The following is a 57,671-nucleotide window of genomic DNA, read 5'->3' on the forward strand; positions in this document are numbered from 1 at the left end:
AGCAGAACACAATGAAAAAGTACGAAGAAAAAACTGAGGCTTTAGAAAAAATTGCCAACGGAATTACCTGGTGGATAGGTTCTATACCGTCTCTGATTGCACATACATTGTTTTTTATTATATCATTTGTTTTACCGCTTTTGGGCTTGGTGGAATTTGATAAAATGTTGCTGATTCTTACCACGGTAGTTTCTCTGGAAGCAATTTATCTAGCTATTTTTATTCAGATGTCCGTCAATAAAAGCCATGAGAAAATTGAAGACATCCAGGAAGATATTGAGGATATCCAGGAAGATATTGAAGAGATCAGCGAAGATATAGAGGAAATCAGTGAGGATATTGAAGAAATTAACGAAGATATTGAAGATATCCAGGAAGATATTGAGGAAATTAATGAAGAAGATGAAGAAGATGATCACAGTGAGCGTGCAAGAAATGTGATGTTGAAAAGCAATGTAAGTTCAAATAAAAATGAGATCAAAGCACTTAAAGATAAAATTCAGGAGCTTCAGGAAAAAATTAATGAACTTAAGAATGAATGATTTAAATTTCGATTTATATAAATAACTCTACAAAAGGCTAATAAAAAAATTGGTCTTTTTTTTATTATTACAGATATATTATCTGATATGTATGGATTTGATGAAATAGATTAGGTTTTTACTGCAATTATTTCATTTCTTATCAAATTTTAATCAAAAAATTATTATTTTTGAACAAACAACAACAAAATGTTAAATTATAGACTGAAAAACTACTTCTTCTTTTTAGTGTTGCTTTTGATTTCAGGATCAGCTGCTGCTCAGCATGCGTCAAGAAAAAATGGTAAAGTTAAACTGACTTCCGAGAGTATGAAAGTGGGAGCTTTTATTGATGTGAATACCGCATCTTATCCGGAATCATCTTACAACATTCAGCAACTTGTTCAGCAGGTCCTTATCAACGGAACATCAAGCTGTGCAACGCCGAATGTAAGCAATGTAACGGTTACGCCCAATCATCCGGTGACTAATCCAGACAGGTTTTGGGGGTATTTTCATAAAGGAACAACCAATTTCCCTTTCGAAGACGGAATCGTTTTGACAACAGGCTACGCGAGAGAAGCCGGTAATACCGCAATTGCTACCAACCTTGCAGGTCTCATTTCCGAAGGTGGTGATGCAGATCTTGCTGCAGCAACCAATACCAATATCTCCAATCAGCGTGATGCTGTTGCTCTGGAATTTGATTTCGTACCGAATTCAAATCAGGTAAAATTTAATTATATATTTGCTTCCGAGGAATATACCGGAGGCTTTCCGTGTAATTATTCGGATGCATTTGCATTACTTATCAAGCCTGTAGCGGGAGGTGCCTACACGAATGTTGCTATTCTTCCCGGAGGAGCTGGTCCTGTAAGTGTTACGAATATACGTCCTGCAACTCAGTTTGGAGGTGGTACACTTACCTGCGGGGCATTGAACCCTACTTATTTTGCAGGATATAACACTACAAGTATTGAAACCAATTACAACGGAAGGGTAGTACCCTTAACTGCAATTGCAGATGTAACTCCAGGCGTTGCCTACCATTTTAAGATGGTTCTTGCAGATTATAATGATCAGACTTTAGATTCTGCCGTATTCCTTGAAGGAGGTTCTTTTGATATAGGAATTAAAATCGTAGATGCCAACGGTGTTGTTTTGCCTGATACCGTAAATATGTGTGACAATACGCCACAGGTGTTAACAGCTTTGCTTACCGTATCACCAGGGATGACTTTCCAGTGGTATAAGGATGGAGTGGCAATCAATGGTGCAACCAATGTTTCTTATACAGCAACATCTCCCGGCGCTTACGAAGTGAAAGTTTCTGTACCGGGAAATCAATGTCCTGCTTCTGCAGTAATAACCATTGTTGGAGGAACTACTCCGCCTGCACAAAATGCAACCCTAAAGCTGTGTACAACTCCTTCGGTTTCTACATTTAATTTAAATGATGCAACTCCGTTAATCACCACGTCAACGACTGCTGTTGTACGGTACTATGTTAACCAGGCTGATGCGGTTGCACAAAATAATAATTTCCTGAATGCTTCTGCGGTAAGCAGTTATAATGGTGCCGACGGACAGGTATTGTACGTTGTTGTTTCTAACGGTGCTTTTTGTAGTAAAATGGTTACATTAACTCTAAGAAAAGAGGCAACGCCAATTGCACAGCTTACGGCCACTAAAGTAAGATTATGCGTAGGTGAATCTACTACTCTTACAGCAGCCAACGGAGCTACTTACGAATGGGTAGGAATGACAGGCACCGGAGCAACCCAAACGGTTTCTCCAACTCAGACAACAACCTATTCTGTTTATGCTATCGGTGCACAAGGATGTAAATCACTTCAGCCGGCATCTATTACGATAGAAGTAGTCCCTGCTATTACTTCAAACCTTTCCGGTGGAATGATCTGCCAAGGGGATGTAATTACTCTTGATGCAGGACCTGGACCAAATTACAGCTATCTATGGAACACAGGAGATACGTCGCAAACAATTTCCGTAGGAACTCCGGGGACATATTCTGTGACAATCAATAATGGTGTTTGTTCAAAAGTATTTACAACACAGGTGATTCAGGCTATTATTCCTGAAATTATCAACGTAAATTATAATGAGAACGGAACAATGATTCTTACGGCAAGTAACCCAAGCAATGGAGCATTGGAATATTCTATTGATAATGGTCTTACCTGGCAAAACTCCAATACATTCAGTAATGTACCGAGAAATACCGTGGTTTCAATTCGGGTAAGAGTTAAAAAAACGAGCTGTGTAGGATTCCTTCAGTATTTTACTTTTGTGATGCAGAATGTAATCACACCAAATGGAGATAATATTAATGATATCATCGATTTCAGAGGGGTGAATCAGAATAAAGATTTCAAGGCATCTATTTTCGATCGATACGGAAAAGAAGTTTACAAAGCAAGTAGTCTTCAGCCTTATTGGGACGGCTATTTCCAGGGGAAACGTCTGCCTACATCATCATACTGGTATCAGGTGAGTTTTGAGGATCCGGCAAGTAAAAAACCTGCATTGAAAACAGGATGGATCCTGCTTAAGAATATAGAATAATAATGAAATAATAATTTTTAAATATTCAAAGAAAGACCAACAATTTGTTGGTCTTTTTTTCGTTCTTATAGTAATTGAACAAATATTGTAAAATCAGATGAGTTATATTATTAATAATGTAATTTATTATGAATTGATATTTAATCAAAAAAAATAGTATTTTTGTTTAAAATAATATAAAAATGTTAAATAGGAGGACAAGAAATTTACTTTTGGCTTTATTTTTAGTTTTTATGGGATCTCTTGTATTTGCCCAGGACAGGCAAAGCAAAGTGCCCGCTAAAAAACCTACGGCTGCAAGTATGAAGGCAGGGGTCTTTATTGATGTGAATGCTGCCGGTTATCCGGAATCTGCTTACAGTATTACACAATTGGTAAAAGATGTACTTATCAGCGGCGGGTCTACGTGTTCGGCTGCCAATGTAAGCAATGTAGTTGTCTCTCCGAATCTTGCAGTAACTGATCAGAACAGAAGCTGGGGGTATTTTAATAAGGCAACTACCAATTTTCCATTTGCCAAAGGTATTGTTCTTACTACGGGATATGCCAGAAAGGCAGGAAATACTTTTCAGGGAAACCTAAGTGACGGGCTTGGTTCCGGAGGAGATATAGATCTTGCAACAGCTTTAAATGTAAACAATTTAAGTTTAAGAGACGCTACATATATAGAATTTGATTTTGTACCTGCTTCAACTAAAGTTACCTTCAGGTATTTATTTGCATCTAAAGAATATCAGAGTAATTTTACATGCAACATTTCAGACGGATTTGCGCTGTTACTGAAAAAAGTTGGAGATCCTACATACACCAATTTAGCATTGCTTCCTAACGGTGATCCCGTAAGCGTTACCAATATTATCCCTGCAAACTTGCCTTGCGGGCCTAAGAATGTTCAATATTTTGCAGGAATCAATAACCCCCAGATTGAGACTAATTTTGACGCACGTACGATTCCTCTTACAGCAACGGCAACCGTAATTCCCGGAGAAACGTATCATTTTAAAATGGTTCTGGCAGATTATCAGGATTCAAACTTTGATTCTGCTGTTTTTCTGGAAGCAGGATCTTTTGATATTGGTGTTCAGCTTCTCAACCCTGCCGGTGTTCAGTTGCCTTCATCTATAAATGTATGTGATAATGCACCACAGGTTCTTACAGCTTCGGTTCAGGGAGGTGGCGCCACCTATCAATGGCTATTGGGAGCTAATCCTATTCCGGGAGCAACAAGTGCTTCATATACGGCAACGCAGCCCGGATTATATACGGTTCAGGTATTTTTACCGGGGAATACATGTCCGGGAACAGCTTCTGTAAATATTGTCGGAGGAACTTCGCCAACCGTACAGAATGCTACGTTAACGGCTTGTTATACACAGGGTAATGCAACATTCAATCTTACCTCTGCACAGACGTCAATAAGTACGACACCCGGAGCAACTTTCAGTTATTATATTAACCAGTCAGATGCTTTAGCCGGGAATGGAAACGTAATCGCCAATCCTACTGCTTTTCAGAGTGCTGGACAAACAATATATGTGCTGGTGAAAAATGGATTCTGTTCGAAAATTGCGGAATTACAATTGATTAAAGCTCCTCAGATAACTGCTACGATAGCAACACCTGCTACATTAACGTGTACCAACTCGCAAACCACACTCAATGCCTCCGGTTCTGTTTATCCTGCAGGATCTACTTTCGCATGGACAACTACGAACGGAAACATCGTATCCGGAGCGAATACTCTAAATCCGGTAGTGAACACGGCAGGAATCTATACTTTAACAATTTCAAACACTTATCAGCCAGGAAACTTAACGTGTACGGCAACGGCAAACGTAACAGTAACCGGCGACAGCGCACCGCCAACAACAGGTTTAACGGCCTCTAAAATATTAATATGTTCCGGAGAATCTATAACATTAACTGCATCCGGCGGAGTAACGTATAACTGGGTAGGCCTTCCGGGTAACGGAAACACACAAACTGTTTCGCCAACTACAAACACAACTTATACGGTCACGGCAGTCGGGGCAAATGGATGTGTATCTCAGACGCCGGCAACGATTACAATACAGGTATCTCAGCCGATTACAGTTCAGAATGCCACTTTATTAAAGTGTTATCAGGCTGGTGGAATCAATTATGATTTAACGGAGGCACAAACGCAGATAACTACTGCTCCGGGTGTTACATTCTCATATTATCTGAATATTTCCGATGCAAATGCAGGAAATACGAATACTATACCCAATCCTACATTATTTAACAGTGCGGGAAATCAGACAATTTATGTGCTGGTTATAAGTGGAGGATGCAGATACGTTGTAAATTTACAGTTGCTGGCAACTCCTCAAACAACATTAACTATTGCTCAGCCTCAGCAGATTACCTGTAATACCCCACAAGTTACACTTAATGCTTCTGCTTCTGTAATTCCGGCAGGCTCTGCAATTGCCTGGACTGCAGCAGGCGGAGGAAATATTGTTTCCGGGGCCAATACATTAACTCCTGTTGTTAATGCAGGAGGAACCTATACATTAACGGTTACCAATATAAATCAGCCAGGAAATTTAAACTGTACTTACACTTCCAATGTTACGGTAACGCAGAATACTACGCTTCCGGTAGCAACGGTAACAGCACCAGTACAACAAATCTGTCCGGGTGAATCTGTCACCTTGACTGCATCCGGAGGGGCTACGTATAACTGGGTTAATCTTACAGGCAACGGAAACACACAAACGGTTTCTCCTGCAAACACTACGGTATATCAGGTTTATGCGGTAGGTGCCAATGGATGTGTGTCTGCCAATCCTGCCACTATTACGATTGTAGTAGGACCACCTGTAGCGATACTGGCCGCGTCAAAATCTAAGATTTGCGTGGGAGAATCAGTTACATTAACGGCTACGGGCGGAGTTACCTATGAATGGGTAGGTTTACCGGGGAATGGAAGTACTCAGGTTGTGTCTCCTACAGCTACCACAACGTATTCTGTTTTTGCTTTAGGTGGAAACGGATGCAGAGTGGCAACTCCTACCTCAATTACCATTGAAGTTGTACCTGCTATTGAGTCGACGTTAAAAGATGTGTACGCATGTGCCGGTGATTCAGGAACTCTGGATGCGGGTTCAGGTCCAAATTATACTTACCTATGGAATACAGGGGCCACTACTCAAACTATTTCTGTAAATACTCCTGGAACGTATTCCGTAACGATCAGCAATGGTACGTGCTCCAAAGTATTCAGTGCTCAATTAATTAACCCGACGCTTCCGCAGTTTACAAACGTTACCTACGAAAACCATGTGTTAACAATATCAGCAACGAATCCTACAGGAGGAGAGCTTGAGTATTCTTCAAACGCAGGAGTGACATGGCAGGCTTCCAACATTTTTTACAATATGCTGGATAATAATAATTACAGCCTCATAGTGCGTGTAAAAGATGCAAAATGCGGCACTACATTATCCTTCTTTACTTTTGTAGTTATTAATGCTATTACTCCTAATTCCGATGGTAAAAATGATACCGTAGATTTTTCCGGAATCAGCAAGTATAATAATTTTGCAGCTTCTATATTCGACAGGTATGGACAGGAAGTATTTAAGGCAGGTAAAAATGTTACAAGCTGGAACGGATTGCTGAGAGGAAGTCTGGTACTTCCAACTGCTACATACTGGTATCGGGTACAATGGGAAAACCCTGCGAGCAAGAAACTTGAGCAGCGCAGTGGATGGATTTTGTTAAAAAACAGAAATTAATAGTTATAAATATAATAAACCTTCCAATTTGGGAGGTTTATTTGTTTTTTTGATATAAAAAAGGTTAAATAAGTATATTTATTTATAAAAAAAAATTAAATTTGTTGAAACAATTTATTTATGAAGAGATACCTACTATTGTTTTCCTTATTCGCGGTCTCGTCGTCGAGTCTCTTTTATTCACAGAACATTACTCCCAGAAAACCTCAGAAAGAAAAGGCATCCAGTCTGACAATGAAAGCTGGTGCTTTTATTGATGTGAATGCTGCAGGATATGCACCTACCGATTACACTCCTTTACAATTGGTAAAAGATATACTGATTTCTTCCGGAACAAATTCTTGTGTGACACCAACCGTATCCAACGTTCAGGTAAGCCCGAATTTACCGGCAAGTAATGTTCAGAGATCCTGGGGTTACTTTCATAAAGGAACAACCAATTTTCCTTTTAAAGATGGTATCGTGCTCACTACCGGCTACGCAAATAAAGCAGGAAATAGCTATATAAGCACTACTTTAGGAGATGATTTACCCACCGGGAGTGATCCGGATCTTGTAGCTGCTACAAACCCATCAGGAACACTTAACGATGCCGTTATTTTAGAATTTGATTTCGTTCCCACCTCTTCTCAGGTGAAGTTCAATTATTTATTTGCTTCCGAAGAATATACAGGATCGTTTCCTTGTAGTTTCTCTGATGCATTCGCATTATTATTAAGACCAACAGCAGGAGGGCCTTATGTAAATATGGCAGTATTACCTGCTCCGGGTACCGGGCCTGTAAGTGTTACCAATATTCACCCTCAAAACAGTTTTACTGGGTTTGATATGGGATGCGGTGCGCCGAATGTTGCTTTCTTCGGAGGATATAATACCTCAAATATTGAAACCAACTTTAATGGAAGAACAGTGCCATTACAGGCAACGGCAACAGTAGTGCCTGGACAGTCTTACCACTTTAAAATGGTTTTGGCGGATGCTATTGACAGCAGTTATGATTCTGCGGTATTCCTGGAAGGAGGTTCATTTAATATTGGCGTTGAATTATTAGACCCTAATGGAGGAACTTTACCGGAAGAAATTAATGTGTGTGATAATGTTCCTCAGGTAATTACAGCTTCTGTAAGTGACCCGAATATGAATTACCAATGGTTCTTCAACGGTGTTGCCATTCAGGGAGCAACTACTCCTACGATTACTGCTACACAGCCGGGAAATTATGAGATTCAGGTAACATTCCCAGGAAATCCATGCCCTGGTAAAGCAAATATCAAAATTAACGGGGGAACAACTCCTTCAGCTGTTGACGCATCACTACTGCTCTGTTCAACCCCGGATGTAACATGGTTTGACCTGACGGATGCTATGCCGTCTATTAGTACGACGCCGGGAGCAGTATTCCATTTTTATGAAGATCAGGCAGACGCTGTAGCTCAGAATAATGATTATATTCAGGATGTTTTACATTATACCGGCAATGACGGGCAGATTCTTTATGTGGTTGTTTCCAATGGAGGTTTCTGTAGTACAATGGTTGAATTAACATTATTGAAAGAAACAAGACCAACCGTAAGTTTAGTAGCATCAAAACTTAAAGTTTGTCCTGGATCAACAGTAGAACTTACTGCAACAGGTGGATCTACTTATGAATGGGCTAATTTCCAGGGAACCGGTAATGTACAAACGGCAACTGTTTATAATACAACAACTTTTTCAGTATATGCTTTAGGAGCAAAAGGATGTCAGTCTTCATTGCCGGCTAAAGTAACGGTAGAAGTTGTGCCGGAACTTACCTCTCCACTACGGGATGTTGAAATGTGCCAGGGAGACAGAATTACTCTTGATGCAGGAGCCGGGCCTAACTACAGCTACCTATGGAGCACCGGTGCAATTACTCAGACTATTAACGTAGATAGCTGGGGTGTTTATACGGTGAAAATCGATAACGGATATTGTGAAAAAACTTTCACGGTTAATGTAATGGGTGCAGCATCTCCATTTGTTTCGAATGTTGATTACAGTAACAATACCTTAACCATTACGGCAGAGGTTCCAACGATCAATAATATCCCTCAAACTGCAGAATATTCTATTGACGGAGGTATTTCTTGGCAGGATTCTAATGTATTTACGGGTATTCAGGATAATACGACGTATAACATTCAGGTTAGATCTGTAGGAACACATTGCGTGGGAGCATTAGAATTCTTTACTTTCCAGGTGAAAAATATTATCACTCCGAATGATGATGGTATTAATGATACCCTTGATCTTACAGCTCTTGGAGGTTTCAACAACTTTACAGGATCTATTTATGATCGTTATGGTTCTGAAATGTTCAGGTTCTCAAAAGAAAATCCAATCTGGAACGGTACCGTTGGGGGTAAAAAATTACCGACTGCAACATACTGGTATAAATTTAATTTCCAGTATCCGAAAACAAAATCCACGATGAGTCAATCTGGCTGGATTATGCTTAAAAACAGAGAATAATATCGGCTGATATTAATTCAATACAATAAATCCCCGGAAAGTTTAACTTTTCGGGGATTTTAATTTCATAATCAGGGAGTAATATTATAGTTTTATATAAAGAGCTTCCCGGATTGCTGTCAGTATTTTGTTGTCATTATTTTAATTTATAATGCAAAGTAAATAGTGATCTGCGCAATGTTTTACGCTGTGTGCCTGATAAAACGATCTAACATAAACTTACAAAGCAAAAATGTAAAGCTACAATGCAAGAATGTGAATTTGCAATGAAAGAATATAAAGTTACAATGCAAAAAAGTAAAACTACATCGAAAGAATGTAATGTTGTATCGTGCCATTGTAGAATGATATCGGATAAAAGTAAATTTACAAGGCAAAAAAATAAAGTTACATTATAAAAATGCAACCTTACTTTGAAAAAATATTGAATTACTGAGCTACAATATTATTCAGATATAAACAAAAATTATTTTCTATTCGTAAATTCTATTGCGGAAACGGTGGTGTATTCCGGGGAAGTGGCTCTGTATAGACTTTTTACGTATTTTTTAATCTTTAGGGAGACGGCATACACTCCGGTTTCTTCCGCATAAAGAATTCTATCGCGTTCTATGATTTTGGTGTTCAGTTCAGACTCGGTCTGGTCTACAAGGAGGGTCGCCGCTTTTAATGATTCGTTGTAGCTGCTGAGGTTTTGTAATTTTATGCTGTCTTCATTAGGCGTGTAAGCGGGTAGGGTAGACAGCATCTGTAACAGAAGACCGAAATTTTCAGCTTTTGAGGTGAAAGACTGGCGGGAAGTGGATGAGCTTTTAGGCACTTCTTTGCCATCTTTAACCGGTGTATTGCTCTTTCCTGAACTGCCCTGAATAGTCTGGATTAAAGATCTTGCCTGATTTAAGGTTCCCTTCGGTAAGCCTACAATTTCCAGCAGATTGATGATGCTGGTACAGGTTGCACTCAAATTTTTGAAAGCGGTCTGACGGGCAACGATGGCATTTTTATTTGCGCTGCGTTTTTCTCCAACTTCTGTCAGTTTTGCATTGGCATTCGTGTATAAAGTCTGAAGACTTGCCACTGTAATGTCGGCAATCGGTGGATTGTAAAGGCTGTACGTAGAAACTTGTTGGATTATTTTCTGAAGGTTCGCTACATTTTTAGCGTGCCCTACTTCTGAGGTGCTTGACATATCAATTGTGTTTTGTTGTTAATGATTCAAATATAGAAATTATTTTGAATGTGTGGTAGGTTTGTTTAAATATTTTGATTTTTAGGATGTTATGTTAAATTGGAAGAATGGAAAGCACGGATTGCAAATCTGCGCTATCTTGTAATTAAAAAAGACCGGAATTGCTTCTGGTCTTTTGTTGGCGTAAGTGTCTTGATTGTGATTGTTATATTTATTTGCATTGGGTACGAGCGTGACGCTCGCACCAGCGGGGGATTATCAGCCAACTCAACTTTTTAATAATCCTTTGTTATTTACATAATTGCTTGTTGAAGAGTAGATGTAATGTTGTGCTTTTTCCACAATACCTGCCCTTATTGGATTTAGATGTATATAGTTCAGCTTATCCCACATAGAATGTAGAGTGTATATTTCTTCTGCATGATTTCCATATTGCCAAAACTGATAGTTTTTATTCCTGCTATGGTTTTCTTTAGCTTTTTTAAATAAATCTAGCATCCACTGCCTTCTGCTTTCAGGCTCTGTTTGTATAGCTTCTAAAATATTTTTGCTCGTGAATTTTTTAAAATCTCTTATGAGATCTGATAATTTGCCTTCTTTCGATTGTACAATTAAATGAATGTGATTGCTCATGATAACATAACCATACAATATCATTCCTTTTTCTTTTAAACAATAATCTAAAGAGGAAACTACGATATCTTTGTAAACTTTTCTTGTAAAAATATCTATCCAATCTACTACTGTAAAAGTAATAAAGTGTGGTTTTTCCTGATCTTTTATCGTATAGCCTTCTTTCATTATTATTGTTTTTAAATTTTGTGCAAAGTCGGGAGACTTTCAGAAACGTGATAAATTTAAGAAAACTTATTTAGGCATGAAATTGCTCAAAGTCAGGAGACTTTGCGCAGCGGGTGTACGAGCGTGATGCTAGCACCAGCAGGAGATGGGTAGCTTTTCTGAAAACAAAGCTCCGAAGTCGGGAGACTTCGGAAAGCTGTGGGTCAGCTACTCGTAGTGATACTTAAAGAGGTCATCGTAATATTGTATAGTCGACAAATAATTTAACATAAAAAAATAATTCAAACGTATTTAGATTTATTTTATATTTTAGTAAAGAATTATAAAATAATATTCATGATGAAAAAATTATTATTACTTTCAGCATTTATAGTTGCTGGACTTATTAGTGCTAAAGAAAACACTTCTAACAAGTTAGAGTCTAAACAAGAAAAACAGCAAACTTTTGCACTTACTCGTTATTTGGTAACTCTCAAAACCGTTTGCGGAACTACTTATCAAACCGTGTATGATTCTGAATTTGATTCAAGTGATTGCCTTTACAATGAGTGGGAAATGTATAACAATCAGGATTGTGGACATTCCAGCTATGAAAATCCAATGACGTAATAGAAAATAATAGGTTGTTAATACAGCCTATTTAATTATGATATTTTGAGTACTTATGAAACTACTTTTTAGAATTTTTGCATTATTGCTTTGCATTTGCTATGCAAAAGGTCAAGAAAAAAAAGATTATTCAGAAATCGAAGTAAAGTATAAATATACTTTTGTACAAGACACTTTGGATAAATCATCCACAATTAATGAGCCTATGGTATTACTGACTAATGGAAAAAAATCTATTTACTATAGTGAAAATTATAAAGCTGCCGTGGATGGTTTTGGAAAAAAACTGGAAGAAGCAATGAAGACTGGAAATATTGTTGATCCCGGCTCTCTTCCGAAATCTAAAGTCAAGCATAATGTATATAAGGATGAAAGTAAAACTTATATATCAAACTATTTAGGTAGAAATTATTATACTTATGAAAGCCCCGATAAATTAGATTGGAAAGTTGATAATAAAAGTACTTCTACTATCGGTGGCTATAAATGCAATAAAGCAGTTGTAAATGTAGGAGGAAAAAAGTTTATAGCTTGGTTTACTTATGATATTCCAATAAGTGACGGGCCATACAAATTTAGAGGACTTCCTGGATTAATATTAAAGATCAATGAGGTCAATAATTATATAGGTTTTGAACTTATATCAATAAATAAAACGAGTTTACCCATTGAGCAAAAAAAAGGCTTAATTGTATCTAAAGATCAGTTTATAACAAAGAGAAAAGAATATATGAATGATCCGTATCAAGGTAAAATTAATAACCCTGAGTATAGAAAAATGATTGAAGACAATAAAAGGAAATATAATAATTCTTTAGAATAAAAGTAAAAACACTCCGCTGCGCAAAGTCTCCCGACTTTGTGCGAACTATTATTCATCTAATTAGTCAATACTTATTCTGACAGTTACAATCAAATTGAATAACTTTAAAACAGATAAGTATTGACTAATTCACTTAAGCCTTCCTAAACTTCTTCTTTTTCTTCCACGGCGCATTCTTCTGAACATCACCTGCCATGATACAACCGTAAGGCATCACTTCATCCAAAACTTCACACAATCCGTACTCTTCGATCTGTGCCCGTACATTTTTTGCACTTTTATAAGCAGTCGGAAGTTCTGAAATATCAATATCATTCGTAAAGAAACGGACATCCAGCCCCTGGGTTTCTTCTGCAAAAACTTCTTCAATCGTTTTATGGGCCAGCGATTTTTTATGCTGGGTTCTGCTGAAGTTTCTTCCTGCTCCGTGCGGTGCAAAACCGAGATTTCTTTCGTTCGTTGTTCCCTGTACAATAAGAACGGGCTCCGCCATATTCAGAGGGATAAGTCTCGGTCCGGTAATATCCGGCAGGAATTTATCATCCAGCGGTGTTGCTCCTTTGGCATGGTAGAATAAATCTCCGTCTTTGAAAACAAAATTATGTTCATTCCAGTAACGGTTTTGTTTTTCAGTTTTCATTTTGTTTAACACTGCATCATGGATAGAAATATGGTTTTCTTTGGTCCACTGCCTGATCAGCTGTAAAGCTTCCCAATATTGTTTTCCTTCTTCAGTTTCATAAGGAATCCAGGCATTTTCTCTTAATGTTTCCGGAGAGATTTCCATCCTGAATTTGTTGGCTACTTTCATTCCTTTGTCATATAACGCTGCACCCGGAGCTCTCGATCCGTGGTGGGTCACCAACATTGTATTTCCGGTATTTTTTGAAACCCCTACGAAAAGAAAATGGTTTCCGTCTCCCTGCGTTCCCATGTGCGAACGGGCAATGCTGATGAGTTTTTCATCATTCAAAAAATGATTTTCCCTGAAAGCCTCCATTAGCTCCTGAGACATTGGCATTTGCTCACCTCTCGGTCTTCCTCCGTATCCGAAATGAGTAACCGAATGCGCAACATCCAGCACTTCTTTAGGATCTGCCTTCCCAAAATCCGTCAGCATCACAGAACAGCAGATATCGGCACTATGAAATCCAGGATGAATTGCGTTTTTTGCCACTACCACACCTCCGACAGGAATATGTCCTTCAGGTCCTGTAGGACAGGCATCCGGCATGACTGCTCCGTGAAGGAGAGTCGGCGTTTTCATTAAAACCTTCATGGTACTGATTACTTTTTCCATATTATCGTTTTCGCTTTCGTGTTCCGCTCTGATATTAATCACAAAATCTTTTGCCGTTGCGTGAAGCGGAATAGGTTCAGGCTGTTTAAACTGTTCCAGATATATTTTGATTTGATTTTCGTCTAAACTATTTTCATTAATGAATTCGATTGCTTCTTTAAACCATTTTGCAGGTCGGTATCCTAATTCAATTAAATGGGTTCCGTTAAATTCCATGTTTTTATCTTTTTGTTGATGCAAAGTAAGAACTGAAGTGTGCAATGTTTTTGCGCAGATGAAATTATTTTGATTATTTTTGAGAAAATTAAATGAAATGTTATTTGAACAATTAGAAACATCGCCGGAGAAAATCCAGTTTAAAGAAGTTATTGCCTTTATTGATGAGCATTATGATTTCACGCCTACGAAATTTATCAACGGAAATACAGTGAATGAAGCCGGACAAAGTAACGGATCTTGCAAGATCTTCAGCTTTGCTCAATTGAATGATCTTTCAAAAGAAGAAACGCTGAGTCTTTTCGGAGAATTCTACAGAGAAGATGTCCTGAAAAATCCTAACGGAGCTGATCATCAGAATATCAGAAATTTTATGGAATCCGGCTGGGAAGGAATTTCTTTTGAGGAAAAGGCTTTGGTGAGAAAATAATTTTTAGTTCACTGCAAGGAACACCATGACCAAGCAATCCCGGGAATTTCCTTGAGCCTGAAAATTGTCATTCTGATGAAAAGAAATTGAAGAGTCTCTTTTTACTGTTAAAAGTAAGTGTAAGTATTTCTTCTTCCGCGTGAGGGATACGAAGGGCCCGACTGGAAGGAGGGGTTTCGGCTCGGGGCTTCGCCCCGAGCCGAAACCGAAACGAAGTGAAGCCCGAAGCAGCCCGGCCCGAATGGATAGGAATTCTGCCAAGGCAGAGGGACACGCCCAAATAAAATATAAACAATGTCATCCAACAAAAACGCCCTGATCCGCTACAAAACGCTGGATAAATGCCTGAAAAACAAGTACCGGAAATACACACTGGAAGATCTTATTGAAGAATGTTCTGATGCACTATTTGAGTACGAAGGCAAAGAATCTTTCGTAAGCAAACGCACGGTGCAGCTCGACCTGCAGAATATGCGCAGTGAAAAATTCGGGTATGAAGCTCCGATTGAAGTGTATGATAGAAAATATTACCGTTATAGCAATCCTGATTACAGTATTCACAATATTTCCGTCAATGAAAGTGACCTGAAGGCAATGAATAATGCAGTACAGATTCTGAAGCAGTTCAAAGATTTTTCCATGTTCAAAGAAATGAACGGGGTCATCCAGAAACTGGAAGATTCCATCCATGCAACCATCCATAAATCGATTATTCATCTCGATAAAAATGAACAGCTGAAGGGCCTGGAACATATTGATGTGCTTTATGAAAGCATTGTAAGTAAAAAAGTACTTCGTATTCGGTATAAAAGTTTTACGGCGCGTGAGGCGAATATTTTTACGGTTCATCCGCAACTGTTAAAAGAATATAATAACCGCTGGTTCCTGATCTGTGTTTACAAAGGCAAAATGTATAACCTTGCTCTGGACCGCATGGAACATATTGAACAGGAAGAAAAAGCAGAATATATAGACAAAAATCTTGATGGTGATGAATATTTCAAGGATATTATAGGTGTAACCATTTCCGGGACAATGAAACCACGACAAGTGATTTTCTTTGTAGATGCATCCAACGCACCTTATGTAAAAACCAAACCATTTCATAAAAGTCAGGAAATTATAAGCGAAACAGAAGAAGGAACAGTGTTTAAAATTTGTGTACAGATCAATTATGAACTGGAACGATTGTTATTAGGTTTCGGAGACTGCCTGATCGTTCATCAGCCGAAAAAACTGAGAATAAGGATGCAGGAAAAATTCAGGTCGGGATTTAGTAATTATAAGAACCTGAATGCAGAAGATGAAGACTGAAATAAAACATCTATGGCGTGGAAATTGTATTACCCAAAATACTAAAATAATAATATGAAATCAAGAATATTAAAAGCTGTGGTAGCAGTGGTAGCACCTTTGGTGATAGAATTTATTATTAAAAAAATAGCCGAAAAGTTCGATGAAAAGCCGGCAGAAGATAAAAAACAGGTTCCCGTACAAAACTGGGAGTAGTTAGTTTAATATTGTGAAAAAAGAGGCGTTAATAAAAACAGCCTCTTTTTTTTATATAAAATCATAAACTCCGTTTTTCCAGCCTAAGACTTTAGAAGAATCTGCTTTGAGCCAGTTTTTGAGTACCGTAGCATAGACTTTCCTGAAATCTTCGGAATAAATGAGATCACCTTCATTGAGCTTCGTAAGATCGGGCAGCGGATTTAGTACACCTTTTTTCTTTAGTCCGCCACTTATAAAAAACATCTGGTTAGCGGTTCCATGATCAGTTCCTTTACTGGCATTTTGGGAAACCCGTCTGCCGAATTCCGAAAATGTCATCAGTAAAATATTATCAAAAAGGCCGTTGCTTTTCATATCTGCTACGAAAGATTTAACGGCTTCATTAATATCATTAAAAAGTTTCTGCTGTCTTTCATTTTGATTCACATGCGTATCAAAACTTCCGATGGAAAGGTAATAAACCCGTGTGTTGATATCGGATTTAATTAAAGAAGCAACGGTTTTAAAATCTTTTCCCAACTGAGAATTGGGATACGTTTCATTGGTTTTCTTAGCCTTACTTTTTTCAAAAATATATCCGGCATTGTTGATGGTTGAACCCAGGGTCTGATAAAGGTAGGAAACCGTTTCATCGTCGTGATGATGGTCATAAAGCGATTTGAAATATTTTTCCTGGCTGGTTTGGTACAGTCTTTTGGGATCTTTAAATGCAAAAGCTTTATTTTTTTCACCTTTTAAAGCAAGGCTCAGCATATCGTCAACCTCCAGAGCCTGGGTAGGATGTTCGCAACGGTAGCATTCTTCGTCGAGAAATCTTCCGAGCCAGCCGGTTTCCAGGTATTCATCACTTTTACTGGCCGAATGCCAGATATCCATACTCCTGAAATGGGATTTATCAGGATTGGGGTATCCAACATTGTTCATCACGGAAAGTTCACCGTTGTCATGCAGTTCTTTGAAATACGAAAGGGCAGGGTTAATCCCTGTTTCATCATTCAGAGTCAAAGAATTATTAATGGCAATATTGCTTCTTTCTTTAAAATAAATATCATTTCGCACCGGAATAATCGTATTGAGCCCATCATTACCTCCAGTAAACTGCAGAACGATCAGGATTTTCTGGTTGGGTTCCAGTGCTTCATCGAACGTCATGGCTTTCAGGAAATTCGGCATTAATAATGAAGCGGTTGCCAGGGAACTTATTTTCAGGAATTCTCTTCTTTTGATTAACATAACATTAGGTTTTAAATTGAAAAAATGTGGGCTGCAGATGTCATTACATCAATTGATATTCAGGAGTGCACATCAGATTAATAACATTCATCTTAATGCTGTTGTCAGAAAAGTTTTTCACGGAATTCATGTCTAAAGATTTTGTGTTTTGAATCAGGTATTCTGTAGGGTTTTTGCCGCTGAAAACTTTTTCTACACGATCCCAGTCGATGGTAATATTAGGATTTTTAAAAGATTTGTTTAAAATATTTTCCGGAGATTTCATTCCCATGTCAATATCATCATCCGGCCGCGGAGTATATTCTAAGGGCCGTAATCCGGACCAGATCTGCGGAATCTGAAGTCTCAGCATTAGGGTAGAGCTGTCGATCCAGGATTTTCCGTTTGGCCAGCCGGCAACATTCGGAGGGTAAAGCAACATTTGTCCCAATAGTTTCTGGTATACAATCAGGTTTTCAGGATTCTGAATATTCATCGGCAGTGTACGCATAATTCCGGCTATAAGCTCTATCGGTGATTTTATTCTGTTACCGATATTTTTTTGTTCATAAAACCAGGAACTTGAGAATATTTCAATCATCAGTTTCCGGATATCATAACCGGATTTGTAAAAATGATCTGCAAGCTGGTCAACAATTACTTTATCTTCAGTTTCATTGACGAAGAAACGGTAAATCTTTGCGGTGATAAATCTGGAAGTTGCTTTTTGTTCAAGAATGATATTTAACACATCATTTCCTGTAAAGTTTCCGGTTTGGCCTAAAAATGTTTTGGAGCCTTCATCATGAAGTTTTTTTCGTTCCTGAAAGTTTCCTTCTTTATCATAACCCCAGCCTGTAAAAGCTCTTGCACCTTCCCGGATGTCTTTTTCAGAATAATTTCCTCTTCCCATCGTGAAAAGTTCCATCACTTCCCGCGCAAAGTTTTCGTTGGGATGATCTTTTTTATTTTGTTGATTATTAAGAAAACTCAGCATCGCCGGTGATTTGCTTACTTCAAACAGCAGTTCCCTGAAACTTCCGAGAGCATTTTTCCGGATAACATTAAGAATTTGACGGTTGAATTTCGGGTTTTGTACTCTTGAAGCGAAATGTCCGTGCCAGAAGAATGCCATTTTTTCCCTGAGCTGTTCGTTACCGGTTACCATTTTATACAGAAAGTTAAGATTAAGCTCTTCATTCTGCCGGCGGTTGATCTTTTGTATTTCTTTTCTCTTTTCCGCAGGAGATTTGTCATTCATATAATCCAGCGTGTCCGTATCCGGAGTATCATAATTGATATAAGTAAAAGCTTCTTCCTTCAGCAGCTCATCAAGAAAAGTTTTAGAGCTTTTACTGTTAAGATCTTCAAACTGGTTAATCCCGGCGCCAAAGCCTGCTCGCCAAAGAAGGTGTTTATTTCGGATAACTGACTCGAGTGCCATAGCTGTATTTTATATTTTGGATGGTATTAAGATGGTAATGTTAAATAAAATAACGGTTAACAATTGTTAATATTACAGCTATAGAAATTCTTGCCCATAACAATTAAACAGGCATTTAATTTTAATTAAATTTAATACATTGAATATCATTATTTTGTGATCTCCGTTCTTTGTGAATTGTTGAAAACACCGTGGTTGGCACGATTTTTATAGTTTTCACAGTAGTAAAATTAAAAATCAGAGTTATGAAAATGTTAAAACACGCAATTTTATTTGCCGGAATTTTTACTGCTGGAGCATTAAGTGCACAAAGTGCGCAGATGAATAATATGATTAAAGTAGGAGCAAATGTAGGTTTAGCAGTTCCGTCTGATAACACTTCAATGGCTGTAGGTGTTGATGTAGCCTATCAGAATCTGGTAACGCCAGGATTCGGATTGGGTATTGCTACTGGATATACTCATTATTTTGGAAAAGATAATAACGGATACAGTAATAATGATGTAGGTGTTGTTCCTGTGGCTGCCTTATTGAGAATTTATCCAAAACAAACAGGTTTTTATTTTGGAACAGATTTAGGATATGGCTTCCTTGTTGGAAATGATAAGGTAGCATCCAATACAACCCTGGACAGGCCAAGTGGTGGTTTTTACCTAAAACCTGAGATTGGTTATCACAATCAGGACTGGAACTTCTTTGTGCAGTACCAAAAGGTATTTGTGGGAAGCAAAGGAGATTTGCCGGGTCAGGACTACAATGTGGGTAACATTGGGGTAGGATTTTCCTACAATATTCCTTTAGGAAAATAGTTAGATTTAAATATAAGCAATTATTAGCCAAACCTTTTCGAGTTTTTGAGAAGGTTTTTTATTTCTAACGAAAATTTACGAAAAGTATTATTATATTTGATAAAATTTGAGGTTATGATTTTGAATCCGAAATTTCCGCTTTACTTACCAGGAGTAAAAAATGCTGGCAATGATAACATTTCTATCATTGGCGCAAACCTTCGTGAAGATATTACAACTTTAGGCTATTTTATTTCCGCAAACGAAGGCCTTGAACTTAAAATCCAGAATATATATCCTACCAAAGAATATGCTTCATTTGGAGATATTTTAAGGAAATTCATTCAGGATAATCAACTTGAGAACGTTAAAAGACTCAGTCTGGCAGTTCCCGGACCTGTGCTTAACGGCAAAAGTAATCCGATACGATTGGGATGGAATCTAGATATTGAAGAGCTTAAAAGAGATTTTAATTTCGAGAGAGCAGATATGCTTAATGACCAGGAAGCTTCTGCCTACGGGATGGGACTTCTGGAAGATTCTGATCTTGATCCCATCTATACCAGCGGAAATCTCGAAAAAGGGAATGTTGCCATTCTTGCTCCCGGAAACGGACTTGGGGAAGCGGGGTATTTCTTTGACGGAAAGTATATAAGACCGTTTGCAACGGAAGGAGGTCACTCAGAATTCTCTCCAAGAACAAATGTTGAGGTAGAATTCTACCAGTTTCTGAACAATATTTATGGAATTGTAAGCTGGGAAAATGTCTTGTCTAAAACAGGATTATTCAATATTTACCGTTTTTTAAGAGATGTAAAAAGACATCCTGAGCCGGAATGGCTGGCTGAAAGACTGTCAGAAGGAAATTTCGTACAGGAACTTTATAAAGCTGCCGTGGAAGATGATGTACTGATCTGTAAAATCGCTTTAGATACCTTTATAGAGTTTCTCGCAAGAGAGGCAAATAACCTTACCTTAAAACTGAAAGCAACGGGAGGATTACTGATTTCAGGGGATATTCCTCAGGAAATCAGGTCTTATATTGATAAAGATAAGTTCTACGAAAAATTCAAGATCAGTGATAAAATGGAAGAAATGCTGAGAAATATTCCAATTTATCTTAATAAAAACGAAAATACAGCTTTGAATGGCGCAGCGCTATACACCGCTTATTATCAAGACTAACTTTAAGCTCCGGATTTCCGGAGTTTTTTTATTTATAAAAATTATTGCATTAATTGATATACATCAATGAAATCTATCATTTACGTTGATTACATTTGCACCAGTAAATAATAAACAAGCAAAAAATTTTTATCAAAATGAAAAAAATATTTTTATTAGCAGTATTAGCAAGTGGCCTAGCTTTCGGACAGGCAAAAAAAGTAGTAAGCTCTGATGTTCAGTGGTGGGGGTATAAGATCGCAAAATCTGAAGCAAGCTCTCACAACGGAACGGTAAAGGTGAAATCAGGCGATATGATTATGAAAGGAAATCAATTGGTTGGTGGTACTTTCGTTTTAGATATGACTTCTATCAACGCGACAGATCTTTCCGGTGAATATCAGCAAAAACTAAACGGACACCTTAAAAACGGTGATTTCTTTGAAGTTGAAAAATATCCTACTGCGACTTTCAAAATCACGGGTGTGAAGAAAAACAATGATAAAGTATACAATTCCTTAGTAACAGGTAATTTAACGGTAAAAGGAAAAACCAACGCAATTTCTTTCCCTGCAAAGATTACTTATGCTAACGGAGTAGTAAGCTTAATGTCAAACAAATTCTCAATTGACAGACAAAAATTTGATGTTGCTTACAAATCTACCATGCAGGATGTGCTTGTGAAAGATGATATGGATTTGCAGGTAAAAGTAACAGCAAAATAATTTAATCAAAAAAAGATTGTTAAAAGTGTAGAAGTTCTACACTTTTTTTTATTTTTGTTGAATTGTAAATAAAAAAGAATGAAAAGATTACTATTGTTTGCTATGATGTGTGTATGCATGTCATTTGTTTTCGGTCAGAAGAAAGGAGATAAAGTGGTAAAAGTAACATCGTCTGAGATCAGATGGTGGGGATATAAAGTGGTGAAAACGGTTCCTACAACACATTCGGGGACTGTTAAGCTGAAAAGCGGAAAGTTTACTTTTGACAAAACCGTTCTTATCGATGGAGAATTCGTGGTTGATATGAAATCGATTATGGCAGGTGATGTTTCAAGCCAGGATGAAGATATGGTAAAACTTACGAATGATCTTAAAAGTTCAAATTTCTTTGATGTTAAAAAATTTCCGTTAGCGAAATTCCACTTAACGAAGATTATTCCATTGGCAAACAGCGAATTCAACTCTACGGTTTACGGAGATGTTACGATAAAAGGCGTTAGAAAAACCATCACTTTCCCTGCAAATGTTTACATTACACAGTTCACTGTGGTGATAGAGTCTGCAAAATTTTCCTTAAACAGAAGAGATTTTAAAGTATTCTACCAATCTTCCCTTAAAGATTATTTCATTAAAAACGAAATGGATATTCAGTTTAAGATTTCTACTGAGAAATTGGATAATGAAAACAGAACTCCTGTAAAAAAGAAATAATAATTAGATTAAATTATATTAAATAGAGTGGCTTCATTTGAAGTCACTTTTTTAGTATTTAGTGTTATTTGCTGAATACCACTCTTGTTTTTTTAAAAAGTGATTTATATTATTTTTAATAACTTAAGATTTTGTTGATTTTGTTCTGAATGTATTTTAATTTAATCCAAGTATATCTGATTTTTTTGGATTATTTTTTTTGATTTCCCAATGTATTGTTACATATTTGCTATTGATAACATCAAAATAATTATATTAAAATTACACGATCATGAAAATTAAAATTATTCTTTTATTCTTATTTACAATTAAATTTACTATTAATAATGCACAGGTTGGTATTAATACAACAAATCCAAAAGGAGTTTTAGATATTACTTCTGCAAATTCTGCAGTGGTCCTTCCGAGACTTGCAGATCCTGTATCGGTTATTACTCCGGTTGCAGGGATGATATTATATGATTCTACCAACAAAGCAATAAGATATTTTGACGGTAGTACATGGAACACGGTAATATACAGTACGCAGCTCACGAAACCTAATGAAGGAGTGGTGAAAATTAATGCTGGTGGATCTAGTGGTGGCGTAAAACCAAGTTGGAGCAATACTCCGGCTAATACCACACGACAGGTTACGTATTCGTTGCCTTTAGTATATGCTTCTTCTCCTACAACAAGCTGGCCGGAAAACTCTACCGTTAGCGACATTAAGATCTATAACGGAGGTAGATTTATAGAAAATGAAGTTTTAGGGCAGGTGCATCAATGGAGAGTTATTGTCAATTACACCAAAAGCTCAAATATATTAAGTCAGGATATAAAATTCATTTTACGAAATCCTTCTTCAAGTTTCAGGCTTGAAGTAAGTGGTGTTATTCCATCAGGTAAAACGAGTGGTATTCTTGTATACAATTTTACGTCAATTGCAGACCAGGCAAGCCTTCCAAGTCCTTTCGGTACAGGTAACGGGTATATATTAGAATGGGTAGCCTCTGATGATATTACAACCTTAAATATTGATAGTGTAACAAGAATTTCTAATCATAAAGATTAATTTTTATATAATATAAAAATCATGTCTTGATGCTTTTTTATATTTTAGTACTATGAAAATATATGTAGTAAGCGGTCTTGGCGCAGATTTTAAAGTACTTGAAAAAATACAGTTCCCAAAAAACCATGAAGTTGTTTTTATCGACTGGCTGATTCCGGACCAGAATGAAGAATTCTTACATTATGTACAGAGAATGGCAGAGAAAATTGATGACTCGGAGCCATTTTACCTCTTGGGATATTCCTTTGGCGGAATTCTGGTTCAGGAAATAAATAAGCTGAAGCCTGCGAAAAAAGTAGTTATTTTGGGGAGTATCAGGTCAGATAAGGAAAAATCAGTTTTAATTAAAACCGGGCAGGTTACCAGAATCCCGAAGCTTTTACCTGTAAGGTTTTTCAACGAAAAGACAACGAATATCTATTCTATGTTCAGAAAGTTTTTTGATCCTAAAAATCCAAGAATTTTACAATATTTTCAGGTGAGAGATCCTTATTATCTGAAATGGTCTATTGAAAAAATATCCGACTGGAAATTTGAAGAAAACCCGGATGTCATACAAATTCTCGGAGATAAAGACATCGTCTTCCCGATTAAAAACTGCAGACCGGATTATATTATTAAAGGAGGAACTCATTTGTTTCCCGCAACAAAATCAAAAGAAGTTTCCGGAATATTAAAGGGGGTGTTTGATTAAATTTTGCATTTAAAATTATTTTTATGTTATTTTTTTTAGGGGTTGTGAGGTTTTTTTAATTGTTTTTAAAAATTTATGTTTATTTTTGAAGGGGTAAAACATAAATTGTTATGACAGTTGGTTTAAAATGGATCGTTTCATTCTGTATCATTACTCTTGTTGCTGTAGGCGGACTGTTCTGGAGTCCTATTTCAGACTTTCCGAATACCGGAGAATTTCTTGGTGAAGAAAATATTGTAGGGGCCGATGTCGCATGGATTCTTGCAGCTGCAGGACTTGTCTTGCTGATGACTCCCGGACTTTCGTTCTTTTATGGAGGAATGGTCGGTAAAAAAAATGTAATTTCTACGATGCTTCAGAGCTTTATCGCATTGGGAGTGATTTCTATTCTGTGGGTGGTTATTGGTTTTTCCTTATCTTTCGGAGATTCCATTGGCTTTACTTTAAATGGGGAACACTACGGAATTATCGGTAATCCGCTGAGCTATCCTTTCTTCAGTAGAGTAGGGGTTCTTCCTCATAAATATATGGCATCTACCATCCCGTTTATCTTGTTTGCCTTATTTCAGATGAAATTTGCCGTAATTACACCTGCTTTGATTACAGGATCTTTTGCGGAAAGGGTTCGTTTTATCTCTTATCTTTTATTCATGGTGCTTTTTAGCATCTTTATCTATACTCCGCTTTGTCATATGGTTTGGCATCCGGACGGGCTTCTCAATAAATATTTTGGTGTAAAAGACTTTGCAGGAGGAACAGTTGTTCATATGAGTGCGGGATTTGCAGCATTGGCCGGTGCTTTGGTAGTGGGAAACAGAAAAAGGCCGCATCATGAGCCTTCCAATATTTCCTATGTGATCCTGGGAACGGGAATGCTTTGGTTTGGATGGTTCGGATTTAATGCTGGTTCGGCACTTAGTGCCAATGCCACTGCGGCAACAGCATTCGGGACTACAACAATTGCCTCTGCTTCTGCGATGATGACCTGGATTTTCTTCGACCGCATTAACAAAAGAAAAGTTTCTGCTTTAGGGGCATGTATCGGTGCAGTGGTCGGTCTGGTGGCAATTACTCCCGGATGTGGTTTTGTTTCGGTTTCGGAAAGTTTATTTATAGGATTTATTTCGGCAATTGTTTCTAATCTGATGATGAACTGGAAAGCGCTGAAAAAAATAGACGACACACTGGATGTATTTGCCTGTCATGGTGTCGGTGGAATTATGGGAATGATTCTTACCGCAATTTTTGCTCATGGTGAAAATGCCAGTCTTCTTCATGGCGGTCTGGAAGTTTTTGCACATCACATGGCGGCACTGCTTCTGGTTTCAGTATTTACGTTTTTCGGATCATTACTTTTATATAAAATTACAAACAGCATTATTACACTGAGGGTTTCGGAGGAATCTGAAGATCTCGGATTAGATATTTCCCAGCACGAAGAAAGCCTGTGTTAGGAGTTTTAAACAGTGAATTGTCATCTTAAATAGTGAATGATTCCGGTAAATTTAAAATTAACGGCAAAGCAAATTGACCATTCACTATTGACATAAAAAGAATCTACTAGTGTTCATATAGTTTTAATTAGAAAGCCGGAGCTGATTTTTCATCTCCGGCTTTTGCATTTGGATTTATCATGTATCTTTGTGATAAAGAAAAAGGAGAATTTCTATATGGAATCAATATCGGTTTTTGAAATTATAAAAGTGGGAATTGGGCCGTCCAGTTCACATACAATGGGACCCTGGAATGCGGCCTCTGCATTCATCAGAATTATAAAAAGAGAAAGATCAATTGCGGAAGTGAAAGAAGTTTTTCTTGAATTTTTCGGTTCCCTTGCCAAAACGGGGATCGGACACGGAACTGATATTGCAGGGATGCTGGGATTAAATGGTGAAGATTTTAAAACCATTGATACCACAAAAATTGATGAAAAAATAGAACAAATTAAAAGTTCGCAAAAACTCAACCTCGGTGGTGAAAAAGAAATTCCTTTTATTTACGGGCATCATCTGGTATTAAATATGAAACAGTCGCTCGATTATCATCCGAATGGAATGATTTTTAAAGCCATTTTCGAGGACGGAACTGAATTAGCGCAGGATTTTTATTCTGTAGGAGGAGGTTTTATTATGAGCCAGGAGAAAAAATCTATTGAAAAACATTGTATCCGTACCTTATATCCTTGCCATAAATCTTCGGATATTGTAAAATATTGTGAGAAACTTGGCCTTACCAGAATTTCAGATCTTATTTTAATGAATGAAGAAAGCTGGAGGTCCCAGGAAGAAACGAAAAAAGAAGCATTGTATATCTGGCAGCAGATCAAAGAATGTATTTATAAAGGTGTGAATAAGGAAGGTATTCTTCCAGGCGGACTTAATGTTTCGCGTCGGGCTGCCGGAATTAACCGCAAGCTGCTGGGAGATAAAATCTATAAAAATAAAGACGAATGGTTTCAGCAGGTGGTAGATGCGGAAGAAAATTTCACCAACATCAATAAATGGATTTCATGTTTTGCATTGGCGGTAAATGAAGAAAATGCAAGCTTCGGAAGAATCATTACGGCACCAACGAACGGGGCCAGTGGTGTAATTCCCGCGGTTTTAATGTATGCTCAGGCTTTTACACCTTTCACGAGTGAAGATGATATCATCCGGTTTTTGCTGGTGGCAGGAGAAATCGGTACTTTATTTAAGAAAAATGCGACTATTTCTGCTGCAATGGGAGGCTGTCAGGCAGAAGTTGGGGTTTCCTCGGCAATGGCAGCGGCAGGACTTACCGAAATTCTCGGTGGCAGTGTAGGGCAGGTTCTGATGGCTGCGGAAATCGCTATGGAACATCACTTGGGAATGACCTGCGACCCGATTAAAGGATTGGTGCAGATTCCATGTATTGAAAGAAATACGATGGGCGCGATAAAGGCAATTACCGCAGCCAATATCGCCCTGGAAAGTGATCCGGCGAAAGCAAAGGTAAGTTTAGACCAAGTTATTCAAACCATGTGGGAAACTGCCCTTTCTATGAACGACCGTTTTAAGGAAACTTCCGAAGGTGGTTTGGCAATAGCTGTAAATGTAGCGGAATGTTAGGATTAGTTTAATTTATAAAGAATAAAATCCTCGGAATGAAATATTTCTGAGGATTTTCAATTAATATTGTAATGTCAGAGTTACAATACAAATAGGAACCTATAGGTTACCAATCAATTTCACAGGTATATCTTTATACTGCAATATCGCTTTAAATCTAATTTGTAGAAAAAGATCAGTCAAAGTTGTTTTAATTAAAATTATTTATCTAAAATTCCCCTGATTTTGTTGGCATTTGAAATCAGTTCTCCCAGGTAATCATAATTTTCTTTTTCTAAAGCCGATTTAAATTTTCGCAGCTGCGAGATATGCTCATTAAGGACATCAAGAACATTTTCTTTATTTTGCCGAAAGATCGGGACCCACATTTCAGGGTGTGATTTTGCGAGTCGGACCGTACTGGAAAATCCCGAACTTGCCAGCTGGAAAATCGTTTCTTCCTCACGTTCTTTTTCCAGAACAGTATTAGCAAGTGCGTAGGAAGTGATATGAGAAATATGTGAAATATAAGCCGTGTGAACATCATGGTCTTTCGCATCCATATAGATCAAATGCATATCAAGGCTTTCCACAATTTTTTCTACGGTTTTCAGGGCGTCTTCAGAAGATTCTTCCTTATTGCAGATGACTCCCGCTTTTCCGGCAAAACTTTCTGAAACAGCAGATTTCGGACCGCTGTTTTCCGTTCCCCACATCGGGTGAAAGGCAACAAATCTTGATCTTTTGGGATGGTTTTTTACAGCTTGTACAATTCCGGCTTTGGTAGACCCGGTATCCATGACAGTCTGGTTTTCAGAAATAATATCGAGAATTTTTGGAAGAAGTTTCCTTGCAGAATCCACCGGAATCGCAAGAATGATGAGATCTGCATTTCTGATTCCGTTTTCAAGATCAGCGTGGGCATCAATAATATGTAATTTCAATGCTTCATCCAGGTGGTTACTGCTGTTGTCAATTCCACAGATAAAGTCTGCTATTCCTTTTGATTTTAGTTTTAAGGCAATTGATCCGCCGATGAGACCTACTCCTACAATACTTATTTTCATCTTTTAAATTTTTTAAAATAAAAAACCCCGTCAAAGGACGAGGTTATATTTATCTATATAAGAAATCCTTATCCCAAAGCTGAGCTAAAAATTCCGTAATAATATGTTCCGATGTTTGTAATCACAAGGCAAAGGTAACAATTTTTTTAATTGAAATTAAAAAAGTGAATGGTGAATTTTACTTCGTAGTCAATTGTCAATTTATATGATGACAGCAAACTGATTGACAATGAGCCTTAACTGCTTTTTATATTCACCATTCACTTTTACTAAGGATTGCTGATGATCAACGTGGAAGGAATATCCGAAAGCCAGAGACTTTTACTGTCAATCAGATTTTTCCAGCTTTTATTACTGATCAGCATCAGGTCCTGAGAAGTGAGAAATTCTTTTTCAATTTTCTTCTCGTTATATAAAGTGATGTGATTGGGGGCTACCTGTTCAATACTTCTGATGAGTTCTTTTACTTCGATATTGCTCCGGATCTGTCCGGCAACATCAAGGATGATAATCTGGGAATTGTTATTGTTGATGAGCCTTTTGGCATATTCAAGGAGATAAAAATCACTGAGATTAAATATCGGAACGAATACTTTATCTGCAGCGCTGAAATTTTTATCCACCATAATACCTACGGGAATATTGGTTTTATCTAAGATCTGAAGGGTAAAATCGTCAAAAGGAGATGTGTTGAAGATGTTGCCTTTCCCTTTTACGGTATTAAGCAGCTTTTCAGGGTTAATGATCTTGGTAGTAAAACCTAAAAGCCTTCCCAATAAACTTCCCTCATACATTGATTTTCCCAACATAATGAGCAGGAGATCATAATTTCCTTTGTTTGAAATGTGGGTAAGATCACTTTCAATGTCTGTAGAAGCTTTGAAAAGTGTAGTGATTTTCAGGCTGAGTTCCTGTGAGGTATCAATCACATTTCTGAATTGTTCGTTTTCATATTCATTAATATCGTAAGCATGCATTTCGTTTACTGGAGCAATATTCATAGCGGTAATGCTTTTATTGGCATTCATTTTTTTTGTGAAATCATGCGCGAGCTTGAGGAGGGTACTACCGGATTCAGGATTATCAAAAGAGAGTAAAACTCTATACTGGGCATCATCATCTGCTTTATTTTCATCATTTCCTTTTTTAGATTTGAAAATAAAATTGATAAAATCCAGTGCAGGCCCCGTCATAAAAGTGGTAAATAAGGCCATAATCACCATCATGGCAAAAATTTCTGGACTTAAAACGCCAAGATCATATCCTATATTCAGGACAATTAATTCCATAAGGCCTCTCGTATTCATTAATGCTCCGATGGTTAGACTTTCTTTCCAGTTGATACCTAAAAATTTAGCCGTTAAAGTGCTGCCCGCAAATTTTCCTACAACAGCGGTTAGGATAATAAATCCTGCTGTAATCCAGAGGTGCCCGTCATTTAAAAGTCCTATCTGTGTACGAAGTCCGGTGAAAACGAAGAATAACGGAAGCAAAAGCACGAGGGCCACATCTTCTATTTTTTCGATAAACATGGTTCGGAATTTAGTATTTTCAGGCATGATTGCACCAGCCATAAAAGCTCCGAACAATGCATGAATACCAATAACTTCAGTGGTATATGCTGAAAGAATTAAGGTTAAAAAAAAGATAGCGACCATCGGTTTGTTGATCGTATTTTTCCCAGCCTGAAGATCTCCGATTCTTTTTAAAAAAGGCCTCACGATTTTTATCATAATAAATACGTAGGCGATTGCCATTAAAATTACATAAATCGAACTGGCGAAAGATCCTGCTTTTACAATCGCAATTACTGCTGCCAGGATACACCAAGCTGTAATATCATCTGCTGCTGCACAGGTAATCACCACAGTTCCGAGCTTGGTTTTCTGAAGATTTCTTTCCTGAACGATCCTGGCTAGTACCGGAAATGCAGTAATACTCATGGCAATTGCAATAAATAGGGCAAATGAGGTAAACTGAATTCCATCAGGAGCAAATTCCCGGTAAATAAAATAAGACAGTCCTACTCCCAGCGCAAAAGGAATAATAATACTGGCATGACTGATCACTACGGCATCATGAGCTTTTTTTCTCAATACGCTTAGATCCAGTTCCATACCTACGATATACATGAAAAGGATCAGCCCGATCTGGCTTAAAAACTGTAGATTTCCTAAGGATTCTTTAGGGAAAAGGAATGCGGAAAATTCGGGGAAATACATTCCTACAAGGGAGGGGCCTAAAACGATTCCTGCAATCATTTCACCGATTACGGACGGTTGCTTGATCTTGATGCAGATCCATCCGAAAAGCCTTGCGACAAGAATGATGGTAACGATCTGTGCCAATAACAGGGCTAACGGATGATGGAGGTTTTCGAGAAAAGATTCGGTGAAACTTTCCCACATGGTAGAGCCTGTATTTTTGGACTGGGCTATATTTTCTCCGATTTCCAGTGTTTTTCCTTCAACAAAAAACCAGTACATCAGCATCGAAAAGAATGCAATAGTGCTTACGTAAAAAATAATGTTCCTATATTTTCCCAAATTCATAATCTCCTTATTTTAAAACACAAATTTCTTAAGAATATAGTGATGATGTGTTATGTTTTTTTTTAAATGTAATCAATGTTTCAAATAATGTAATGAAACCTTATCTGAAAGAATATCCCAGCCCGAGGCCTGTTTTCCACGCACCGTTCTGTGTTGCTGTTTTTGTATTATAATATAGGGGAACCTGCAGAGCAAACTTTTTATAGACGATGGTCAATCCGGCTCCAAGTGTAGGCATTAAGGCACTGTTTTTCGTTCCTTCCGACTTATCTTCTTTAATTCTGAGCGATGGAAGCATTCCAATCAATATTTTAATATCTTTATTTTTAAAACTGATATTTGGGCCTGTAAAATTAATAAATGCTCCATGGTCTACATAGCCTGCAGTAACGATTCCGTCAAAAAATCCGGCTTTTATTCCGTAATTTTTTTCCTGAGAAAAACAGAATCCGGATACAATGATTGCTGCAGCATAAAAAATTTTTTTCATATGATAAATTTAATCAGCTGCAAAAGTACATCGGGGAAGCGTTTTAAATAATACAGATGTAATGAAGAGAGTAACTTCTGTAATGAAATCTGTAATCTTTGAATTTTATTTTCCGAATCTATCCAGAAGGGCGTGCTTATAAGCTTCACCAATCTGCAGTTTTAAAAAACTGTCGTTTTCGGGAATAGTAGTAATAATTTCGTTGTTGGAAAAAACTTTAATGAAAGAAAGTGCGATAATTTCTTTCTTATTAACCTGTGCGAAATCCTTTGCAGGAAGCATCTCCAGAAGGTTTTTATAGTTAAGGTTTTTCAGTACGATCGTTGTTCCGTCTCTGAGTGTAATGTCCTTGTCGCGACTGTCGATTTCCGAGGTCCTGATGTAGGCAATCTGATTGGTAAAGATGATGGTTTTGCCGATATTGGTATTCCATTCGATGAAATCTTTTTTATACGTATTTTGTACAAGTTTCCCAGCTTTTTCGAACGCCTGCGCGAGTCTTTCTCTTTTGATAGGCTTTCGCACATAATCCACAACATTCAGGTCAAAGGCTTCTGCTGCATACTCTTTGTAGGCTGTGGTAAAAATAATTTTTTTTGAATCCGGAATGTGTTCTGCTACCTGAAGACCATTCATTCCCGGCATTTCGATATCCAAAATACAGACATTACAATCAATATTTTCTATTTCATTTAAAAAGAGGTTAGGATCATTAAATGCCTTTACCACTTCTACGTTTTCAATCTGCTCACAAAGAAGTTTAAGATAGCTGATGGCTAATAATTCATCATCAAGAATAACGCATTTTATCATAAAATTCTCCTAAATTGATAGTTAATTCTGCTGTGAAGATCCCGTTTTTTGATTGTTTATGCAGACTGTAGAAATTGTTGTAAATCATTTTCAGGCGCTGATCCAGAGACTGGCTTCCGAATCCGCTTTTTTCTTTTTCCAGCGTATTTTTAAGCGAAGCTTTATTGCTTACCTTCATCGAAAAAATTCCATCCTGCAATTCTGTGTGTATGGCAATAAATGAATCCTGAGCCAAAAAATCCGTATGTTTAAAAGCATTTTCAATTAAATCTACTGAAATAAGCGGCGCAAAAACCTTTTCCTCATACAGATGATCCGCTGTGTCTATTCTAGATTTAATTCTAAAATCAAAAAGGGGATTTACCTTTATTTTATTAATCTCAATTAAGCTTAAAGCAAAATTTAATTCTTCTTTAGGGCTTACAAATTTGCTATTGCTTTCATATAAAATATAATCTAAAACATTTGCCAGTTTATCCAGCGACATATAGGTCTGATAAGCATGTGACTGTACGGAATTGAGTATATTTTTGAATAAATGAGGATTTAGCTTTGTCCCGATGTGCTCCAGCTGAACTTCATTCAGCCGTTGCTGAATCATTTTATTGGCTTCGCTCAGTTTCGCATTGTTAATCTTAAACTTCTGGTTTTGGCCAAACAGATAAATACTTACCGTTAAAAAAAAGAAAATAGCAAAAACCCCGATGAATATCAGATAATCATGAATCATGTAGTAATTGCCGTCCATTAAGTTTTATAAAAAAATTAGATATTTTTCCGATATATTTTCTCTGAAAGAGCCGCGTTTTATAGAATCATTTTTCACATGAATTTTTTCAAGGGATTCTATTGTAAATTCTTTTGAGAGCTTATCTTTTTGCACAAGCATTTTTACTTTAGGACACTTAAAAAGACAACTTACTAAAAAAGGAGTTGTTGTAAAGTATCCATTTTTATCGGTGTACAATCTTACCGGTTCAGAAAGTCCTTTAATAGTATACCTGAAATTATCTTTTACTCCTTTTTTTCGCAATTCTTTTCTTTTCGCAGGCAAAATGGTGTCAAATTTATCTCCTGCTTCTGTTATGGTGTCTTTATTGTTGATAACCAGAGCGATATAAGCATTTTCTACAGGTTCATTTTTATGATCATAAATATTTCCTTCGTAATGTAATACAGCCTCGCAGGAACTGAGTACCATTGCAGATAAAAAACAAAAAAATGCGGATAATCTGTTTCTTATTTTCATTCTTTTACATCAAAAATATTCTACTTCAACTTTTTTAGAGATGTCATTGTTGCTTTTTCCTCACATTTTTCAAATGTAAGTTCATAAACCGGATTCTCTTTAGGATATATTAAAAGATAATCGGGACAAGGCTTTTTCTGGGCATGACTTTTATCGAAATCAATTGTTCCTTTGGTGATGATGCTGTCTTTTAAAAATTTTTCATTGACATTCAATGCAGCCATTTCAGCTTTAAACTGATCGGAATAGGTGAAATCTTTAGACAGTGTTTCTGCGATGACACGGCTGTTGGGAAGATATCCGCTGCAGCTTGCTCCTTTTTTGTTTAAAATAAAAAATACAATAATAAGTCCCGGAATAAGACCTATCATATAGAATTTGAGTTTTTTCATTAGAAGATTAAAAGATTGATATCGTGATACGTAAGCCCGAAACGGTCGCAGATGATCTTTTTTGTATGTCGTCCCTTATACATATAAAGGCTTTGTTTCATTTCATTTTTGCGGACCAACATGTTCTCAAAGCCGCCCTCTTCATCATAGTGAAGAATGTAGGAAAGGAAGAAATTTGATATGGCTTTCGTTGTTGTTCTCGGCATTCTTGAGGTTAGATTCGGAAGTCCACAGTGAATCACGCCGTGTTTAATGATGTAAGGATCTTCCATGGTGGTAAGCTCTGAGGTTTCAATAACTTTTCCGTTGTCGATGGTAATATCGATAATTACGCTGCCTTTTTTCATTTTCATGACCATATCTTCGGTCACAATCGGGGTCATATTAAGTCTTGGCAAAGCGCCGATTACCACATCTGCTCTTCGTAAAGCTTTTTTTAATTCTTTGGGATCAATAATGGAAGTAGGAACCCGGCTGTCTACTAAAGTATGAAGCCTTCTGAGCTTTGAAAGGGAATTATCAAAAACCCTTACGCTGGCTCCTAAACCAATGGCTGCTTTGGTGGCGAATTCCCCAACGATTCCTGCACCCAGAATAACCACTTCAGCAGGCCTTACACCTGTAATTCCTCCCAGCATCAGCCCATTTGATAAAGCTAATAATTCTGAGGCATATAAAATGGAAACTGTTCCTGCGATTTCGCCTACGAGTCTTACTAAAGCCAATTGCTTATATTCATCAACAATAAATTCGAAAGCGATGGCATTTACTTTCTTTTCTGCGAGTTTCAGGAAATAATTTTTATCTCTGAGATTAATCTGAAGGGCAGACACAAGATACGTATTGGGACGCATATACTCAATTTCCTCTTCCGTTGGAGGATTTACCTTCAGGATAAGATCCTGGGAAAAAGCTTCTTTCGGATCGTTGGTAATCTTAGCGCCCGACTCGGAATACTGAAGATCTGTAAAAAAAGAACCTAGGCCGGCACCGGCTTCTATAATGATTTCATGACCACTTTCTACCAGAACCTGTACAGCATCCGGGGTGATACAAGCTCTTCTTTCATTCAGGGAGGTTTCTTTAGGAATTCCTATGCTGAATTGTTTTCCTTTTTTGATGACCTCCAGCTTCTCTTCTTTCGGCATCAGTTCCTCTTCGGTAAAAGGAGTAAAAATATTTGTAGTACTCATCCTTTAAATAATTAAATTCTTACAGATCGTTATTTACATTCAATTTCGAAAACAAAGATACATAATATTTACTCGAATGAGATTTCTCTCTGTTCACCTGTGTTGATAATGCTCATTTCGTGGTATTTAAGACCGTGAAGGTCATCTTCGTATACTTCGGGCCACTCGATTATGCATAAAAAGGCATTGTCCAGGTATTCTTCAATTCCGATATCGTAAACTTCATCAATATTTTTTAACCGGTACAAATCAAAATGAAATATTTTTCCCTGTGGTGTACTGTATTCGTTAACAATAGAATATGTGGGAGAGCTTACTTCATCTTCGCTTCCCATTTTTTTAAGGAGAAATTGGGTAAAAGTGGTTTTTCCTGCTCCGAGATTGCCTTTGAGAAGAAGGATGTTGTGTTGTAATGCTGAACCGACTTTTTCCGCAATATCTTGCCAGTCGTTCATATGATGAATCGTGAATTGCATATTTTTAAACAAAGATAATTAATTACAATAAATTATTTATAAACAAAAAATACTAAGGGATTTTCATTTTTATTCATGATTTTAGTGGCAATTTCGAATACAGTTTTAAAACTTATTTTTTACTTTTAGAATTAATAATATAAGTCTGATTTAAATATTCGGCTCGTGTTTTTGCTCTTTCAGGATTTCTGTAACGGTTATTTTTTACAGGATTTTCATAAAGGGACACAATTTCCGACATTTCAATTGATTTTAAATCTTTAATATCCTTTTTGAATAAAGATTTAGAAAGTTTCGAAATACCTTTTCTGTTTTCCAAAAAGTCGAAATGGCTAAAATTAAATGCCAGACATTCTTCCTGACTGTAATGACGTTCAAGATATCTGGCAACAACAAACTGATCTATACTTTTTTTGTTGTCAATTGCTAAAACAGGCATCATTTGAAAAGCAGTAATATTGCAAGGGCATTCCTTTCTTTGATTATTTTTATTTATTACTGATTGCAATAACAAGTGCCACGAATTTTCATGCAACGCATTCGGATAAAGGGTGTTGTAAAAATTGGTGAAATTTTCTGGAAGTTTTTCGCTGGTTTTTATTTCGTGAGTAATCATTCGTTTATCAGAATTACCGATGATAAATCTTCCGCCAAACTCAACATAAAAGAACAGTAAAACAAGTGCTGTAAAAGCTAAAGCTGTAGAGATTTTAAAATATTTCATCATATAAAATGGAGCTATTTTATTCAAAAATAATTAAAATAAAACTCTAAAATCACCTTAGAAAGGAATTATATTGTTATTTTGTCATATTGTACTAAGAACATTTTTTTGTATATTTTTGCATCATGATTTCCAAGCAGACCATTGATAAAATATTCTCAACAATCCGTGTAGAAGAGATTGTGGGAGAATATGTACAGCTGAAGAGGGCAGGGTCTAATTACAAAGGACTCAGTCCGTTTCATGATGAAAAGACGCCGAGCTTTGTAGTTTCTGCGAGCAAGCAGATCTGGAAAGATTTTTCTACAGGTAAGGGAGGAACGGCGATTTCCTTTTTGATGGAAATTGAAAATTTCACTTATCCTGAAGCGCTGCGTCATGCCGCAAAAAAATACGGAATTGAAATTGAGGAAGATCAGCGTGAATATTCCGAAGAAGCCAAACAGGCACATTCGGAAAGGGATATGCTCTATAAGATCCACGAAGTAGCCAACAATTATTTCCAGGAAATACTCTGGGATTCGGAAGAAGGGAAATCCATCGGACTTTCGTACTTTAAAGAGCGGGAGCTGAAAGATGATATCATTAAAAAATTCCAGCTCGGATATTCTCCAGAACAGAAAAATGCTTTTACGGCTTATGCGCTTGAAAAAGGCTACACAAAAGAAATCCTCGAGAAATCCGGACTTTCCATTTTTCCTGAAAATACACCTTCTGGAGTGGATCGGTTTCGTGAAAGGGTAATCTTCCCGATTCACAGTTTTTCAGGAAGAGTGCTGGGTTTTGGAGCGAGAATTCTCAAGAATAATGTTAAGACTGCCAAATACCTCAATTCTCCGGAGACGGAAATTTACCATAAATCCAATGTTCTTTACGGTCTGAACCAGAGTAAGCAGGCTATTTCAAGAAAAAATGTATGCCTTTTGGTAGAAGGTTATATGGACGTGATCTCACTTCATATGTCCGGAATCGAGAATGTTGTGGCCAGTTCGGGAACCTCACTTACCACAGAGCAGATCAAACTCATCAAAAGACTTACCGAGAATGTTACCATTCTTTTTGATGGTGACAATGCAGGGATAAAAGCCAGCTTCAGAAGTATTGACATGCTGCTTACCGAAGGGATGAACATCCGCGTTCTTTTGTTTCCCGATGGTGACGACCCGGATTCATTTGCCAGAAAGCACCCGCAGGAATATGTGGAGAAATTTATTGAAAACCAGGCTCTGGATTTTATCGACTTTAAGGCGGAAATCCTGCTGAAAGAAATTGGTAATGATCCGATTAAAAAAGCGGAAGCCATCCGGGATATTGTAAAATCGGTATCATTTGTTCAGAATGCCCTGAAAAGAGAAGTTTATTTGAAAGAAGTTTCTAATAAATTCGGACTTTCGGAGCAGAGTCTTTTCAATGAACTGGATGTTCAGAAACAGATTACACAGAACCAGACCCAAAAAGCCCAGGTGAAAGCCGAAGCACAACAGCCTGCCAAGCTGCAGATCGTGGATGATCCGAGAGAGCAGGTGGATCCAATTGTTTTTAATGTTACGAAATTGGAGAATGACCTTATCAACCATATGCTGAACTATGGCGATGTGATACTGCAGCGGACAACACCAGATGAACAAAACTATGAAATTACGGTCATTGAGGAAATTCTCCATCATTTTGAGGAAGACGGCTACGAATTCCAGGTAGAACTCAACAAAAAAATAGTAGATTATATCAAAGAAGGAATTGAAAAAGAAGAGCTGAGAAAAGGAAATTTCTTTTTTGGATTGATGGATGAAGAGCTTAGTAAAGCAGCCGTTAATTCCATGAATATTTACAGCGAACTGAACGACTGGTCCACCCGGAATATTTTTTCGCCAAATTATGGTGACAAAATTCCCGAACAGGTTGCCGGTGACATCCTGATCCATAAATTCCGCTATGTGAATTTCCTGATTTTAAAAACCAAAAAAGAACTTACAGAGCATGCAGATTCTGATGAGGGAAAATATTTTGAACTGATCAAAAAAATCCAGATGCTCACCCTCGTGTCAGTAGAATTATCAAAAATTCTGAATTATTCTGCAATTACCGGAATTTATTCTGACAGATAACCTTTAATTCTTTTTCTTTATAAAAAGTCTGTGACAAAAAGTCCTATAATATTTTAGGAATAAAAGTTGTAATTTAAACTTCGTAAAATTTAATAATACATAACAGAAATATGGACATTAAAAAAGAATTCAGAGATTTCTCTGTAAAGCACTTAGGAAACAGCGGTCTGGCTACCGATCAGTATATGGGAATGTATGGTCCTACCAATCTTACACCGTACATCATGGAAGAAAGAAGATTGAACGTTGCTCAGATGGATGTATTTTCACGTCTCATGATGGACAGAATCATTTTCCTGGGAACAGGAATTGACGATCAGGTAGCGAATATCGTTACGGCTCAGCTCCTTTTCTTAGAGAGTGCAGATCCTTCCAAAGACATTCAGATTTATATCAACTCGCCGGGTGGAAGTGTGTATGCCGGATTGGGGATTTACGATACCATGCAGATCATTAAGCCGGATGTAGCTACGATTTGCACAGGAATTGCCGCTTCAATGGGAGCTGTATTACTGGTTGCTGGAGAAAAAGGAAAACGTTCTGCATTAAAACATTCAAGAGTGATGATTCACCAGCCTTCAGGAGGTGCGCAAGGGGTAGCTTCTGACATGGAAATCAACTTAAGAGAGATGTTGAAACTGAAAAAAGAATTATACGAAATCATCTCCGAACACTCCGGACAAACATATGAATGGGTTGAAAAAGCATCAGACCGTGATTACTGGATGACCTCCGAAGAAGCGAAAGGTTTCGGAATGGTAGACGAAGTACTACAAAGATCCAAAGACAAAAAATAATTTTTGTAAAAATACAAAAGGCGCATCAATTTGTTTGGTGCGTTTTTTTTATTAGGAGCTTTTTCCGGCTTTCCGCACTCGCTATTTTCAAGTTTGGGGCGGCGCGGCTTCGCCGCGCCGCCCCAAACTTGAAAATGAGCTCAGACAATTGCTTCAATCCGGGCTAAAACGACAGGCTTGTTAAAGTTTATAATCAAAAGGCCGATTTCGGACCAGAAATCAAGACTTTAACAAATTTTATAAAATTAAACTGTCTAATGGCATTATTTTTCCAATTAAAATGGCATAACACTTAAATCATAAAAATTATGTCAAAGAAAATTGCAATTTTAGCAACACACGGTTTTGAAGAAAGCGAATTAAAATCTCCAAAAGAACATTTAGAACAACAGGGTTGGACTGCTCATATCATCAGTCCGGAATCAGGATCAATCAAAGCCTGGGCTGAAAAAGACTGGGGGCAGGAATATCCTGTTGATAAGACATTAGATGAAGCAAACGCTTCCGATTATGACGCATTGGTTTTGCCGGGAGGTGTCATCAATCCTGATCAGTTAAGAACAAATGAAAGTGCACTATCTTTCGTAAAAGATTTTTTCCAGCAGCAAAAGCCGGTGGCCGCCATTTGTCACGGACCGCAGATCCTTATCAACGCTGAAGTTGTGGAAGGCAGAAATATGACTTCCGTGAATTCTATCAGCCAGGACCTTAAAAATGCAGGAGCACAGTGGGAAGACAGTGAAGTCGTGGTCGATAACGGATTGGTTACCAGTCGTACTCCTAAAGATCTTCCGGCTTTCAACGCCAAAATGGTGGAAGAGATCAAGGAAGGGAAACATGAAGAGCAGACTTTGTAGTTAATTGCAAAGCATAGAATAAAAAATTCGGCGGCATCGAAGATGCCGCCGAATTTTTTATTAATTAATGAGATTCTTTTAGTTAAAAGCCTCAATGATTTTTGAAAAATCTTCCAGCTTTAGCGCAGCACCGCCAATCAGTCCGCCATCAATATCAGGCTGGGAGAAAATTTCTTTTGCATTGTCCGGTTTTACGGAACCTCCGTACAGAATAGAAACCTCATCAGCTACTTCCTGTCCGTATTTTTCGGCAATGATGCTTCTGATATGTGCGTGAATTTCCTGAGCCTGTTCTGGAGTTGCTGTTTCTCCGGTTCCGATGGCCCAAACCGGTTCGTAAGCAATTACTACTTTTTTAATTTCCTCTGCAGAAAGAGTGAAAAGAGCAACTTCAGTCTGGTTTTTTACCACTTCAAAATGTTGTCCGGCTTTTCTCTGTTCCAGGGTTTCACCATTACAGTATACCGGAATTAAACCTTTATCTAAAGCCAGTTTCACTTTTTTGTTACAGTGGGAATCGGTTTCACCGTGATATTGTCTTCTTTCAGAATGTCCGATCAGAGAACCGGACGCATCAATTGATTCAAGCATGTCTGCAGAAATTTCTCCGGTGTAGGCACCGCTTTCATACTCGCTCATATCCTGCGCAAAAATGCCGATTTCATCTTTCTCGAAAATATCTTTTGCCATCATTAAATATAAAGCTGGCGGCGCGATCCATACCTCACAGTTGGTCGCATTATTGTTTTTATAGCTTAGTAACTGAACCATCAACTGTTGTGCATCAATTACGTTTTTATTCATTTTCCAGTTTCCTGCAACTATTTTTCTTCTCATAGTTTCTTTTATTTTTGAAGTTAAATCAGACCAAAATTGAATTCCAATTTCTAATCTAATTCCAGTTAATTAATATTCCAGATTTTTTTCAAAAGAGTGTAATATGAATGCTCTTCATCGGTTACCTTATTATCGGCTTTTATAAGCGTTTTGGCAAATTGGATAAAGTTTTGACGCTCCTCTTCAGTAGCATCGTCGTAGAAGCAGCGGGCATGGAACTCAAAATGTCCTTTCCATTCTTCAGGCTTAAGAAGGGCAATGGTTTCAAGTTCATTATCAAGATCCATTTTGAAAGGAAATTCGTCTGCCAGATATTGCTGTACCAACATTCCTTCTTCCGGAGCAAATTCTCCGTCTACCGAAGATAAGATCATCAATAAATGGTATCCTGCAATCGATTTATTAGATTTCTGCATGAGTAAATATAAAGTTTAGTGTTTATTAAAATTTGATAGGGCTATTTAATATATTCCTTTGCGGGCTGTTTGTCGATAATTTTTCCGTTCTCTAAAACAAGCACAAAAGGATTGCTTCTCGCTATTGTTTTAATGGCGGTGCCGTCCATCATCATATTTTTAATGGTTTTGAAAGTGTTCGGTTCTGTAGAAACGCCATACACAATATTGGCTTTTTGAGCTTTTACTTTGGCTTCCACCTGTTGCAGTAATTCAGGGGAAACGTCTTTCGGGTGATAGGAGAAAACAAGAATTGCTTTCGGGGCGTTGATGATTTCTTCTGTAACCTCCATTCCTGTAGGATCTTCAATCTTAAACTTTACAATTTCAGATTTATAGCCTTCTTTGATAAGGACAGATTCATTTTTTCCTTCCTCGATTTTCCAAGGCGATCCTTCTGCCCAGTATTTTGTTTCTTTAATATAATCATCCTGGTTTACCTTCAGCGTTTCTCCGGTTTTCTCATTTTTAAGCGAATAAAAAGTCTTGTATTCCGAAGGATTTCTGTTGATTTTTTCTTTCTCCGCCTTCAGGTCGGTACCAATTTTATAGTCACGGAAATCAATCACAGGTTCATATACTATTCCATATGTTCCAATGCCGATCATTATCAAACAAAATATCGTTAACAGGATATATCTCACCTTATTGGATTCTTCCTTTTCACCATAGCTGTACACATCTTTTTTCCTGAACTCTTTTCTGTAAAGTATAAATAAGATTATTAAAGCTAATAAGAGCACAATATCTTTGATAAAACTTTGCCATGGTGTAAATTTAATGGCGTCTCCGAAGCATCCGCAATCTGTTACTACATTAAAGTATGCCGAATAAAATGTTAGGAAACCAAAGAATACACACAGGGCAATCAATGCTGAAATGGTAAATTTAAGCTTCAGTTTAAGCAACAGCATAAATCCTAACAGAAGTTCGAGAATGACAACAATTATCGAAAACAACAGCGCAAACTTTTCAAAAAACGGCATATTGAAGACAGCAGGAGAGAAGTATTCTTCCATTTTAAAGGAAAAACCGACCAGGTCCACCGCTTTTACAAACCCCGAAAGAATGAAAATAACGGCAATAACGAAACGTAATAAACCTTTAATCATATAAATTAGTTTTGAGATTCTATACTGTTTTTCTTCTCAGAAAATTTAATAAGACAGAAAACGGAATAATTCAGCATGTCAAAATAATTGGCATCCAGCCCTTCGGAAACAACGGTAACTCCTTGGTTATCTTCAATTTGTTTGGTTCTTAAAACTTTCTGGTAAATCAGGTCCGTAATCGATGAAATACGCATGTCTCTCCATGCCTCGCCGTAATCATGATTTTTTCGTTCCATCAGTTTTCTGGCCTCAGTTGCATATTGATCATACAGATTCAGAATTTCTTGTTTATTTTCATTAAAATCATTAGAAAATCCTTTCTCAAGCTGGATAAGCGCAATGATCGAATAATTGATAATCGCCACAAATTCATCTTCTTCACTTTCATCAACCATTTTTTTTCCGGTCATCTGCAGCGTACGGATTCTGTTGACTTTAATATAAATCTGATCTGTAATAGAGCTTGGTCTTAGAACCCTCCACGCCGGCCCGTAATCCTGTAATTTCTTGCTGAACAGCTCACGGCACTGGCTGATAATTTTCTCAAACTGTACTGATGTTTCTGACATAAATTTTCTTAATCTCCCAAATATACGAAATTTTGTGTGTTGCACTGTTTTGGTGGAAGAGTTTAGAATGTAGCGTTTTCGGGTAGGAGCGTATAAGCGTTTGAGTTTTTGAGTTTGAGTTTTTTGAGTGATAAAGGTTTTATTTTTTATTTTTGTAAGATAATTTCAGTTTATTTTTTAAGTCTAATCATAATTATAAGCTTTGCAAGTACCTGCACTCTCTAACTCTTCAACTCTTCCGCACTCCAACTTCATGAATTGTAACGGAAAATTGATAGACCTATCGGTTCCAAAAATTATGGGAATCCTAAACCTCACGCCGGATTCGTTTTCAGATGGCGGGAAATTCAATACGGAAAAAACGGCATTGGACCAGACTTATAAAATGCTTAAAGAAGGCGCCGAAATCATTGATATCGGTCCGCAATCCACAAGACCGCACGCTGAATTTTTAACTGCAGAAGAGGAAATCAGAAGGTTGGGAAACATGATTTCATTCATCAAAAAAGAATTTCCGGAAACATTGATCTCTCTGGATACTTTTTATGCTGAAACGGTAAAGTTTGGCTTTAATGAGGGAATTGATATTATCAACGATATTTCCGGAGGCCATTACGATGAAAAGATGTTTGATGCCGCTGCAGAAACAAAACTTCCCTATATTTTAATGCATGTAAATCCTTCTTATGAAACGATGCACGATAAAATCAAATTTGCAGATATTACACTTTCCGTCAACCGCTATTTTTCTGAAAAGACTGAAGAATTATTAAATAAAGGCGTTAAAGATATTATCCTTGATCCGGGATTCGGTTTCGGTAAAACGGTAGAAGACCAGATGAAAATGATCAATGAAACACAATATTTAGGTTTTGGAAAATTTCCTTTACTGATCGGCATTTCAAGGAAATCTTTTATCTACAGACCTTTGGGAAAGTCTCCTTTGGACATCAACGAAGAAACACAAAAACTTCACCTGAAAGTATTACAGCAGGGCGCAAAAATACTGAGGGTTCATGATGTTGCAGCAGCCCAAAAAACGGTTGACTTGTTTAAGAGTGGGAGAGTCTGAGAATGGGGTGTTTTAGGGTTAGAGATCGTTTATTAAGGATAAATTTTGTTAGAATTAATATGAAAATTAACTTCCTTTGAAAATCACCATTTAACTTTCACTCTAAACTCTAAACTCTAAACTCTAAACTCTAAACTCTAAAACTCAATTAAGATTCGCCAGTTTATCCGCAAACTGTTTCGAAAATTCCTTTCGGTCTTCCTCCAGCTTTTCCTGATTGGAAGGCAGGATATAGTTGAACAATATTTTGTTTTCCCCATCTGTAAAAATAATCTCCTTTTCATTTCCGTCAATCATTTGGGCAAAAATTTCCCACATAGAAGTATCTTTTAATTTTAACAATTCAAAAAATTGTTCTGCCTGTATTTGGATGGTCTGCATTTGTTTAATTTCTATTTTTTATTTTTATTTTAAAATTCCAGAAGTTTCAGTTTAAACTGAACGGCAAAATTCTGCTTAAAATTCCGTGTAGTGTAGTAGCCCACTCTGTAAAATAGCCCCAGATTGAAGTAAGTGGAGAGGAAATTATTCCACTCCAGGCCGACTTCCTGATAAAGATGGTCGAGCGGTTTAAATTTAAACTGATGGTATTCGGGATGCTTCATATTACCTATGGTTCCTCTTAACACAAAATCAAAACTTGAAATATTCTGGCCTAAGCTTTTAAAATACCAGGGAAGTTTATGCGTAAAATAATACGCCACGAACCGGTCATTATAGTATTTACCTCCTTCCAGAGTTGCAAATCCTAGAAATGAAGTTAAGTTAAAATTAAAATCCCTCCTCGGCGAAGCCAGTCCGTTCATTGTAAAGTTTTTCCATATCGGAGCTTCTCCGATTACCATTCCGCCGTAGAGCCGGAATCCTGTAGTTCCCAGCAGAGATTTGAAATTGTGTACAAAAAGGGCATCAAACCGGGTATAATTAAAATCACCGTTCAGCGCCTTGTAGCTTTGTTCATAATTGAAATACAGTTCCGGATATTTCTGATCGATGAGGGATTTTCCCTGAGGCGTCATAATATTAGTAGAGTTCGGGGAATATTTTAAGGTCAGTAATGTATTAAAATTATTAAAAGATGAACCACTGTTGCGGAAGGAATAATCAAACATGGCTTCTTCCAGATTGGTACGGGCTGCAAAAACCAGTGTCAAGCCGTTGGTAACATCATTAAGGTAAGAAACCGAGCCCCCTCTGTAATGATAATACCGGTCATTATTAAGGTTATTTCCATAGTTAGCTGTTCTCATTTTGAAATTCCACAGTCTCCGGTAAAACTCTCCGGAAGCGGTCACGTCATCATAATAATCGATCCTGAAATAGGAATCTTTTTCCAGCGTGGTTTTAATATCAAGTCCGATTCTGTATTTCCATTTATCATCCTTGAATCCATAGGCAAAAGTATAATCAGGAGAAAAGTATGGACTGAAATTTTCATTAAGCTTTGCTTTCAAACCTACTCTGAAGCCTTCATACAGGTTATAATTCACGATCTCGTCAACCGCAAAATCTACAATACCTGCTTTTATCTGGCCATTTAGCAGCAAACCGCTTAAAACCCTTGCTTTCCGGTCGATATTGTATATTTTTCCAAGACTGTCGATGGTTTTGTAGGTGTTTCGTTCTCGTTCTGTCAGAGGATCTGTCCTGAACTGGTCAAGGGTTTTTCCGTCAATATTTTTTACGGAAAAAGTATAGCCTTTAAAGTCTTTTTTATCATTTTGGGCAGGTGACTGGTAATCAAAATACTGGGAAGTGAGAAAAGCATACGTCCCAAAACTCTGCTTCTTATTCCTTTCATGTTTTTCTTCAGGATAGTCTTTGTTTTCCTCCTGCATGACCATATTGCTCATTTTCAGCTTTACGGTTTCATGAGAAAGGAACCATTTGTTGTTGAAATAAATCCAGGTACTTGTAATGATACCGTCGTTTTTATTTTTGCTGAAATTTTCGATTTTTTTAATGCCATAAGTATCGGTATCAATATAGATGGCACCATTGTACTTTCTTTTTTTGTCCGGATTTTTATAATTGACTTCCCTGAAACGGATTACAAAATTCTTTCTTCCTTCTATTTCAATAGTGTCGGTTAAAAAGAACCGGTATAAGCCTCTGTTTTCCTGCTTCAGCTGGGTGGGAATCTGGTCTCTGTTGCTTTGCTGCAGGGCAATCATTTCGTAGATCGGCTGCTTCAGTCCGGAAATCCTGTTATCAAGGATATTGATTTTTTCACCGTATTTTTTCGAATATAAAAATTCCTGAGCTCTTTCCCAGAGGAATAATTTACTTTTGGAAAATATTTTTCTGGCAGTTACATTGTTCAGGGAATCTTTTTCTCTTTTTCTTCTGAATAATTCAGCATTTTCGAAAAACTGTCTGTATTGGGTAATACTGTCTTCATCAATATCCAGAGAAATTTTCTCATAGGATTTGTAGGAGTAGGAATCGAGCGTCTTTGGAGAGTTTTCAGTAAACTGCTGATTGACTTTTTTCAGAATTTCAAGAGCTCTGGGATCACTCTGATCTTTGATGACAACAGCTTCAATAGAAGTGACTTTTGATTGTGAGAAACCAAAAATGTACATACAGAAACATAAAATCACTAATATCCTTTTCATAAAGACCTGACAAAATTAATAATATTTATGATGCTGTAAAAGGTTTATTAATTGATATTAACAGCTGATTTCATTGACGATGTTTCTAAACAGCGTAATCCCGGAATTTCCGGGATTACAGTTTCTGGTCTTATTATATTTATCTTAAATTTTTAACAAATAACACGTTTTTTTAACAGTAAAATATTTTAATTCTCATCTAATTTGATTTCGAACTGGTTAAATGAGTTTAACTATTAATACTAAAATATTAGTTTAAAAGATTGAATTTTATTTTAATTCCGATATTATCTTTAAATTCCGAAGTCTGGTAATATCCTAATCTATAGGAAAATCCTACGCCAAAGCTCGTTCCCAGAAACTGGTTCCAGATTAGTCCCGCTTCCTGGTAATAATGATCCAGAGCGGTGAATTCAAACTGGTGGTCCTGCCTGTTTTTAAAACCGCCGATGGCCGACTGGTATTCAAGCTCGATATCCGAATATTTTTTACCCAATGTTTTAAATTTAAAAGGCAGGTATTGTGAAATTTTAAACCCTGCAAATTTGTCTGCGAAGAAAGTTCCCGAAGGCATCGTTGCAAATCCAAGGTTTGAAGGGGTACTGATGTTGGAATACCACTTATCAATATTGGCATCGTTCTGACCGGCTATTTCAAAATTTTTCCAGATTGGTGCGCTTCCGGATGAGATTCCTCCGAAAATTTTAATGTTGGTAGATCCCAATTTTGTTCTGAACTGATGAATGAACAGCGCATCAAGCCTGTTGTAATCAAGATCTCCTCCCAATGCATTAAATCCTTTTTCATAATTCAGGAAGACTTGAGGGTAATTTTTTTCATAGGTGTATTTTCCGGTAGGCGTCATGATATTTTTGTCATTCGGGGAAAATTTTAATGAGAGAACCGCGCTGGTATTATCGAAGTTATTGCCCATGTTTTTATATTGATAATCAAAAAGAGCCTCCTGTTTCTCTTTATTCACTGCGATTTTCATGCTTAATGAATTGGAAATATCATAAAGGTAAGAAGCGCTCCATTTCCGGTTTTTATAGAAAACGGCATTGTGAAGATCCAGGTTAATATCAGAGAGCTTCATCATTTTATCCCACATATAATTGCTGAATCTTCCTGCTGCAAAAACATCGTCAAGATATTCAATTCTGAAAACGGATGTTCTTCTGTCGGAAAGTTTTACATCCAGCCCCAATCCGTATTTCCAGCGATGGTCCTTAAAACCATATCCGAAATAGCCGTCCGGAGAAAATGTTTTACTGAAGTTTTCATTAAGCTTAATACCGGCACCCAAACGGATTCCCTGGTATTTATCATAACTGAAGAATTTGGTTAGATCAAAATCGATCATTTTATAACGAAGGTTTCCCCTTAAAAGCTGGGTTAACGTATTCAATTTCTTTTCAAAATCATGCTTTTGTACAAAGCTGTCGATCTTGGTATAAGTATTACTTTCCCTTGTGGTAAGGCTGTCGGTTCTGTATTGCTGCAAAAGGCTGCCGTCTGAATTCTTCATTTCGAGCGAATAGCCTTTAAAATCAGACGCTTTTTGAGGTTCATTAATATCAAAATCGAAGAACCTGTTTTTTACATACAGGTAATTTCCGAATTTTTTCTGGTTGTATTTTTTGGTGTCACCTGCTTTCAGGCTGTCTTTCTTTGAAACATCGAAGCTGGTATTGCCCATTTTAAGCCTGATATCTTCATAATCCAGGAACCATTTATTATTGATGGGTTTCCAGACAGAAACAATATTTCCCTCGTTTATTTTTTTGCTGATGCTTTCAAATTTTTTCAGGGCAAAACTTTCGGCGTCAACATATATTTTCCCGTTGAATTTTCTCGGGTTCTGTTTCTTTTTATCGGTAATTTCTTTGAATTTGATCACATAGGTCTGCCTTCCATCCAGCTGAATGGTGTCTGAAAGATAATAATGAAAAAGATCCCTGTTTTCAGGTCTCAGCTGTCTGGGTGTTCTGTCAAGATTCGAAATGTTGAGGGCCATCGCCTCATAAATCGGGTTTTTAAAACCGGACATCCTGTTGTCGATAATATTTGTTTTTTCACCGTATTTTTTGGAATATTTATATTCTGTAGCTTTTTCCCAAAGGAACATCTGGCCTTCCGCAGAGGCATCAATAAAATCTTCAGCGATAAGGGAATCTTTCTTTTCCTTTTCTTTTTGCTTAAAACCTTTTTGATCAACCTTTGAAATGGAATCTTTCCTGGCAGCTAAAAAATTCTTATAAATATCAATGGAATCTTTATCCAAATCAAGAGAAAATTTGGTGTAAGACTTAAAATTGTACGACTCTAAAGATTTGGGTGAATTCTCCTTCGCCCTTTTATTAAGTTCATCAAGAATCTTCAGCGCACGCGGATCACTTTTGTCGTTAATAATAACACGGTCAATATTCCCTCTTTTTTCGGATAACGGCTGCATTGCAACTTCCATGGTATTTCTTACCTCTGCAAGAACATCCTCAAAATTGCTGGCCAGAATTTCAACTTTCTTACATTTGGTTTTAAAGGATAAAGTTCCGTTGGTATCGGTTTTCCCGAGAAGCTCATCATCGCAGTACACTGCTGCATTGTAGATAGGTTGCTTGGTTGCCTTACTGAAAACTTTCAACTGAGTTTGTCCGAATACCAGTGCTGTAAAAAATAAAAACAGCGGGAATAAAAGTTTTGTCATTAGTCTTTTTAATAGTTAGACAAAACTATTGATAAGAAAGTTACAATACCACAGAAGAAAATATAATGTTTTGTTAAAAATTAAATCATTTGTATCAAATTAACAACTCCGTCAGTTCGAGTAAAAATTTTTTGAAGAATAATTTTTACTCGAATAAAATTTCCGAGAGTTAATCTCGCCCTTCCGCGAGGCTTTTTCATTTCAAAAAAAATAAAATCCAAATCCCATCCCGTTCAAAAATATTTTTATATTTGCTGTACGAACAACAAAAAATAAAATGATGATCTATAAAAATAATCCCGCAGTTCATTCGAAGGCATCCGGCACTAACGATTTCCACAAAAATTTCAACTTTAATAAGCATCTTACTCGACTTAAAAGCCCTTAGAGTATTGCGTTAGATCGTTCAGGAAGTTTGAAGACAGCTTCAATCGTTTAGAAACGGTATTCAGGCATTCAGTAGAGATCAGCAACCACTTTGTTAAGACGTTCAAGTGTTTAGTAACGGCAATCAACCGTTCCGTTGAGCCCGTCAAGCACTCCGAAGAGAAAATCAAGCGTTCCGAAGAGGCAATCAACCACTCCGAAGAGGCAATCAAGTACAATTTGTTATTTTATAATGATTTACAGCCTTTTTAAAAAGATAAATTTATTCAGCAATCCATATACATTAGACTTCAATTATATTTTTAAACACAAATAATTTATACCATTATGAAAAAAGATCAGGTAAAACGTGATTTTAATCTGGCAGATGCTGTCCTGAAACAAAAAGCAGATGAGCTGATTGCTTTAATCGAAAGAGATATTGTCGAATTTACAGAGCGTGGCTATAATGCCGCAAAAAGAAATGAATTGATCGCAGCGCGCAATGCCGTAGATAGTTTTCCCAACGATGAACAGCTGGAAGCCATCAAAATGAATCTCACCGAACAAAAAGATATTGCCAGAAATGCCCTTGAAAAAACAATGCGCAGTATTTTCAATAGGGCTGAGAACGTTTTCGGACTGTATGCTGCCAAATATAAGGAGTTTGGCAATGCAGCAATCAGTCAGCAAAGTGATGCGGAAATCGTTCGTACCGCTAAAATAATGACTGCAACGGCTCAGAAATATCTTACCGAACTTTCGGATGAAGGACTTACTTCAGACAAAATCAATACCCTTATTGCCCAACGAGAGGCACTGGATCTCGCGATTGATGCACAGGTTCAGGGTATTTCAGACAGGGATGTCGCTGCCGAAGGACGTATTGAAGCTCTCAATAAACTGTACCAGCTGCTTACCAAATATGCAGGAACAGGCCAGGACATCTTCTATGAAACGAATGAGGCCAAATATAACGACTATATTATCTATGACACCCCAAGCGGATTGCCTGAGGTTCCACCTGTGAATCCTATATGAAAAGCCACTCGTCAGTTCGAGTGTTTTTCGCAGCGCAGCGGAGAAAAATGTATCGAGAACCGGTGAAGGTAGTAGCCTTGTGGTAATCACTTCTCGATACGCTTTTTCAAAGCTACTCGAAGTGACGTTGAGCAGAATTTTAATCATAATGAGTACTTCGTCAGTTCGAGTGTTTTTCGCAGCGCAGCGTAGAAAAATGTATCGAGAACCGTTGAACACGAGACACTTAAGAGTAACTTCTCGATACGCTTTTTCAAAGCTACTCGAAGTGACGTTGAGCAGAATTTTAATCATAATGAGTACTTCGTCAGTTCGAGTGTTTTTCGCAGCGCAGCGTAGAAAAATGTATCGAGAACCCGTTGAATGTAATGGTCTTATAGCAATCACTTCTCGATACGATTTTTTTTCAAAAATCTACTCGAAGTGACGAAGCATCAAAAAACTTTAAATTTATTATTAAACATGCAAACATCTTTCGTCTACATTCTACATTGTTCAGACAATACCTATTACACGGGAGTTACAGAGAATGTTTATAAACGTTTCGATGAACATCAGGATGGTAAGTATTTCGGATCATATACCTATTCAAGGCGTCCGCTGCAATTGGTTTATTTTAATCAATTTACTGATATTCAACAAGCTATTATTTTTGAGAAAAGGATAAAAAAATGGTCACAGGCTAAGAAATTAGCTCTGATTGAAGGAAGGTATGAAGACTTACCTAACCTTGCAAAAAAGAAATTCACTAAGAAATAATGATTCTTTCGTCAGTTCGAGTGTTTTTCGCAGCGCAGCGGAGAAAAATGTATCTCGAACCGGTGAAGGTAGTAGCCTTGTGGTAATCACTTCTCGATACGCTTTTTCAAAGCTACTCGAAGTGACGTTGAGCATAATTTTAATAATAATGAATACTTCGTCAGTTCGAGTGTTTTTCAGAGCGAAGCGAAGAAAAATGTATCGAGAACCGTTGAACACGAGACATTTACGAGTAACTTCTCGATACGCTTTTTTCAAAAGCTACTCGAAGTGACGCTGAGCATAATTTTAATAATAATGAGTACTTCGTCAGTTCGAGTGTTTCACAGCAGGGCGAAGAAAAATGTATCGAGAACACAGATTGAAAAGACTTTTAGCCATAAACTTTTGATATGTTTTTCGAAAACTCCTCGAAGTGACATATAACAAAATCATCCCTTTCAAAACTGAAAGGGATGATTATTATTTAAATTTTATTAAAAATATTTTCTTAAAGATTCAGCGCTTTCTGATACGCATTTTCCAATCCGTCAAGATTTTTTCCTCCTGCTGTGGCAAAGCCCGGATTTCCGCCGCCGCCGCCCTGGATTTCTTTTGCCAAATCTTTAATCAAGGCTCCTGCCTGATAAATTCCTGCTAAATCATCAGAAACGCCAACGGTAATCATTGGTTTCCCGTCTGCGTCGGACAGAATAACCGTAATGGAAGTGGGGATTTCTTTCTTTAACTGGAAGACGATGTCTTTTACCGAACCGGCGTCCAAAGAAGTTCTTTTTACCAGAAGTAATTTATCACCTTTTTGCTCGTAAGCTCCTTTCCATTCGCCGATTTCTCCTTTTGCTTTTTCCTTTTTCATTGAGTCTACTTCAGACTTCAATACGGTATTTTCCTCAATTAATTTTTCAATAGAACGTACAACATCTTTTGATTTCAGCAACTGTGATATTTCGGCGATCTGTTTTTCAATATTTTTGAAATACTCTTCAGCTTTATCTCCGGAAATCGCTTCAATTCTTCTGATTCCTGCGGCTGCGGAACTTTCGGAAATGATTTTAAAATGTCCGATTTCGCTGGTGCTTTTCACATGGGTTCCTCCGCAAAGTTCCATAGAAGTTCCAAACTGAATCATTCTTACACTGTCGCCATACTTTTCCCCGAACAAAGCCATGGCACCTCTGTCCAGAGCTTCCTGGATCGGAATGTTTCTGAATTCCTGTAAAGCAATATTTTCTTTAATCTTTGCATTAACCTTTTCTTCTACTAAGGTTAATTCCTCCTCTGTCATTTTATTAAAATGAGAAAAGTCGAAACGCAGATAATCAGGACCAACGAATGAGCCTTTCTGCTCTACGTGGGTTCCCAGAACTTCTCTTAATGCTTCATGCAGTAAATGCGTTACCGAGTGGTTGGCCTGAGAATTTTTTCTTTCCGAAACATTTACTTTAGCATAGAAAACAGCGCCTGCATCTTTCGGAAGACCGTTGATTAAAGAAATAACCAATCCGTTTTCCTTTTTGGTTTCCAAAACTTCAAAGCTTTCGGTCGCATTTTCAAGAACGCCTTTGTCGCCTACCTGGCCTCCGCCTTCAGGATAAAAAGGAGATTCGCTTAAAACTACCTGGTAAAATTCTCCGTCCTTATTTTCTACTTTTCGGTATCTTGTAATATAGGTTTCAGATTCAAATTGATCATAACCTACAAAATTTTCAGGTTTTTCTTCCAACGTAACCCAATCATATACTTTTTGGGCAGAATCTGCTTTTGAACGTTTCTTTTGCTCATTTAAAGCTTGTTTAAAGCCTTCCTCATCGATGGTTAAACCTTTTTCTTCCGCAATAATTCTCGTTAAATCATCAGGGAAACCATAAGTATCATATAATTCAAAAACTTCTTCAGTTGGCAATACCTTCTGATTATTAGCAATCGTCTGCTGAATCAATTTTTCAACTCTTATCAATCCGTTTTCTATGGTTCTTAAGAATGATTCTTCTTCACTTTTGATAACTTCAGAAACCAGTTTTCCCTGTTTTTCAAGTTCAGGAAAGAAAGTTCCCATTTGCTCCTGTAAAACAGCAACCAATTGATAAAGGAAAGGTTCTTTCATTCCTAAGAAACGGTAAGAATAAGAAATTCCTCTTCTTAAGATTCTTCTGATCACATAACCTGCTCCTCCGTTGGAAGGCAGCTGTCCGTCAGCAATCGCAAACGAAACCGCTCTGATATGGTCTACCACCACGCGGATCGCAATATCTTTTTCGTCTTCTAAAATCCCGGTGTATTTTTTTCCTGAAAGTTCTTCAACTTTAGCAATTAAAGGAGTGAAAACATCAGTATCGTAATTGGAGGATTTTTCCTGAAGCGCCATACACAGACGTTCAAAGCCCATTCCCGTATCCACATGTTGTGCAGGAAGCTTTTCAAGGGTTTTGTCTGCTTTCCTGTTGAATTCCATGAAAACGAGATTCCATACTTCCACCACCTGCGGATGGTCGTTGTTCACCAGTTCTAATCCGGAAACTTTCGCTTTTTCTTCAGTACTTCTCAAATCAACATGGATTTCTGAGCACGGTCCGCACGGTCCGCTTTCTCCCATTTCCCAGAAATTGTCTTTTTTATTTCCATTGATAATTCTGTCTTCGGAAATGTGGGATTTCCAGAAATCATAAGCATCCTGATCTCTTTCAAGGTTTTCGGAAGCATCTCCTTCAAAAATGGTTACATATAGGTTTTCTTTAGGAATTCCATAGACTTCCGTAAGTAATTCCCAGGCAAAAGCAATAGCATCTTTTTTAAAATAATCTCCGAAAGACCAGTTTCCCAACATTTCAAACATGGTGTGGTGGTACGTATCACGGCCCACATCATCCAGGTCATTATGTTTCCCGGAAACCCGCAGACACTTCTGGGTATCGGCAATTCTCGGTGCGGTAGGAGTCTTGTAGCCCAGGAAAAAATCCTTGAACTGCGTCATCCCGGAATTGGAAAACATAAGTGTAGGGTCATCTTTCAGGACAATGGGTGCTGAAGGAACAATGAGGTGGCCTTTGCTTTTAAAATAATCTAAAAATTTTTGACGAATCTCTTGTGATGTCATAATTTATATTGCTTTGCTTTTTACAGTTTTTTGATAAGATGCAAATTTAAGGTTTTTAGGGGATTTAGGTTGAAATATTTGACACTTTTGCGAAGATTTGTTTTTAATGAGCAGGAAACGTTTCAGGAGCTTTTTCCCGCTTTCCGCTACAATTCCTCATTGCGCGGCTCCGACTTGGCCTGTCTTAAGCCTGGCAAGGCTCCGCCGCTCCATTGCGGGATTTTCACTGCAATCAGGGCTAGGCTGTAGTCATTCTATTAATTGGAGTGTGTAAGCTGTTGATAATTAAATCATAAATGTTAAGATCATGTATTCTTGTTTTCAATAATTTCCACAAAGCTTGTCATGCTGGAAGCATCTCAGCATAGTTGGTTTAATTGTTTAGATGCTTGACAGGATGACAATCACAAAAGCTAAAATGAATCCATAAAAAACGTTGCAGTGTATCGTCTTAACTTTATATATTCGTTTATTGTTAAAATATCTCAGGGATTTTAAATCTTCAAAACAAAAAGTTAGTATGACAAAAAACGAAACGTTCAAAGACTGGATAGAACAGTATTCTGCAGCGTTGATGAGAAGGGCAGTGTATCTGTTGTCCGATAAAGTTGAGGCGGAAGACATTGTTCAGGAAGTTTTTATTTCCGCTTTTTCGTCCTATGAATCTTTTGAAGGGAAAAGCCGGCCGCTTACCTGGCTGATGACTATTTTAAACAGAAAAGTTGCTGATTTTTACCGTAAGAAATATAAATCTGAACCCAATATTAAACTGGATCATTTTTTTGATGAAGACGGAGCCTGGAAAAACAATGATATTTTGAATGACTGGAATGCAGGCAATCAGGAAACACAATTGTTAGACAATGCAGAATTCAATAAAATCCTGGAGGAATGCCTGGAAGATCTGCCTTCCCGATGGAAAATTTCCATGAAATTGTATTACCTTGAAGAAAAAAAAGCGCCGGAAGTGAGTCAGGAACTTGATATTTCCACGACTAATTTATGGAAGATTCTGCAAAGAGGCAGGATGCAATTGAGAGAATGCCTGGAAATGAACTGGTTTGCCAATCAAAACTGATCTAAAAATGCTTAAAAAACTGATTCATATTATTTTTTTACCGTGCAGCGAAGCGACGATGCTCATGGAAAAACAGAATGCGGAAAATATTTCCCCAAAAGAAAACCGTAAGCTTTCCCTGCATCTTGCCATTTGTAAATGGTGCAGAGCCTACAAAGAAAAGCTGGAAATATTGGATAAAATGTTGAAAAGAAAGCTTTCGGATGAAAGTAATGTTGAAATTAATGATTCTGATATTCATAAGGTTAAAGAAAGAGCTCTGAAAAATTTAGATATTTCATAATAATTTGTCAGGATTTTGAAATGGTTCCGACTATACTTTTGAAAATAATAAAGTATTCAATCAAAATCTTAAAAAATGAATGGAACTGTACTAAAAATTGATAATGAAAACCTTATCGGAAAAACGGGGTACTATCTCTTCCTTTTCGGAACCGTCATTATTCTGCTGTGGATCGGAATTTTCAAATTCACGCCAACGGAAGCAAATGCCATAAAACCTTTGGTGGAAAACCATTTTCTTACTTTTTTCGTATATGATATTGTAAGCATTCAGGCAGTGTCTGATACTATCGGAGTTATAGAAATTATCATTGCATTGTTGTTACTGTTTAGTGTGAAATTTGCATCACTCAGAAAGTACGCCGCCACCGGAATGATTATTACCTTCCTGATAACGCTGAGCTATCTGTTTACGACTCCGGGAATCTGGAAAACAGTCGACGGAATTTTGATAACTGACTTCTTTATCGTAAAAGATATCATGCTTTTAGGATTTGGATTAATGATTTTAAATCTGAAAAAATGAAAAAAAATATAAAAATGAAGAACATATTGATTTTACTCGGCGTTGTGCTGGGAATAGCAGTATTTGCAACAAGCTGCGGAGATTCAAAAAAAATGAAGTCTGCTGAAACAAAAAAAGAAAATGGGACCATTATGGACAATAGAAATTTAAAAGAAGTGTATTTTGCAGGAGGATGCTTTTGGGGAACTGAACATTTTTTTCAACAGATTAGAGGTGTCGTTGGAACTGAAGTGGGATACGCGAATGGAAATAAAGAAAATCCTACTTATGAAGAAGTTGTAAGCCATACTACAGGTTTTGCAGAAACCGTAAAAGTGAAATATGATCCTGAAGAGGTTGATCTTACGCTTTTAATAGACCTTTATTTCAAAACCATTGATCCTACGAGTTTAAACAAACAGGGAAACGACAGGGGAGACCAGTACAGAACCGGAATTTATTCGACTGATAAAGAAACGGAAGCCATTGTAAAAGCCGAAGTGGCAAAATTGGCTAAAAATTATAGCAAACCGGTTCTTGTAGAGACTATTCCGCTTAAAAATTTCTATAAAGCCGAAGATTACCACCAGGATTACCTGGACAAAAATCCGGGCGGTTACTGTCACATTGAACCGGGATTATTTGAAATGGCGAGAAATGCGAATCCTCCAAAGAAAAAAGAAGTGAAATATCAGAAACAGGATAAAAAAGTTTTAAAAGAAAAACTGACTGCCGAACAATATAATGTAACCCAGGAAAACGGTACGGAAAGAGCTTTCCAGAATGAATACTGGGATGAAACGCGTGAAGGAATTTATGTGGATATCACTACCGGAGAGCCTTTGTTTATCTCTACTGATAAATTTGAATCCGGATGTGGATGGCCAAGTTTTTCAAAACCGATTACCAAAAAATTAGTTGAAGAAAAGCTGGACCGTTCCCACGGAATGACAAGGGTAGAGGTAAGGAGTAAAACAGGAGATGCTCATTTGGGACACGTTTTCAATGATGGTCCTGAAGATAAAGGCGGACTGCGTTACTGTATCAACAGTGCTTCTTTGAAATTTATCCCGAAAGCGGAAATGAAAGAAAAAGGATACGGCGAATATATCGCACTCCTTGACAAAAAATAAAAACTAGTGTTTTAAGTGAAGTGATTGAGGGGGCTGCCGAAAGGCAGTCCTTTCTTTTTTATTTCCGCGAGCTTATGGTGAAGAATCTACCTTGGATGTATTTGCAACCTTTCTTTAATACTGAACATGGAAATATTTAAAAATAAAAGAAATCCGAAAAAGATATAATAAGCTCCGTTTGGAAGTTTTGAGAGATTTTGAAAAATACTAAGATAATATTGTTT

At 37.3% G+C, this 57,671-nt stretch carries 51 protein-coding genes (1 of these 51 running past the window's edge); 27 read left to right on the forward strand and 24 right to left on the reverse strand.

Annotated elements, in window-relative coordinates; translation table 11 throughout:
* Window positions 1-11 precede the first annotated feature (11 nt).
* From U9K52_RS02215 to U9K52_RS02230, 4 genes are all read left to right on the forward strand, one after another.
* Window positions 12-542 carry a DUF1003 domain-containing protein gene (locus U9K52_RS02215; protein WP_322925010.1) on the forward strand — a complete coding sequence of 177 codons (531 nt, stop codon included), beginning with the start codon at window positions 12-14 and terminating at the stop codon, window positions 540-542.
* 189 nt (window positions 543-731) lie between these two features.
* Window positions 732-3,107, forward strand: a complete 2,376-nt coding sequence (locus U9K52_RS02220; protein WP_248391980.1) for a choice-of-anchor L domain-containing protein — start codon at window positions 732-734, stop codon at window positions 3,105-3,107.
* 182 nt (window positions 3,108-3,289) lie between these two features.
* Window positions 3,290-6,871 carry a choice-of-anchor L domain-containing protein gene (locus U9K52_RS02225; RefSeq protein WP_322925014.1) on the forward strand — a complete coding sequence of 1,194 codons (3,582 nt, stop codon included), beginning with the start codon at window positions 3,290-3,292 and terminating at the stop codon, window positions 6,869-6,871.
* A 120-nt stretch (window positions 6,872-6,991) separates the two neighbouring features.
* Window positions 6,992-9,364: a choice-of-anchor L domain-containing protein gene (locus tag U9K52_RS02230; RefSeq protein WP_263603744.1), complete on the forward strand. Its 2,373-nt coding sequence runs from the start codon at window positions 6,992-6,994 to the stop codon at window positions 9,362-9,364.
* 466 nt (window positions 9,365-9,830) lie between these two features.
* Here the strand turns inward: U9K52_RS02230 and U9K52_RS02235 are convergent, their stop codons facing one another.
* Entirely contained in the window at window positions 9,831-10,553 is a 723-nt protein-coding gene (locus U9K52_RS02235; protein ID WP_322925017.1) for a hypothetical protein, read from the reverse strand.
* Between the two features lie 267 nt (window positions 10,554-10,820).
* On the reverse strand, window positions 10,821-11,354 hold the full coding sequence (locus U9K52_RS02240) for an REP-associated tyrosine transposase (protein WP_263603742.1): 534 nt from the start codon (window positions 11,352-11,354) through the stop codon (window positions 10,821-10,823).
* 336 nt (window positions 11,355-11,690) lie between these two features.
* On the opposite strand from U9K52_RS02240, the gene U9K52_RS02245 reads away from it, so the two are divergent.
* On the forward strand, window positions 11,691-11,963 hold the full coding sequence (locus U9K52_RS02245) for a hypothetical protein (protein ID WP_263603741.1): 273 nt from the start codon (window positions 11,691-11,693) through the stop codon (window positions 11,961-11,963).
* 55 nt (window positions 11,964-12,018) lie between these two features.
* A complete protein-coding gene (locus tag U9K52_RS02250; protein WP_322925020.1) occupies window positions 12,019-12,786 on the forward strand; it encodes a GLPGLI family protein in 768 nt (255 codons plus the stop codon).
* Between the two features lie 133 nt (window positions 12,787-12,919).
* On the opposite strand, the gene U9K52_RS02255 is transcribed toward U9K52_RS02250, so the two are convergent.
* The gene (locus U9K52_RS02255; protein WP_263603739.1) at window positions 12,920-14,302 is read right to left on the reverse strand and encodes an RtcB family protein; all 1,383 of its coding nucleotides are present in this window, start codon (window positions 14,300-14,302) and stop codon (window positions 12,920-12,922) included.
* Window positions 14,303-14,399: 97 nt separating this feature from the next.
* Here U9K52_RS02255 and U9K52_RS02260 point away from each other — a divergent pair, with 97 nt between their 5' ends.
* From U9K52_RS02260 to U9K52_RS02270, 3 genes are all read left to right on the forward strand, one after another.
* On the forward strand, window positions 14,400-14,732 hold the full coding sequence (locus U9K52_RS02260; RefSeq protein WP_263603738.1) for a HopJ type III effector protein: 333 nt from the start codon (window positions 14,400-14,402) through the stop codon (window positions 14,730-14,732).
* 294 nt (window positions 14,733-15,026) lie between these two features.
* Window positions 15,027-16,046, forward strand: coding sequence for a WYL domain-containing protein (locus U9K52_RS02265; RefSeq protein ID WP_322925024.1), 1,020 nt, complete (start codon window positions 15,027-15,029; stop codon window positions 16,044-16,046).
* A gap of 54 nt (window positions 16,047-16,100) precedes the next feature.
* A complete protein-coding gene (locus U9K52_RS02270; RefSeq protein ID WP_263603736.1) occupies window positions 16,101-16,241 on the forward strand; it encodes a hypothetical protein in 141 nt (46 codons plus the stop codon).
* A gap of 51 nt (window positions 16,242-16,292) precedes the next feature.
* Here U9K52_RS02270 and U9K52_RS02275 read toward each other — a convergent pair whose 3' ends face one another.
* Both U9K52_RS02275 and U9K52_RS02280 read right to left on the reverse strand, forming a co-directional pair.
* A complete protein-coding gene (locus U9K52_RS02275) occupies window positions 16,293-17,477 on the reverse strand; it encodes a DUF1501 domain-containing protein (RefSeq protein ID WP_248391998.1) in 1,185 nt (394 codons plus the stop codon).
* Between the two features lie 43 nt (window positions 17,478-17,520).
* The gene (locus U9K52_RS02280; RefSeq protein ID WP_322925027.1) at window positions 17,521-18,900 is read right to left on the reverse strand and encodes a DUF1800 domain-containing protein; all 1,380 of its coding nucleotides are present in this window, start codon (window positions 18,898-18,900) and stop codon (window positions 17,521-17,523) included.
* 245 nt (window positions 18,901-19,145) lie between these two features.
* On the opposite strand from U9K52_RS02280, the gene U9K52_RS02285 reads away from it, so the two are divergent.
* The 8 genes from U9K52_RS02285 to U9K52_RS02320 all read left to right on the forward strand — a co-directional run bounded on the left by U9K52_RS02285 (window position 19,146) and on the right by U9K52_RS02320 (window position 27,125).
* A complete protein-coding gene (locus U9K52_RS02285; RefSeq protein WP_322925028.1) occupies window positions 19,146-19,709 on the forward strand; it encodes a hypothetical protein in 564 nt (187 codons plus the stop codon).
* Window positions 19,710-19,823: 114 nt separating this feature from the next.
* Window positions 19,824-20,873 (forward strand): glucokinase, encoded by a 1,050-nt coding sequence (locus U9K52_RS02290; protein WP_248392004.1) that lies wholly within the window; start codon window positions 19,824-19,826, stop codon window positions 20,871-20,873.
* A 137-nt stretch (window positions 20,874-21,010) separates the two neighbouring features.
* On the forward strand, window positions 21,011-21,577 hold the full coding sequence (locus tag U9K52_RS02295) for a YceI family protein (protein ID WP_322925032.1): 567 nt from the start codon (window positions 21,011-21,013) through the stop codon (window positions 21,575-21,577).
* Between the two features lie 78 nt (window positions 21,578-21,655).
* On the forward strand, window positions 21,656-22,288 hold the full coding sequence (locus U9K52_RS02300) for a YceI family protein (RefSeq protein ID WP_263603732.1): 633 nt from the start codon (window positions 21,656-21,658) through the stop codon (window positions 22,286-22,288).
* Window positions 22,289-22,559: 271 nt separating this feature from the next.
* Window positions 22,560-23,342, forward strand: a complete 783-nt coding sequence (locus tag U9K52_RS02305; protein WP_248392010.1) for a hypothetical protein — start codon at window positions 22,560-22,562, stop codon at window positions 23,340-23,342.
* Window positions 23,343-23,394: 52 nt separating this feature from the next.
* Complete coding sequence (locus U9K52_RS02310; RefSeq protein WP_322925036.1) at window positions 23,395-24,036, forward strand: alpha/beta hydrolase; 642 nt, start codon at window positions 23,395-23,397, stop codon at window positions 24,034-24,036.
* Window positions 24,037-24,146: 110 nt separating this feature from the next.
* A complete protein-coding gene (locus U9K52_RS02315) occupies window positions 24,147-25,490 on the forward strand; it encodes an ammonium transporter (RefSeq protein WP_248392014.1) in 1,344 nt (447 codons plus the stop codon).
* 216 nt (window positions 25,491-25,706) lie between these two features.
* Window positions 25,707-27,125: an L-serine ammonia-lyase gene (locus U9K52_RS02320; RefSeq protein WP_322925040.1), complete on the forward strand. Its 1,419-nt coding sequence runs from the start codon at window positions 25,707-25,709 to the stop codon at window positions 27,123-27,125.
* A gap of 200 nt (window positions 27,126-27,325) precedes the next feature.
* On the opposite strand, the gene U9K52_RS02325 is transcribed toward U9K52_RS02320, so the two are convergent.
* From U9K52_RS02325 to U9K52_RS02370, 10 genes are all read right to left on the reverse strand, one after another.
* A complete protein-coding gene (locus U9K52_RS02325; RefSeq protein ID WP_322925041.1) occupies window positions 27,326-28,171 on the reverse strand; it encodes a prephenate dehydrogenase in 846 nt (281 codons plus the stop codon).
* Window positions 28,172-28,440: 269 nt separating this feature from the next.
* Window positions 28,441-30,717: a cation:proton antiporter gene (locus U9K52_RS02330; protein WP_323673775.1), complete on the reverse strand. Its 2,277-nt coding sequence runs from the start codon at window positions 30,715-30,717 to the stop codon at window positions 28,441-28,443.
* 106 nt (window positions 30,718-30,823) lie between these two features.
* Window positions 30,824-31,213 (reverse strand): hypothetical protein, encoded by a 390-nt coding sequence (locus U9K52_RS02335; RefSeq protein WP_322925045.1) that lies wholly within the window; start codon window positions 31,211-31,213, stop codon window positions 30,824-30,826.
* 105 nt (window positions 31,214-31,318) lie between these two features.
* Window positions 31,319-32,026: a response regulator transcription factor gene (locus U9K52_RS02340; RefSeq protein ID WP_322925047.1), complete on the reverse strand. Its 708-nt coding sequence runs from the start codon at window positions 32,024-32,026 to the stop codon at window positions 31,319-31,321.
* Window positions 32,004-32,774, reverse strand: a complete 771-nt coding sequence (locus tag U9K52_RS02345; RefSeq protein ID WP_312176939.1) for a histidine kinase — start codon at window positions 32,772-32,774, stop codon at window positions 32,004-32,006. The genes U9K52_RS02340 and U9K52_RS02345 overlap by 23 nt, the downstream gene beginning before the upstream one ends.
* A gap of 6 nt (window positions 32,775-32,780) precedes the next feature.
* Window positions 32,781-33,275, reverse strand: a complete 495-nt coding sequence (locus U9K52_RS02350; RefSeq protein WP_322925049.1) for a hypothetical protein — start codon at window positions 33,273-33,275, stop codon at window positions 32,781-32,783.
* Between the two features lie 20 nt (window positions 33,276-33,295).
* Window positions 33,296-33,667: a hypothetical protein gene (locus tag U9K52_RS02355; RefSeq protein WP_248392028.1), complete on the reverse strand. Its 372-nt coding sequence runs from the start codon at window positions 33,665-33,667 to the stop codon at window positions 33,296-33,298.
* The gene (locus U9K52_RS02360; RefSeq protein ID WP_248392030.1) at window positions 33,667-34,860 is read right to left on the reverse strand and encodes an alanine dehydrogenase; all 1,194 of its coding nucleotides are present in this window, start codon (window positions 34,858-34,860) and stop codon (window positions 33,667-33,669) included. The genes U9K52_RS02355 and U9K52_RS02360 overlap by 1 nt, the downstream gene beginning before the upstream one ends.
* Before the next feature lie 68 nt (window positions 34,861-34,928).
* Window positions 34,929-35,336: a tRNA (adenosine(37)-N6)-threonylcarbamoyltransferase complex ATPase subunit type 1 TsaE gene (gene tsaE, locus U9K52_RS02365; protein ID WP_322925052.1), complete on the reverse strand. Its 408-nt coding sequence runs from the start codon at window positions 35,334-35,336 to the stop codon at window positions 34,929-34,931.
* A gap of 112 nt (window positions 35,337-35,448) precedes the next feature.
* Window positions 35,449-36,063 (reverse strand): transglycosylase domain-containing protein, encoded by a 615-nt coding sequence (locus U9K52_RS02370; RefSeq protein ID WP_263603727.1) that lies wholly within the window; start codon window positions 36,061-36,063, stop codon window positions 35,449-35,451.
* A gap of 122 nt (window positions 36,064-36,185) precedes the next feature.
* On the opposite strand from U9K52_RS02370, the gene dnaG reads away from it, so the two are divergent.
* From dnaG to U9K52_RS02385, 3 genes are all read left to right on the forward strand, one after another.
* Window positions 36,186-38,165 carry a DNA primase gene (gene dnaG / locus U9K52_RS02375; RefSeq protein WP_322925055.1) on the forward strand — a complete coding sequence of 660 codons (1,980 nt, stop codon included), beginning with the start codon at window positions 36,186-36,188 and terminating at the stop codon, window positions 38,163-38,165.
* Window positions 38,166-38,275: 110 nt separating this feature from the next.
* On the forward strand, window positions 38,276-38,962 hold the full coding sequence (gene clpP, locus U9K52_RS02380; RefSeq protein WP_089999356.1) for an ATP-dependent Clp endopeptidase proteolytic subunit ClpP: 687 nt from the start codon (window positions 38,276-38,278) through the stop codon (window positions 38,960-38,962).
* A gap of 308 nt (window positions 38,963-39,270) precedes the next feature.
* Window positions 39,271-39,819 (forward strand): type 1 glutamine amidotransferase domain-containing protein, encoded by a 549-nt coding sequence (locus U9K52_RS02385; RefSeq protein ID WP_312175178.1) that lies wholly within the window; start codon window positions 39,271-39,273, stop codon window positions 39,817-39,819.
* A gap of 78 nt (window positions 39,820-39,897) precedes the next feature.
* On the opposite strand, the gene tpiA is transcribed toward U9K52_RS02385, so the two are convergent.
* From tpiA to U9K52_RS02405, 4 genes are all read right to left on the reverse strand, one after another.
* Window positions 39,898-40,656, reverse strand: a complete 759-nt coding sequence (tpiA, locus tag U9K52_RS02390; RefSeq protein WP_322925059.1) for a triose-phosphate isomerase — start codon at window positions 40,654-40,656, stop codon at window positions 39,898-39,900.
* 65 nt (window positions 40,657-40,721) lie between these two features.
* Entirely contained in the window at window positions 40,722-41,072 is a 351-nt protein-coding gene (locus tag U9K52_RS02395) for a hypothetical protein (RefSeq protein ID WP_322925061.1), read from the reverse strand.
* Window positions 41,073-41,113: 41 nt separating this feature from the next.
* Window positions 41,114-42,223, reverse strand: coding sequence for a BT_3928 family protein (locus U9K52_RS02400; RefSeq protein WP_322925062.1), 1,110 nt, complete (start codon window positions 42,221-42,223; stop codon window positions 41,114-41,116).
* Window positions 42,224-42,228: 5 nt separating this feature from the next.
* Window positions 42,229-42,792, reverse strand: coding sequence for a DUF1599 domain-containing protein (locus U9K52_RS02405; protein ID WP_248392046.1), 564 nt, complete (start codon window positions 42,790-42,792; stop codon window positions 42,229-42,231).
* Window positions 42,793-43,045: 253 nt separating this feature from the next.
* Between U9K52_RS02405 and folP the strand changes: the two genes are divergently transcribed.
* Window positions 43,046-43,864 carry a dihydropteroate synthase gene (folP, locus tag U9K52_RS02410; RefSeq protein ID WP_322925064.1) on the forward strand — a complete coding sequence of 273 codons (819 nt, stop codon included), beginning with the start codon at window positions 43,046-43,048 and terminating at the stop codon, window positions 43,862-43,864.
* A 144-nt stretch (window positions 43,865-44,008) separates the two neighbouring features.
* Here folP and U9K52_RS02415 read toward each other — a convergent pair whose 3' ends face one another.
* The 3 genes from U9K52_RS02415 to U9K52_RS02425 all read right to left on the reverse strand — a co-directional run bounded on the left by U9K52_RS02415 (window position 44,009) and on the right by U9K52_RS02425 (window position 49,189).
* A complete protein-coding gene (locus tag U9K52_RS02415; protein ID WP_248392050.1) occupies window positions 44,009-44,245 on the reverse strand; it encodes a hypothetical protein in 237 nt (78 codons plus the stop codon).
* A gap of 29 nt (window positions 44,246-44,274) precedes the next feature.
* Window positions 44,275-46,482 (reverse strand): DUF5686 family protein, encoded by a 2,208-nt coding sequence (locus tag U9K52_RS02420; protein WP_322925067.1) that lies wholly within the window; start codon window positions 46,480-46,482, stop codon window positions 44,275-44,277.
* Window positions 46,483-46,732: 250 nt separating this feature from the next.
* Window positions 46,733-49,189 (reverse strand): DUF5686 family protein, encoded by a 2,457-nt coding sequence (locus tag U9K52_RS02425; RefSeq protein ID WP_322925069.1) that lies wholly within the window; start codon window positions 49,187-49,189, stop codon window positions 46,733-46,735.
* A gap of 714 nt (window positions 49,190-49,903) precedes the next feature.
* On the opposite strand from U9K52_RS02425, the gene U9K52_RS02430 reads away from it, so the two are divergent.
* Window positions 49,904-50,596, forward strand: a complete 693-nt coding sequence (locus tag U9K52_RS02430; RefSeq protein WP_322925071.1) for a hypothetical protein — start codon at window positions 49,904-49,906, stop codon at window positions 50,594-50,596.
* A 462-nt stretch (window positions 50,597-51,058) separates the two neighbouring features.
* Window positions 51,059-51,355, forward strand: coding sequence for a GIY-YIG nuclease family protein (locus U9K52_RS02435; protein ID WP_263603715.1), 297 nt, complete (start codon window positions 51,059-51,061; stop codon window positions 51,353-51,355).
* A 490-nt stretch (window positions 51,356-51,845) separates the two neighbouring features.
* Here the strand turns inward: U9K52_RS02435 and alaS are convergent, their stop codons facing one another.
* Window positions 51,846-54,449: an alanine--tRNA ligase gene (gene alaS / locus U9K52_RS02440; RefSeq protein ID WP_322925075.1), complete on the reverse strand. Its 2,604-nt coding sequence runs from the start codon at window positions 54,447-54,449 to the stop codon at window positions 51,846-51,848.
* A 520-nt stretch (window positions 54,450-54,969) separates the two neighbouring features.
* Between alaS and U9K52_RS02445 the strand changes: the two genes are divergently transcribed.
* The 4 genes from U9K52_RS02445 (at window position 54,970) to msrB (ending at window position 57,447) form a co-directional block, all read left to right on the forward strand.
* The gene (locus tag U9K52_RS02445) at window positions 54,970-55,527 is read left to right on the forward strand and encodes a sigma-70 family RNA polymerase sigma factor (RefSeq protein ID WP_263603713.1); all 558 of its coding nucleotides are present in this window, start codon (window positions 54,970-54,972) and stop codon (window positions 55,525-55,527) included.
* A 7-nt stretch (window positions 55,528-55,534) separates the two neighbouring features.
* Window positions 55,535-55,810, forward strand: a complete 276-nt coding sequence (locus U9K52_RS02450) for a hypothetical protein (RefSeq protein WP_322925077.1) — start codon at window positions 55,535-55,537, stop codon at window positions 55,808-55,810.
* Between the two features lie 75 nt (window positions 55,811-55,885).
* Complete coding sequence (locus U9K52_RS02455; RefSeq protein WP_322925079.1) at window positions 55,886-56,335, forward strand: DUF417 family protein; 450 nt, start codon at window positions 55,886-55,888, stop codon at window positions 56,333-56,335.
* Between the two features lie 14 nt (window positions 56,336-56,349).
* On the forward strand, window positions 56,350-57,447 hold the full coding sequence (gene msrB / locus U9K52_RS02460) for a peptide-methionine (R)-S-oxide reductase MsrB (protein WP_416232849.1): 1,098 nt from the start codon (window positions 56,350-56,352) through the stop codon (window positions 57,445-57,447).
* Between the two features lie 86 nt (window positions 57,448-57,533).
* Here msrB and U9K52_RS02465 read toward each other — a convergent pair whose 3' ends face one another.
* Window positions 57,534-57,671, reverse strand: partial view of a hypothetical protein gene (locus tag U9K52_RS02465; RefSeq protein WP_322925083.1) — the end only. It continues 510 nt past the right edge of the window; only the last 138 of its 648 coding nucleotides appear in the window; its start codon lies beyond the right edge, outside the window; the stop codon is at window positions 57,534-57,536.

This window comes from Chryseobacterium sp. MHB01 (assembly GCF_034651565.1).
GTDB lineage: Bacteria > Bacteroidota > Bacteroidia > Flavobacteriales > Weeksellaceae > Chryseobacterium > Chryseobacterium nepalense.

What these genes read in the sequence shown, in the direction of transcription:
- U9K52_RS02395 (WP_322925061.1), bottom strand. Translation starts at nt 41,072, where the DNA reads ATGCAGAAATCTAATAAATCGATTGCAGGATACCATTTATTGATGATC.
- U9K52_RS02450 (WP_322925077.1), top strand. Translation starts at nt 55,535, where the DNA reads ATGCTTAAAAAACTGATTCATATTATTTTTTTACCGTGCAGCGAAGCG.
- U9K52_RS02305 (WP_248392010.1), top strand. Translation starts at nt 22,560, where the DNA reads ATGAAAATTAAAATTATTCTTTTATTCTTATTTACAATTAAATTTACT.
- U9K52_RS02340 (WP_322925047.1), bottom strand. Translation starts at nt 32,026, where the DNA reads ATGATAAAATGCGTTATTCTTGATGATGAATTATTAGCCATCAGCTAT.
- U9K52_RS02425 (WP_322925069.1), bottom strand. Translation starts at nt 49,189, where the DNA reads ATGACAAAACTTTTATTCCCGCTGTTTTTATTTTTTACAGCACTGGTA.
- U9K52_RS02370 (WP_263603727.1), bottom strand. Translation starts at nt 36,063, where the DNA reads ATGATGAAATATTTTAAAATCTCTACAGCTTTAGCTTTTACAGCACTT.
- U9K52_RS02350 (WP_322925049.1), bottom strand. Translation starts at nt 33,275, where the DNA reads ATGAAAATAAGAAACAGATTATCCGCATTTTTTTGTTTTTTATCTGCA.
- U9K52_RS02255 (WP_263603739.1), bottom strand. Translation starts at nt 14,302, where the DNA reads ATGGAATTTAACGGAACCCATTTAATTGAATTAGGATACCGACCTGCA.
- U9K52_RS02215 (WP_322925010.1), top strand. Translation starts at nt 12, where the DNA reads ATGAAAAAGTACGAAGAAAAAACTGAGGCTTTAGAAAAAATTGCCAAC.
- U9K52_RS02405 (WP_248392046.1), bottom strand. Translation starts at nt 42,792, where the DNA reads ATGTCAGAAACATCAGTACAGTTTGAGAAAATTATCAGCCAGTGCCGT.
- U9K52_RS02385 (WP_312175178.1), top strand. Translation starts at nt 39,271, where the DNA reads ATGTCAAAGAAAATTGCAATTTTAGCAACACACGGTTTTGAAGAAAGC.
- U9K52_RS02415 (WP_248392050.1), bottom strand. Translation starts at nt 44,245, where the DNA reads ATGCAGACCATCCAAATACAGGCAGAACAATTTTTTGAATTGTTAAAA.
- U9K52_RS02300 (WP_263603732.1), top strand. Translation starts at nt 21,656, where the DNA reads ATGAAAAGATTACTATTGTTTGCTATGATGTGTGTATGCATGTCATTT.
- U9K52_RS02455 (WP_322925079.1), top strand. Translation starts at nt 55,886, where the DNA reads ATGAATGGAACTGTACTAAAAATTGATAATGAAAACCTTATCGGAAAA.
- U9K52_RS02260 (WP_263603738.1), top strand. Translation starts at nt 14,400, where the DNA reads ATGTTATTTGAACAATTAGAAACATCGCCGGAGAAAATCCAGTTTAAA.
- U9K52_RS02290 (WP_248392004.1), top strand. Translation starts at nt 19,824, where the DNA reads ATGATTTTGAATCCGAAATTTCCGCTTTACTTACCAGGAGTAAAAAAT.
- U9K52_RS02320 (WP_322925040.1), top strand. Translation starts at nt 25,707, where the DNA reads ATGGAATCAATATCGGTTTTTGAAATTATAAAAGTGGGAATTGGGCCG.
- U9K52_RS02310 (WP_322925036.1), top strand. Translation starts at nt 23,395, where the DNA reads ATGAAAATATATGTAGTAAGCGGTCTTGGCGCAGATTTTAAAGTACTT.
- U9K52_RS02285 (WP_322925028.1), top strand. Translation starts at nt 19,146, where the DNA reads ATGAAAATGTTAAAACACGCAATTTTATTTGCCGGAATTTTTACTGCT.
- U9K52_RS02315 (WP_248392014.1), top strand. Translation starts at nt 24,147, where the DNA reads ATGACAGTTGGTTTAAAATGGATCGTTTCATTCTGTATCATTACTCTT.
- dnaG (WP_322925055.1), top strand. Translation starts at nt 36,186, where the DNA reads ATGATTTCCAAGCAGACCATTGATAAAATATTCTCAACAATCCGTGTA.
- U9K52_RS02220 (WP_248391980.1), top strand. Translation starts at nt 732, where the DNA reads ATGTTAAATTATAGACTGAAAAACTACTTCTTCTTTTTAGTGTTGCTT.
- tpiA (WP_322925059.1), bottom strand. Translation starts at nt 40,656, where the DNA reads ATGAGAAGAAAAATAGTTGCAGGAAACTGGAAAATGAATAAAAACGTA.
- U9K52_RS02250 (WP_322925020.1), top strand. Translation starts at nt 12,019, where the DNA reads ATGAAACTACTTTTTAGAATTTTTGCATTATTGCTTTGCATTTGCTAT.
- U9K52_RS02275 (WP_248391998.1), bottom strand. Translation starts at nt 17,477, where the DNA reads ATGTTAATCAAAAGAAGAGAATTCCTGAAAATAAGTTCCCTGGCAACC.
- U9K52_RS02270 (WP_263603736.1), top strand. Translation starts at nt 16,101, where the DNA reads ATGAAATCAAGAATATTAAAAGCTGTGGTAGCAGTGGTAGCACCTTTG.
- tsaE (WP_322925052.1), bottom strand. Translation starts at nt 35,336, where the DNA reads ATGCAATTCACGATTCATCATATGAACGACTGGCAAGATATTGCGGAA.
- U9K52_RS02245 (WP_263603741.1), top strand. Translation starts at nt 11,691, where the DNA reads ATGATGAAAAAATTATTATTACTTTCAGCATTTATAGTTGCTGGACTT.
- U9K52_RS02280 (WP_322925027.1), bottom strand. Translation starts at nt 18,900, where the DNA reads ATGGCACTCGAGTCAGTTATCCGAAATAAACACCTTCTTTGGCGAGCA.
- U9K52_RS02295 (WP_322925032.1), top strand. Translation starts at nt 21,011, where the DNA reads ATGAAAAAAATATTTTTATTAGCAGTATTAGCAAGTGGCCTAGCTTTC.
- U9K52_RS02360 (WP_248392030.1), bottom strand. Translation starts at nt 34,860, where the DNA reads ATGAGTACTACAAATATTTTTACTCCTTTTACCGAAGAGGAACTGATG.
- U9K52_RS02230 (WP_263603744.1), top strand. Translation starts at nt 6,992, where the DNA reads ATGAAGAGATACCTACTATTGTTTTCCTTATTCGCGGTCTCGTCGTCG.
- U9K52_RS02235 (WP_322925017.1), bottom strand. Translation starts at nt 10,553, where the DNA reads ATGTCAAGCACCTCAGAAGTAGGGCACGCTAAAAATGTAGCGAACCTT.
- U9K52_RS02400 (WP_322925062.1), bottom strand. Translation starts at nt 42,223, where the DNA reads ATGATTAAAGGTTTATTACGTTTCGTTATTGCCGTTATTTTCATTCTT.
- folP (WP_322925064.1), top strand. Translation starts at nt 43,046, where the DNA reads ATGAATTGTAACGGAAAATTGATAGACCTATCGGTTCCAAAAATTATG.
- U9K52_RS02355 (WP_248392028.1), bottom strand. Translation starts at nt 33,667, where the DNA reads ATGAAAAAACTCAAATTCTATATGATAGGTCTTATTCCGGGACTTATT.
- U9K52_RS02265 (WP_322925024.1), top strand. Translation starts at nt 15,027, where the DNA reads ATGTCATCCAACAAAAACGCCCTGATCCGCTACAAAACGCTGGATAAA.
- U9K52_RS02345 (WP_312176939.1), bottom strand. Translation starts at nt 32,774, where the DNA reads ATGGACGGCAATTACTACATGATTCATGATTATCTGATATTCATCGGG.
- U9K52_RS02445 (WP_263603713.1), top strand. Translation starts at nt 54,970, where the DNA reads ATGACAAAAAACGAAACGTTCAAAGACTGGATAGAACAGTATTCTGCA.
- U9K52_RS02420 (WP_322925067.1), bottom strand. Translation starts at nt 46,482, where the DNA reads ATGAAAAGGATATTAGTGATTTTATGTTTCTGTATGTACATTTTTGGT.
- msrB (WP_416232849.1), top strand. Translation starts at nt 56,350, where the DNA reads ATGAAGAACATATTGATTTTACTCGGCGTTGTGCTGGGAATAGCAGTA.
- U9K52_RS02240 (WP_263603742.1), bottom strand. Translation starts at nt 11,354, where the DNA reads ATGAAAGAAGGCTATACGATAAAAGATCAGGAAAAACCACACTTTATT.
- U9K52_RS02430 (WP_322925071.1), top strand. Translation starts at nt 49,904, where the DNA reads ATGAAAAAAGATCAGGTAAAACGTGATTTTAATCTGGCAGATGCTGTC.
- U9K52_RS02325 (WP_322925041.1), bottom strand. Translation starts at nt 28,171, where the DNA reads ATGAAAATAAGTATTGTAGGAGTAGGTCTCATCGGCGGATCAATTGCC.
- clpP (WP_089999356.1), top strand. Translation starts at nt 38,276, where the DNA reads ATGGACATTAAAAAAGAATTCAGAGATTTCTCTGTAAAGCACTTAGGA.
- alaS (WP_322925075.1), bottom strand. Translation starts at nt 54,449, where the DNA reads ATGACATCACAAGAGATTCGTCAAAAATTTTTAGATTATTTTAAAAGC.
- U9K52_RS02225 (WP_322925014.1), top strand. Translation starts at nt 3,290, where the DNA reads ATGTTAAATAGGAGGACAAGAAATTTACTTTTGGCTTTATTTTTAGTT.
- U9K52_RS02335 (WP_322925045.1), bottom strand. Translation starts at nt 31,213, where the DNA reads ATGAAAAAAATTTTTTATGCTGCAGCAATCATTGTATCCGGATTCTGT.
- U9K52_RS02435 (WP_263603715.1), top strand. Translation starts at nt 51,059, where the DNA reads ATGCAAACATCTTTCGTCTACATTCTACATTGTTCAGACAATACCTAT.